We start from the raw sequence: 56,920 nt of genomic DNA on the forward strand, positions 1-56,920 counted from the left end.
GGCCAAGCAGGAACTGTATATTTCCCACAGCGCCACCCGGATGCTGTACGGCCGCACCTGCCGCAATGAGCCCAGCCGCTTTTTGAATGAGATCGAGCCGGAATACCTGGAGACCACCCGCAGCCCCGCCCTGGACCGTCCGATGCGCGCCGGCTGGGGGGGCGGTATGGGAGCTTCGGTGCCCGGCGGGGCCTCGGGCTATTCCGGGCCGTCGGGCTATGGCCGGGCCGCCTCGTCCGGCCGCACGGCCTACCTGGACCGGGAATACAACGCCGCCGGCCGGCGGACTGCCTTCCCGGGAGGCGCGGGCATCAGCCGCCCGGCCCCCGCGCCCCGTCCGGCTGCTCCGGCCAAGAGCTACCAGCCGGGGGATGTGGTGATGCACAAGGTGTTTGGCCGGGGCGTGGTCACCCGGGTCACCCCGGCGGCGGGGGACTTTATCGTGGAGATCCGTTTCGACAAGGTGGGCGTCAAAAAGACCATGGCCAACTACGCCCCCCTGACCAAAGTTTCGGAGGGATGAGGAATGATGACAGTTCGACTGATCGCATATACGCCCGACCCGGAGCGTGTGGTGGCCGCTGCGGCCAAACTCTGCTACTCCGACAGCCATATCCCCGACCTGCTGGAAGGGCTGGATGAAGAAAAGACCGCCCGCTTTCTGGATATGCTCAGCGACCTGGGCCACGCCAGCCCCATCGAGCACGCCAGCTTTACATTTGGCATCGAGGGGGTCAGCCGGTCGCTGCTGGCCCAGATCACACGGCACCGGATCGCTTCCTTCAGCGTCCAGAGCCAGCGGTATGTCCGGCTGGACGATTTCCGCTATGTGGTGCCCCCCGCCATCGAGGCGGTGCCCGAGGCCAAAGCGGCCTTCCTGGCCAGCATGGAGGAGGATGCACGCCGCTATCTGGACCTGGCCCGCAAACTGGAGGAGGGCCACACCGCCCGTCTGATGGCCGAGGGCGTGCCCGAAAAGGAAGCCCGCCGCAAGGCCGAAAAGATGGCCAACGAGGACGCCCGCTTTGTGCTGCCCAATGCCTGTGAGACCAAGATGGTGGTGACCATGAACGCCCGCAGCCTGCACAACTTTTTCCGCCTGCGCTGCTGCGAGCGCGCCCAGTGGGAGATACGGGCCCTGGCCGACGAGATGCTGCGGCTGGTGTATCCCCTGGCGCCCCACCTGTTCCGGACGGCGGGGCCCGGCTGCCTGAGCGGCCCCTGCCCCGAAGGCAAGATGTGCTGCGGCCGGCCGGGAGAGGTGCGGGAGAAATACCGGGCTCTGTGCAAAGGCGGTGAGGACGCATGAGGAATTCTTCCCAGGAAGGGCGGGGACGCCTGCTGGTGATCGAGGGGCTGGACGGCAGCGGCAAAGCCACCCAGGCCAGGATGCTGGCCGAAACCCTGACTAGGGAAGGGCTGCCGGTGCGGCAGATCAGCTTCCCCAACTACGAAAGCGAGTCCTCGGCCCTGGTGCGGATGTATCTGGGCGGGCAGTTCGGCGATAAGCCCGACGATGTCAACGCCTATGCGGCGTCCAGCTTTTTTGCGGTGGACCGCTATGCCAGCTACAAGACCGACTGGGGCGCGTTTTATCACAGCGGCGGCATCCTGATCGCCGACCGCTACACCACGTCCAACGGGGCCCATCAGTGTTCCAAGCTGCCCCGGGACCAGTGGGACGGCTATCTCGGATGGCTGTTCGACTACGAATACCGGCTGCTGGGGCTGCCCGCCCCCGACCTGGTGATCTACCTGCGGGTGGACCCCATGGTCAGCCAGCGGCTGATGACCGGCCGCTACCACGGAGACGAGAGCAAGAAGGATATCCAGGAGCGGGATCTGGAGTACATGGAGCGCAGCCGCCAGGCTGCCGAATACTGCGCCCAAAAGCTGGGCTGGGAGATCCTGGAGTGCACTACGGCGGCGGGCCGGATGCGCCCGGCGGACCACATCAGCTGGGAAGTGCGGGCCCTGGCCGGCCAGATCCTGGGGCAGGAAAAATAATACAGATGCAAGCAAGAACGAAAAAGGGGGTATCTTAAAGATGTTTCGCCTGATGGGACCGTCCGACCTGGCGGCCATGGAACAGCTGTGGACCGCCCAGTGGGACGAACCGGCCCAGGCCGCCCGGCGTGCGGTGCTGCAGTTTGCCGGGCAGGAGAACGCCTATGTGGCGGCGGAAGGGGACGCGGTGCAGGCCATGGTCCTGGCGGTGCCGGTCACCCTGCAGGGCCGCCGCGGCTGTTACCTGTGCGGCCTGTGCGCCCGGGACACGGCCCTGGCTGCGGGTCTCGTGGACTATGCCTGCGATCAGCAGAGCCGTCAGGGGGCGGTCTTTTTTGCGGCGGCCCCCGGCGCGGGCCAGACCGCCTTTTACATCTCCCGCGGGTTCCAGCGGGCCTTCGGGCTGCGCTGCCTCACCCGGGAGGTGCGCCGCAATCTGTGGAGCCAGGCCGAGTTTGATGCGGTCACCGCCAAGCGCCTGTGCGAGCTGCGCCGCCAATACTGTCCCGACTGCGTGGAGCTGGACGCTGCACGGATGTCGGTGGTGCTGGGGGACTTGTACAGCCGCGGGGTGACCATTGTGTCCAACGCCCATGGCTATGGCCTGTATTTCCGCAAGGATGACACCCTCTTTTTCATCGAGCTGATGGCCGACGACGACCGCGCCGCCGAGGTGCTGATGGAGGCCGCCCGTGAGAAGGAGTCGGTGGTGGAACGGGCCGTCATCACGGTGGGGGAGGCCCAGCCCCTGTTTTTGGGAGAGGGCAGCCGCCAGGAATACGGCATGATCCGTTTTGTGGGCGCTCCCTTTGACGTGAGCGGGAGTTATATGCGCCTGATGCTTGAAAACTGACCGGAAGGAAAACCTGTATGAAGGAAGCGAAAAAAAGCAAACACACCGCCCCTGCCTCCAAACACACCCTGCGCTGGGTGTTGCTGGCGCTGCTGGCCGTGCTGGTGCTGGGAGCGGGGGCCGTGGGGCTTTTGCTGCGCCGGGAGATGACCGGCGCCGGGGCTACCGGCCAGACCGTCACCGTGACGGTGGAACAGGGCAGCGGGGTGGCCGCCATCGCCCGGGATTTGCAGCAGGCAGGGGTGATCCGCTTTCCCCGGCTGTTCCGCTGGTATGTGGGACAGCAGGGTGCGGCCGGCAGCCTGCAGTATGGCACTTTTGAGCTGGAGCAGGGCGCTTCCTACGACCAGCTGATCCAGGCGCTGTCCGTATATGCCGCCGCCGAGACCACCCGCCTGACCTTCCCGGAGGGGACCACCGCCATTGCCATCGCACAGCAGATGGAGCAGGCTGGCCTGTGCACCGCCGAGGAATTCCTGCAGGAGGCAAACGAGGGGGATTTCAGCGAGTTTACCTTCTGGCAATACCTGCCCACCGACCAGGAGGCCCCCGACCGCTTTATGAAGTGCGAGGGGTATCTGTTTCCCGACACCTACGAGTTCCTCAACGACGGGACCGTCCATGACTATGTGGCCACCTTCTATGCGCGCTTTGACCAGATGATCACCCCGGACATCTACGAGGCGCTGGAACAGCAGGGGATGACCCTGCACCAGCTGGTCACCCTGGCTTCCTTCGTCCAGGAGGAGGCGGGCAACGACCAGGACAGCAACGTGGCCCAGGTGTTCCGCAATCGGCTGGCCCCCGATTCGCCCTACCCCCGGCTGGAGAGCAACGTCTCCAGCTACATCCAGAGCGATGAGGACAACAACTACCTGTGGAACTGGGTGGCCCCGTGGTATGGTGGCTGGGACGAGATCCCCGCCAACATCCTGGCGGCCTACGACACTTACAGCTGCGCCGGGCTGCCGGCGGGGCCTGTGTCCAACCCCGGCCTCGCAGCCATCCAGGCCGCGCTGGACCCCCAGCCCGACCCCGAGGTCCAGGATGCCTATTTCTTTGTCACCGACCTGACCGGCCGCTACTATTACGCCCAGACCCTGGAACAGCACCAGGCCAACGTCCGGGCGGCCCGCGCGGTCAACAACAGCCTTTGAACCACATCCACAACAAGGGGGCAGGCCCGGCGCCCGGGCCCGCCCCTTTTGACGTATGGGAGGAAACATCATGCTTCAAATACCCGAGCTGCTGGCCCCTGCGGGGGACCTGGAGCGGCTGCGCTATGCGGTCTGCTACGGCGCCGACGCCGTCTACTGCGCCCTGCCTGAGTTTGGGATGCGGGCCGCTCCCGCAAACTTCACCCCCGAACAGCTGGCCGAAGGGGTGATTTATGCCCACGCAAGAGGGCGCAAGGTCTATCTGACCCTGAACACCCTGCCCACCAACGAGGAGGCGGACCGTATGCCCGACGCCATCCGCCAGGCCGCCCAGGCCGGAGTGGACGCCTTTATTGTGGCGGACCTGGGGGTGCTGGACGCCTGCAAGACCTATGCCCCCGACATCGATGTGCATATGTCCACCCAGACCGGCATCACCAACTACGCGGCTGCCACAGCCTGCTGCAAGATGGGGGCCAAACGGGTGGTGCTGGCCCGGGAACTCAGCCTCACCGAGATCGCCGTCATCCGGGACAAAACTCCGCCTGAACTGGAGCTGGAAGCCTTTGTCCATGGGGCCATGTGCATGAGCGTGTCGGGCCGGTGCCTGCTGTCCAACTACCTGGCGGGCCGGGACGCCAACCGCGGCCAGTGCGCCCAGCCCTGCCGTTGGAAATACTACCTCACCGAGGAGACCCGTCCCGGCCAGCTGTATGAGATCGGGGAAGGGGAGGGCGGCAGCTACATCCTCAATGCCAACGACCTGTGCACCGCCCCGTTCCTCGACCTGCTGTGCAAGGCCGGCGTGGACAGTCTCAAGATCGAGGGCCGGGCCAAGACCTTTTACTATGTGGCCAGCGTCACGGCGGCCTACCGCAAAGCCCTGGACCAGTACCTGGCCGACCCCTATGCGGAGGATTTCGAGCTGCCGCAGGCGGTGCTGGAGGAGCTGACCCGCACCAGCCACCGGCCCTATTCCCCGGGGTTCTATTTCGGACCCGACAAGGCTTGCCAGAATACATCCACCGCGGCCTATATCCGCCAGTGGGAGTTTGTGGGCACGGTGGACAGCTGGGAAAACGGGGTGGCCAGCTGCCAGCAGCGGGGCAAGTGGTCCCTGGGGGACACCCTGGAGGCGCTGACCCCCGACGGCACCTCCATTCCCCTGCAGCCCGAATGGATCCAAAACGAGGCGGGGGAACCGGTCACATCCACGCCCCATGCCATGGAGCGCTACACCATCCCCACCCCTGCGCTGCCGCCCATGAGCCTGCTGCGCAAAAAAGTTGCGCTCTAAAAAACGGAGCCGCCCCGGGCGCTGGTCCAAGACCAGCAGCCCGGGGCGGCCTGCTGTATAAGGAGAAAGAAAATAGCAAAGATCAGACGCTGTCCAGCGCGGTGCGGGCAGCGCGGATGGCGCCGGCATCGGTCTGCCACAGAGTGAACTCGTCAAAGCCCGGCAGGCCCATGGGCACGCCCTCCCGGCGGAAGGACATCCGGCTGGGGACTGCCTTTTTGCCCGACAGGTGGCAGGCGGTGACGCCGGTCTGGCGCACCAGTTCGGGGATGTTGGCTGCACTGACCCCGGACCCTGCCAGGATCTCGATCCGGCCGGCGGCCTGGGTTTGCATTTGAGCCAGCATGGCCCGGCCTGTGTAGGCGTCGGCGGCCTGTCCGCTGGACAGGATGGTGGCAAGGCCGAGGGCGCAGGCCTGCTCCAGGCAGGCGCCGGCGTCCCGGCAGACGTCAAAGGCGCGGTGCAAAGCCAGCGCCACAGGGCGGCCTCCGGCAGCCTTGCGGGCAGCCTGGCAGATCTGCTCCATGGCGGGCAGGTCCAGCTGGCCTTCGGGGGTCAGCACGCCGGTGACGATACCGTCGGCCCCTGCGCGCACCAGCTGGGCCGCCAGGGCGACCATCTGGGCCACTTCCCACCGGTCGTAGCAGAAATCGCCTGCCCGGGGGCGGAGCAGGGCCCGCACCGGCAGCCCGGTCTCGGCCTTGACCTGTTCCACCAGGGCCAGGCTGGGGGTGGTTCCCCCAATGGCCAGATCGGCGCAGAGCTCCAGCCGGTCGGCCCCGCCTTCGCGGGCGGCCAGGGCGCTGGCTGTGCTGTCCACACAGACTTCAAGGATACGGGTCATCCAAAAGTCCTCCTGTCCTTAACGAATGGTCTCGAGGAAGCGGACAAATCCGGCCTGGCCGGCCTCATCCCGCTTGTAAACGCCGGCATCCTCCAGCACCTGTGCAAAGACGTGCCCGATCTCCTCCTGCACGATGGCATGGACGTTGCTTTCATTGAGGTCGGGGTATTTGGCCAGCAGTTCACCGGCCCATTCGGCGTGCTTCTGGATCGCCTCGCCATACTGGTCCACAGGGGTGCGGGCCACCAGGGCAGTTTCCAGCTGGGCCATCTCGCCCTTCAGGCGGCTGGGCAGCACGGCCAGGCCCATCACTTCGATCAGGCCGATGTTTTCCTTTTTGATGTGGTGGAGCTTGGCGTGGGGGTGGAAGACGCCCAGCGGATGCTCGGGGGTGGTGATGTTATTGCGCAGCACCAGATCCAGCTGGAACTTGCCGTCCCGCATCCGGGCAATGGGGGTGATGGTGTTGTGGGGCTCGCCGTCGGTCTCGGCGTAGACAAAGCAGCTCTCGTCGGTATAGGCGCGCCAGGCCAGCAGGATCTTGTCGGCCAGGTCCACCAGCTGGCTGTCATCCTCGCTGGTCAGCCGGATGCAGCTCATGGGCCAGCGGACGATGCCCGCCTCCACATCCGGATAGCCCGGGAAGGACCAGGGCTTCTCGATGGGGGCCTTGGCCATGGCGAACTCGTAGCAGCCGCCCTGGAAGTGGTCGTGGCTCAGGATGCTGCCGCCCACGATGGGCAGGTCGGCATTGCTGCCCACAAAGTAGTGGGGGAACTGGGCCACAAAGTCCAGCAGCTTGCGGAAGGTGGCCCGGTCGATCTTCATGGGGGTATGCTGGCTGTTGAACACGATGCAGTGCTCGTTGTAATAGACATAGGGGCTGTACTGCAGGTTCCAGTCGCTGTCGTTGATGGTCAGGGGGATGATGCGGTGGTTCTCGCGGGCGGGATGGTTCATCCGGCCTGCGTAGCCCTCATTCTCCTGGCACAGCTGGCATTTGGGATAGGCGCTCTGGGGGGCGAGCTTGGCCGCCGCGATGGCCTTGGGGTCCTTTTCGGGCTTGGAGAGGTTGATGGTGATGTCGAGATCCCCGTAGGGGGTCCGGGTGACCCACTTCAGGTCCTTCTTGATGCGGTAGCGCCGGATGTAATCGGTATCCTGGCTGAAGGAATAGAACCAGTCGGTGGCGGCCTTGGGGCCTTCTTCCTCGTACTTTTCCCAGAAGTTGGCCCGCACGATGCTGGGCCGGGGGGTCAGCACGCCCATGAGCCGGGTGTCGAACAGGTCACGGGCCACCGAGTTGTCTTCGCAGACACCCCGGGCGACCGCGTCGTCCACCAGGGTCTTGAGGATGGATTCCAGGTCGATGTAATAGCAGTCGCCTTCCGGCTCCTCAAAGCTGTCCAGCTGCATGGTCATCAGGAGCTGGTTGCGGATGTAGATCGCATCATCGGGCTGGATCAGGCCGGTATCAAGGCCGTAGTTCACCAGCTGCTGAATGGCGTTGGAAATCACAGGACGGCACCTCCTTCAGGACGGATCGAAAGGACATGGCAGCGGCCGGCGCCAATGATGGCCTCGATGCCGGCCTTGAAAGACTCCAGCTGCTCCAGGGGGACAAAGGCCTGCACGGTGCCGGCAAAACCGCCGCCGTGGACCCGGACCGCGCCCTGGCCGGCCAGCAGATGCTTGGCGGCGGCGATGGTGACGGCCACCTCCTGATGCTTGGTGTAGCCTGCGGGGATGACGTTCTGCAGGTACTCCCAGCTGCTGCGGCCCGACTCGTTGACCAGGGCCAGGAAGGTGTCGAAGTCGCCTGCCCGCAGGGCAGCCACCTGGCGGGCCACACGCTGGTTGTCCGCATAGATGTGGAAAGCCCGCAGGACAGCCCGGTCGCCGCAGGCCTTGCGGCAGGCGGGGATGTTGGCCAGGAAGGTCTCAAAGGGCACCTGGCGCAGCACTTCGCCGCCGCACACCTTGGCCACAGCCCGGCAGTCCGCAGGGATGGCGGCGTACTCGTCGGTCAGGTCGGCGTGGTCGGCACCCGAATCCAGGATGCACAGGGCCAGGCCCGCCTTGGAGAAGTCCACCTCCACCGGCTCCACCACGGGGTTGGAGGAGTCTGCAAAGTCGATGGTGATGATGTTGCCCACGCTGGAGGCCATCTGGTCCATCAGGCCGCAGGGCTTGCCGAAATAGACGTTCTCGGCCCACTGACCGATCTGGGCAATGGCGATGGGGGAGAGCTTCTCCTCCATGAACAGCTCGTTGAGGATGGTGCCCACCAGCACTTCAAAGGCGGCGCTGGAGGAGACGCCGCTGCCCTTGGGCACATTGGAGGTGATATACACATCCAGGCCGGACAGCTGTGCGCCCCGCTGGACAAAGGCGGCGCAGGTGCCCCGCAGGATGGCGGCGCTGGTGTTCTCCTCCGATTTGCGGGGGGCCAGGTCGTCCAGGCTGATGGTGCACAGGGGATAGCCCTCGCTCTGCACCCGCAGCTGGCCGGCATCGTTGGGGCCTGCGGCGGCGATCATATCGATGTTGACGCTGCCCGCCAGGACACAGCCGTGCTGATGGTCGGTGTGGTTGCCGCCGATCTCGGTGCGGCCCGGCGCGCTGAACAGGGCGGCGCCGCTGTGGGGGCCGAACTTGGCCTCCAGGCCATCCAGGGCGGCGGCATAGCGTGCCGCATGGGCGGCGGCCTCCTGGGGGGTGCAGCAGTACAGAGAAGCCAGACGGCCGGCATAGACGCCCCCGGCCAGCTCCTGCTTCCAAATACGGACATCCTTCATTCTCGTTTCCTCCTTACACATACACTGGCTGCGGCCCCGGTGTTTTGCGGCGGCTCCGGGGCGCAGGGCAGCCTTCTCACTTACAATAATAAAAGCTTTGGACCAAAAAGGACATATATTATTGTTGCATTTAGATGCAAAGTTGCCGAAAAAGCGCCTTTGGGCGGCCCGGAAGGTTTTCACAAAAAATTCTGCACATAAAAATAGGTTTTGGAACCTTCGACGACTGTGGGGCCGGACGATGCCGCCGGCCGGTGTCAAAAAAGCCGCCCGGAACGTTTCGGTTCCAGGGCGGCATCCATGACAGATGTGTTATAGCTGTTTGAACAGATCCGAGATGCCGTCCACCAGTTCGGTGGTCAGCTCAAAGATCGAGCGCACCGCTGTGAACAGCAGGGCAGGAACGAAGGTAAACGAGATGGCGAGCACCGAGGAACCCCGATAAAAATCGGTCAGATGCAGGCTGTCGAGAAAATCGACAATCGCGTCGCTCAGCGGGCCGCCGCCCTGGATCCGACGCTGCTCATCCTCGCCGATCTCCCCGTAATGGGCAGGCATGTGAAGATTCTGCATGAATGTTAGCTCCTTTCGTCATAAGATTTCAAAAGCCAGGGGCTCAGGCGGCCACAGCCTCAGCCTGCTGCTGGGCAGCCAGCTGCTCCTGGGTGAGGGCATACGCCTCCTGGAAGACCTTGATCAGCGGGTCCACCAGGGCCATGTAGTAGTAGGACAGCATGCTTACGCCATAGAAGCCGCCCATGACGCCCACGATGGCCAGCGCGCCCCACTGGGCGCCGTTCAGAGAGGAGAAGAAATCCTTCATGATCCGGACGCCGGATTTCAGAGTGGTGCCGACAAAGGCGTTGGCGAGCATACCCACTCCCGCCGAGAAGAAGGCGCCGCTGAGGACCATGAAACCATTCACCAGCACATTGACGCCGAACTGGATGACGTCCTGCTGGGTGATGCCGCCATCCAGATAGATCATTTCTTCCTGCGGGACAAGGGCGTAGTGGGCAGGCATGCAGACTGCGCCTGCGGAAACAGTGTATTCCATATGTAGGGCTCCTTTCAAGCTTGGCCCCCGCACAAAGCCGCGGGAACTGACTTTATATGAATTATAGCATATTCGGCAAAAAACAACAAGGCATCGCTGAGGCAGGTTTGGACCCGGATTGTGAGGATGATGTGAAATCGAAAGGGCCAAAAGAGCGTGCCTGTGTTGGAAAGGCGGATGTAAGGCCCCGCGGGGCAGGTGAAAAAATGTTCCTGTGCAATATTCCCGCACCGCAAAACAGGGAAGCCGCCCCGCGGCCACTGGGCTGCAGGACGGCTTCCGCTGCGCAAAATAAGGAAAATAGAGAAAGAAAAATAGAGGGATGTTTTAATTCTGCCCGGGGGCGCGGCCGTACAGTTCGGTCAGGGCGGCGATCTGTCCGGCCAGAGCGGGGGTGAGCAGGCCGGGGGACAGCCGCCACTGCCAGTTGCCGCCCTGGGTGCTGGGGGTGTTGATCCGGGCCTCGGGGCCCAGATGCAGCCAGTCGGCCATGGGGATGACCGCCAGGCCGGATACGCTGGACAGGCAGGCGCAGATCATGGCGTCGGTCAGGTCCTGAGGCGCGCAGCGCAGGTAGCGGCAGGCGTAGGCCACATCCTGGGGGCTGGCGCTTTGCTGCCAGCCCTCGGTGGTGATGTTGTCGTGGGTGCCGGTATAGACCACACTGTTGGGTGTGTAGGTGTAGGGCAGGTAATTGCCCGGTTCCCGGCTGTCAAAGGCAAACTGCATGATCTTCATGCCGGGACAGCCGCTGGCAGCCAGCAGGGCCTTGACCTGGTCGGTGAGGTAGCCCAGGTCCTCGGCGATCACCGCGTCCCGGCCCACGGCCTGGTGCATGGCGTCCAGGAAGGCCTGGCCCGGACCCTGGACCCATTGGCCGCCCTGGGCGGTGGCGCTGCCCGCCGGGATGGAAAAGTAGCTCTCGAAGCCGCGGAAATGGTCGATGCGCACCACATCGTAGATGGAGGTGGCGTGGCGCATCCGCTGTTTCCACCAGGCAAAGTCCTCGGCGGCGTGGCGCGGCCAGTCGTAGAGGGGATTGCCCCACAGCTGGCCGTCTGCGGCAAAGGAGTCCGGGGGACAGCCCGCCACTCGGGTCAGATGCATCCGGCCGTCGGTCTGGAACAGCTCGGGCCGGGTCCACAGGTCGCTGGAGTCGGGACTGACATAGATGGGGATATCCCCGATGAGGCGGATGCCCTTGCCATTGGCATAGGATTTGAGGGCCTGCCACTGCTTATAGAACAAATACTGGACCGCCCTATGGTAGCCGCAGGCGCCGGCCAGGCGCTCGCGGGCGTCGGCCATGGCCTGGGGCTGGCGGCAGCGCAGGGGATCGGGCCACTGGGACAGGCCCGCCTGGCCCTGCTCCTCCTTGATGGCCATGAACAGGGCGTAGTCCTCCAGCCACCCCTTCTGCTGGCGGCAGAAATCCCGGTAGGCGGGGGTGGGGCTGGCCAGCAGGCGGCCGGCAGCCAGCCGCAGCACGGCGGGCCGCTGGGTATACAGAGCGCCATACTGGATGGGCTCTACCGGCAAAGCAGGGGGCAGCTCATCCGGTGTGAGAAGTCCGTCCTGCACCAGCAGGTCCAGGTCGATGAAGTAGGGGTTGCCTGCAAAGGCGGAAAAGCTCTGGTAGGGGCTGTCCCCATAGCCGGTAGGGCCAATGGGCAGGATCTGCCAGAAGGATTGGCGGGCGTCGGCCAGAAAGTCCACAAAGCGGTAGGCCTCCCGCCCCAGCGTGCCGATGCCCCAGGGGCCCGGCAGGCTGAATACAGGCATCAGGATGCCGCTTGCACGCATGAGAACCCCTCCTTCAGCCCTTGACAGCGCCGGCGATGACGCCTTCGATGATGTATTTCTGACAGACTACATACAGGATGATGATGGGCACGATGGCAATGATGATGCAGGCCATCATGGGGGCCAGCTCCACCCGGCCGTAGCCGCCGCGGAAATACTGGATGGCCATGGGGATGGTGCGGTACTTTTTGATGTCCAGCACCAGGGTGGGCAGGAGGTAGTCGTTCCACACCCACATGGTCTCCAGGATGGCGGTGGAGATCATGGTGGGCTTGAGGATGGGGAACACGATGCGGAAGAACAGCTGGATGGGGTTGCAGCCGTCGATCATGGCCGACTCCTCGATCTCAATGGGGACGCTCTTCATGAAGCCGGTGAACATGAACACCGCCAGGCCGGCGCCGAAGCCCAGATAGATGATGCAGATGTTCCAGGGGGTGTTCAGCTTGAGGGTGTCCGCCGTCTTGGAGAGGGTGAACATGACCATCTGGAAGGGGACCACCATCGAAAAGACGATCAGAAGGTTCATGGCCTTGGAGAGGGCGTTGTGCACCCGGGTCAGATACCAGCCGCACATGGAGCAGCACAGCAGGATCAGGGCCACGCTGGTGACGGTGATCACCAGGCTGTAGGCGAAGCTGGACAGGAAATTCATCTTGACCACGCCGTAGATGTAGTTCTCCAGGCCGGCAAAGTTGGCGGCGGTGGGCAGCGCAAAGACGGTGGAGGTGGTGAAGCTGCCCTCCACCTTCAGGCTGTTGAGGAAGATCAGCACGATGGGGTAGACCCACAGAAGGCAGAGCACCGCCATGACCACGGTGAGGAAATTGTTGTAGATCCGACGGGACTTGGACATCAGGACTGCACCTCCTTCGAGCGGGTGAAGCGGAGCTGCACCAGCGAAATGACCACCACGATCAGGAAGAACACCACAGCCTTGGCCTGGCCGATGCCCTTCCACTGGGCGCCGCTGCGGCCGTAGAAGGTGGAGTAGATGTTCAGGGCCAGCATCTCGCTCAGATTGGCCGGCTCGCCGCCGGTCAGGGCCACGTTCTGGTCGAACAGCTTGAAGCTGTTGGTCAGGGTCAGGAAGGTGCAGATGGTGATGCTGGGCATCACCAGGGGGATCTTGATCTTGAACAGGATCTCATGCCCCGATGCGCCGTCGATCTTGGCGGCCTCGATCAGGTCGCCCGGCACGCTTTGGAGGCCGGCCACATAAATGATCATCATATAGCCGATCTGCTGCCAGCACATCAGGATCACCAGGCCGATGAAGCCGTACCGCTCGTCCAGAGCCAGCAGGGGCTTGCCGAGGTTGGCCAGCACGCCGTTGAGCAGGATCTGCCAGATGTAGCCCAGCAGGATGCCGCCGATCAGGTTGGGCATGAAGTAGACGGTGCGAAACAGGTTGGTGCCCCGGATGCCCCGGGTCAGGGCCAGGGCGATGGCGAAGGCGAACACGTTGATGAGGACGGTGGACACCACCGTGAAAGCCGCCGTGAACCAGAACGCATGGGTGAAGGTGCTGTCCTGGAACACCTTGATGTAGTTGTCAAAGCCCACAAAGGTGGTCTTGGACACGGTGGTGAAGCGCTGGAACGAGAGGTAGATGCCCCAGATAAAGGGCCAGATGAAGCCGATGATAAAGGCCAGCAGGGTGGGCAGGACGAACACCGGCCAGTATTTGCTGATCGCTTTCTGCATGGATCGCGCCTCCTTGGATGGTTTTCACACATAAAAAGCAGGGGCGGGCCTGTTGCAGCCCGCCCCTGCCGGTTTCCTATGCTGTCACAGCGGGCAGCTGCCGGAGGCTCAGCCGTTGGCCAGCTGATACTCGGTGGCCCAGTTGTCCACAAAGGCAGAGACTACATCGTCCCAGGTGCCGGTGCCGGCCGCATAAGCGGTCAGGGCGCTGCCCAGCATATTCTTCCACTCCTCCGAAGGCATGGTGGAGAAGCACCAGTCAACGGGGGTCTTGCCGTCGGCCACGTACTGGTCCGAGATGGCGTTCAGGGGGTTGGTGGGAGCCTTGGCGCTCTTGAAGGGGATGACAAAGCCCATGTTGTCGGCCATGGCGCTGGTGCCCTCCTCGCTGGTGACGCACCAGTAGATGAAGTCCAGGGTAGCCTGGATGTCCTCCTCCGAGGACATATTGTTGACGCACCAGTAGTTCTCGGAACCGGTGCACAGGCCCTGGTTCTCCTCGCCCTCGACGCCGATGTAAATGGGGATCATGCCGAGGTTGTCATCGCCCAGGTCCTTGATATCGGTGTAGGCCCAGGTGCCGTTCTGATAGAACACGGCCTGCTTGTTGACGAACTCGGACACGGCGTCGTTGCCGGTCTTGCTGGCCAGGACGGTGGGATCGCAGGTGGAATCGGTGATGTACAGATCAAAGATCTGCTTGTAGTTGTCCAGATAGGTGCCCTTGATGGCGTCGGTGGAGCTGATGCCGTCGGCCTGGTACTCGTAGTAGATGGGCAGGTTGGCCAGGTGGGTCTTGAAACGCCAGTCAGAGGAGGAATCCATGCCGGCGGAGGTAAAGGCGCCCTGGATGCCCAGCTCGTCCTTGCGGGCCTGGAGGTCATCGGCCACAGCCTTCAGGCTGTCAAAATTGGTGATGTCAGCCTCGGTGTAGCCTGCGGCGGTCAGCAGCTCTTTGTTGTAGATGATGCCGTAGGTCTCGATGACGTAAGCAATGGCGGGGATGGTGTCGCCGTCCTTCAGGACGAAGGAATCACTGGTCACTTCGCCGTACAGTTGAGAGCCGGACAGGTCGTAGCAGTAATCCTTCCAGTTGTTCAGACCCACGGGGCCGTTGACCTGGAACAGGGTAGGAGCCTCGCTCTTCTCCATCTCGCTCATCAGGGTGGTCTCGTACTGGTTGGAAGCGGCGGTCACCACGGTGACAGGGACGCCGGTCTGCTCGGTGTAGACGGCGGCCAGGTCCTGCCAGGCCTGATCCTGCTCGGGCTTGAAGTTCAGGAAATAGACCTTGCCGCTGGCGGCGGGGGCGGCAGCAGAGCTGGAGCCGGCAGCCGTACTGGCGGCGGTGGAAGCAGCGGTGCTGCTGCTGGAAGAACCACAGGCGGCCAGGACACCGGCAGCGGACACTGCGCCGGCGGCCTTCAGGAAGTTGCGGCGAGAAATCATCTTTTTCATAGTTCTTCTCCTTCTTGTGCTTTGTGTCAAGTGTATTTCAGTCCCGCCCACAGGGCGGAAGTGAGACTGGATTCAGGCGGGGCCGCCCCGGGGCGGGCGGACGCTTTCGCCCTCCTGGATGGTGGGGGCCAGCACCACCGTCTGGGCGGGGGCCCCGTGCTCGATCTGGTGGATCAGCAGCTCGACGCAGCGCAGCGCCAGCTCTCCGGTGGGCTGCACCATACTGGCCAGGGCAGGCACGCAGTAGCGCGACATGGGGATGCCGTCAAAGCCGATCACCGACACATCCTCGGGCACGCGGTAGCCGGCGCTGGCCAGCGCGCGGATGGCCCCGATGGCAATGACGTCGCTCATGGCGAACAGGGCGGTGAACCGGGCCCGGCGGGCCAGCAGGCTGTTCATGGTGTTGTAGGCGGATTCAAAGTTGTAGCTGGACAGCCCGTACAGCTGGGGGTCAAAGACGATGCCGTTATCCTCCATGGCCTGCTGTGCGCCCAGGCGGCGCATCTTGCTGGGGTGGCTGGAAGGCGGCCCGCCGATGACGCAGATCCTGCGGTGGCCCTGAGCGATCAGATGGGTGACGGCCTGGTAGGCTGCCGCCCGGTCATCCACGCCCACCATGGACAGGTTGGGGAAGCTCAGTTCCTCCGACACCACGGTGGCCAGTACCGACGGTATGGTGATCTGGTCGAAGCTCTGGCGGAAGTTGTCCACGTTGCCGCCCAGGAAAATGATCCCCTTGGGCTTGATCTCCCGCAGGATCTTCTCGGCGGCCTCCATCTCGTTGGCGTCCTCGTCCAGATAGGAGATGATGCCGCTGTATCCGTACAGCCCCACCACCTGCTGCAAATGGACCAGAAAGTCCGCAAAGAACATATTCTGGGTGCCCTTGACCACAAACACCACGCTGCGGGACTGCTGGATCTTGAGCTGGCGGGCGTTGGTGTTGGGCACGAACCCCACTTCCCGCATGATCTGCAGCACGTGTTCTTTTGTCTCGGGGCGGACGTCGGGCCGGTCGTTGATGACCCGGGAAATGGTGCTGACCGAGCAGCCGCTGAGCCGTGCGATATCCTTGATGGTCATGGCCGGCAGCTCCTTTCAGGTGCGGCCCCGGCAGGGGCCTGCATCGTTCGGTATCGTTTACGGAAACGTTCCCGACAAGCTCATTATGGCACACATGCCCAAAAAAAGCAAGAACAATACAAAAAGTTTGTAGGCTTTGATGCAAGTTGCGGCCCGCTTTTGTGCAGGTTGGAATGACGGGAAAGCAGGGAAGCCGAAACTTCTGCAAATTCCCGGGAATTTGACTTGATTCCCGGTGTGCCGGAAAGGCGGCGGCCGCAACTTGTCTGCACAAGACGCGTTCTGCCGTAGTTTTGTCGTGGCGTTGGGGGCATAGAAAAAGGCCCCCGCCCTTTTTGCAAGGGTGGGGGCGCTGTGGGTCAGAGGCCAAAGAGCCGCGCTGCGTCCAGCAGCGACTGGGCGGGGAGGGTGACATATTTCTCATACCTTTCCAAACAGACACAGCAAAGCGGCCCCCAGCTCTGTACAGGCAGAGACAGGGGCCGCTTTTGTGCACAGGTGCGCGCGGCATCGCTTGGCCGCACCGAAAAAGGCCAGCCGCACCGGGCGGCTGGCCTCTTTGGGTTTTGTTACGGGCGCTGGGACTCGTACTCTTTGCGGTAGCCCTCCAGCTCCTTCTGGTTGCCGTAGACGAAGTGGCCGTTCGCGATCTCCTGCCACATGGGCTTGTCCACGCTGTAATCGTGGATGGAAGGATCGTAAACCAGCAGCTTCTTCTTCTTCTCCAGGCTGGGGTCGGGGATGGGCACTGCGGACAGCAGGGCTTTGGTATAGGGGTGCAGCGGGTGACGGAACAGTTCCTCCGTCTCGGCCAGCTCCACGATACGGCCCTTGCTGATGACGGCGATGCGGTCCGAAATGAAGCGCACCACCGACAGATCGTGTGCAATGAACAGGTAGGTCAGCCCGCGGGAGGCTTTCAGCTTGTTCAGCAGGTTGAGCACCTGGGCGCGGATGGAAACATCCAGCGCCGAGATGGGCTCATCCGCCACGATGAACTCAGGCTCCATGATCAGAGCACGGGCAATGCCGATGCGCTGCCGCTGTCCGCCCGAAAACTCGTGGGGGAAGCGGGAAGCGAACTCGGGCAGCAGACCCACCTCGTGCAGGGCCGCCATGACCTTTTCATGCAGGTCGTTCTGGTCCTTGTAGAGATGGAAGTTCAGCAGGCCCTCGGCGATGATATACTCGACCTTGGCGCGCTCGTTCAGGCTGGCCATGGGGTCCTGGAAGATCATCTGGCATTTGCGGATGACCTCCTGGTCCAGTTCCTTGGGGATCTTGCCGTTGATCTTGCGGCCCTTGAACAGGATATCGCCCCCGGATGTGGGGTTGATACGGGTGATGGCGCGGCCAATGGTGGTCTTGCCGGAACCCGACTCGCCCACCAGGGAGAAAGTCTCCCCCTTGTAGATGTCAAAGTTGACATGGTCCACGGCCACGAACTTCTTATGCCCGGACCCGAAGGAGATCTGGAGGTCCTTGATTTCAATGAGCTTTTCTTTTTCAGCCATTGGCATGATCCTCCATCATCTTCTTGCGCAGGTTCTGGATCGAGTGGGGGCGCTCGATCTTGGGCGCCCGGGGGTCCAGATACCAGGTCTTGGCGGCGTGGGTGGGGGACACCTCAAAGAAAGGCGGCTCCTTCACAAAGTCGATGGCCAGAGCCATCTTGTTGCGGGGTGCAAAGGCATCGCCGTGGATCTCGTTGAAGAGGTTGGGCGGCGTGCCGTCGATGGTGGGCAGCTGCTCCCCCTTCACACCCAGCTGGGGCAGCGCCTGCAGCAGGGCCCAGGTGTAGGGATGCCATGCATCGTAGAAGATCTCCTCCACGGTGCCGTACTCCACGATCTGACCGGCATACATGACGGCCACACGGTCAGCCACGTTGGCCACAACACCCAGGTCGTGGGTGATGTAGATGACCGACATGCCCAGCTCTTTCTGCAGGTCACGGATCAGCTGCAGGATCTGGGCCTGGATGGTGACGTCCAGGGCGGTGGTGGGCTCGTCGCAGATCAGGATCTGGGGCTTGCAGGCGGCGGCAATGGCAATGACCACGCGCTGGCGCATACCGCCCGAGAACTCGTGGGGGTACTGCTCATAGCGGCGCTCAGGGTCAGGGATGCCGACCTTGCCCAGCATCTCGATGGCGGCCTTCTTGGCGGCTTCGCCGCGCAGGCCCTGGTGCTTCTCGATGCTCTCCTGGATCTGTTTGCCGATCTTCTTCAGGGGGTTCAGGCTGGTCATGGGGTCCTGCATCACCATCGAGATCTTTTTGCCGCGCACGCCCAGCCAGTCCTTTTCGGTGAACTTGGTCATGTCGCGGCCCTCGTACATGATGCTGCCGCCGGTGATCTTGCCGTTGACATCCAGCATGCCCACAAAGGTCTTTGTGAACACGCTCTTGCCGGAACCCGACTCGCCCACAATGGCCAGCGTCTCCCCCTCGTACAGATCGAGGGAGCACTTGCGGATGGCTTTGAGGGTGCGGCCCCGCAGGCTGAACTGTATCTCCACGTCGCGGGCAGAGATAATTGCTTTTTTCTCCATGTTATCTCTCCTTTAAACGTGATTGCGGGGGTCGGAAGCGTCCGAGAAGGCGTTGCCCATGATATAGAACGAGATGGAAATGATGGACACGATGGACGCGGGGAAGACCAGCAGGTAGGGGTAATCCAGGAAGAAGGTGCGCACCTTGCTCAGGATCAGGCCCAGAGACGGCGTGTCGATGCCCAGGCCCAGGCCCAGGTAAGACAGAGTGGACTCCAGGTTGATGGTGGCGGGGATACGCAGCGCCATCTGCAGGATGATGACCGATACCAGGTAGGGCAGGATGTTCTTGGTCAGCACGCGCCACAGGGGGGTGCCCAGGCACCGGGAAGCCAGGTTGTACTCCCGGTCACGGTACATGATGACCATGTTGCGCACACGGCGCGCCATCTGGAACCAGCCCAGGAAGATCATGGCGGTGGCCATGATGGTAAAGCTCTGGCCCACCATCAGGGCGATCAGGGTCATATAGATGATATAGGGCACGCTGTCGAACAGGTTGTAGATCTCGGTGAACAACCGGTCCAGCTTGCGCACATAACCCCAGATCAGGCCGAAGATGACGCCCACGATGCTCTCGCCCACAGCGACCACCAGCGCCAGGCGGATGGACACCTGGGTGGCGTACCACACCTGGCACCAGTAGTCCTGGCCCAGGTTGTCGGTGCCGAACCAGAACTCCGAATTGGGGCTCTGGAACGAGGTGGAGGAGTAGGGGATCAGCTCCTTGTAATCGTACTTGCCCACGGCAAGGGCGACGAAGGAGAAGATGACCAGCGCGATGAACAGGAACAGGAACAGCACGGCGACCTTGTTTTTCATGAAGGTCTTGAACACCGAGCCCCAGTAGGAATAGTTGGAGTAGCCGATGCGCTCGGCCTCCTCAGGCGAATACTCTACGACGTAAAACAGCTCGTCGTCTTTCTTGCCTGCAAAATCCGAAGCTTTTGCCATCAGCGCTCGCCCCCTTTCCCAGCAATGGTGATGCGGGGATCGACCAGCATCATCAGCACATCGCCCAGGAAGATGCCCACGATGCTCAGCGCAGCGTAGAACATGACCAGGGTCTGCACCACAGCGGTATCATACCGCTGCACGGCGTCGGTCAGCAGGGGGCCCATGCCGGGCACCGAGAAGAACCGCTCCATCAGCAGGGAGCCCTGGATGGTCAGCAGCAGGGACTGGGGCAGGAACTGCACCATGGGGACCAGCGCGTTGCGCAGCACGTGGTGCAGCATGATCTGGCTGTAGCTCAGGCCCTTGACCCGGGCCAGCTTGATATAGTCCCGCGTCAGTTCGTCCACCATATACCGGCGCATCCACAGCGCATAACTGGCCACCGACGCCAATGACAGGCATATGATGGGCAGCACGCTGGAGGGGCCGGGGTTGCGGGTGGAATACAGGGTGGGCATGCCGAACACCGTGGAACCGATGACCAGCACCAGCGAGTAGGTGACCAGGGCGGGCACCGCGTTGACGACGACGGTGTAGGCCGTGCCCAGCCAGTCCACAAACTTGCCCTTGAAGGCGGCCTGTGCGATGCCCACCAGAACACCCACCACCCAAGAGATGGCGATGGAGATGGCGCCCAGGCGCAGTGTGACACCCAACCGGCTGCCAATGACCCGGGTGACAGCGATGCCGCTTTGAATTCTCCGCGAGGTACCGAAGTCCAGGTGGAGCAATTGCCCATAAAAGCGGATCAGCTGTTCGCCGATGGGGTCAAGCAAACCTGCGGCTTCCAATGCGGCCTGTTTCTGCTCCGGGGTGAACTTCATCAGCTGGTCTTCCGTGAAGTAATAGTCCGTGGGCAGCATCCGCATCATCAGGAAGACGAGGGTGACAGCGATCAGGATGGTGATAAGCGACTGCAGCAGCCGCTTGAGGCTGTATTTCAGCATCAGGCCTGGGTAGCTGCTTCATAAGCCGCAGCAAAGGCCTCGTACTGTTCCGTGGTATAGGCGTCCTCGGAAGTCTCCCAGTCAACGTACTTGTAGTTGCAGATGCCGTACATGGCGTTGATCTTGGAGTATTCGTTCACGTGGGTCAGGGTCAGAGCCACCTCCAGGTTGCAGGGGCAGGTGAGCACGTTCTCCAGCATATAGGCCTCGGCCTCGGCAAAGGCGTCATAACGGGCGTTGACGTCATCCACGATGGCGTCGGCGTCATGGACCATCTGCTCGAAGGTCTGGTAGGTGGAGATCAGGTCGGCCTGCCAGTCGGCGGGGCCTTCCTCGTAGACGTTGGCGATATAGCTGTAGTTGTGGCTGTAGTAAGCGTTGGCGTCGGTCAGGGTCTCCTGGCCCAGGAAGTTGATGGGATCGCCGAAGTCAGCGCCCCAGCCGTTGATGACAAAGCCATGCAGGTGGGCGTTGACGATCTCCTGCTGCACGGAGGAGACATACTCGCCGATGTCCAGCACGATGAAGTCGTCGCCGAAGCTGTCGGTGAAGCACTGGCGCAGCACGGCGGCGCTATCCTGGGAGGTGGTGTTGCCGGACTGGATGTGGTAGTGGGCGTGGACAGGGAAGGTGACGCCGATGGCGCTCAGCTCGTCCATGGCCTGCTGCTTCAGATCGGTGATGTCGCCGCCGTTGTCGCGCAGGCGGATCATGGTCTCGCCGTCGTAAGCGCCGTAGCCCATCTTCTCGCAGACCAGCTTGGTGTACTCCACGTTGTCGCTGTTGTAGCAGACGCCGGGCATGGTGTAGGTGTCGTTCTCGCACTTCAGGGGGTTGATGGGGTTGGTGCGGCTGAAGTAGCGGGTCAGATCCAGGCCCTTGGTGAAGCACTGACGGAAGGCGGTGTTGGCGATGGCCTTGTTCCAGTTGTCATCGGGGGTGCCGTCCTCGTTCCGGCGCTGGTAGTTGAAGTGCATCTGGTAGCTGTACTTCTTGGGGCGCTTCTCACACAGCTGGCTGTTGTACTCGCTGGAGGGGTCGTTCTGGATCATGGTGACGTTGGACTCGGTCAGGTCGATCTCGTCCAGCTCACGGTTCTGATACAGCTGGTAACCCACCGACAGATCGCCCAGCATGGTGACGACGACGCGCTCGAAGCGGGCGTGGTCATCGGAGCCGTACCAGTTGGGGTTGGGGATGAAGCTCTTGGAGTTGCCCTGGATATACTCCTCCACCAGATAGGGGCCGCAGTACCACATCTCGGCGTTGGTGGCAGCGCGGAAGCCCTCGATGCCCAGGCTGTTGATCAGCTCTTCCGAGGCGGGCATGAAGCAGGCATAGCCGGCCACCGTGTCGAAGTAGGTGCAGGGGTTCTTGCAGGTGAACACCAGCGTGTAATCGTCGGGAGCCTCGATGCCCACGCCGAAGTCCACCATATCCTGGTAGGTCAGGTCGGCGGCGGCGGCGCCCAGCTCGACGGTGTGGTCGTAGTACTCCTGGGCATTGGCCACCAGCTGGGTGGGCATGGAGGTGTTGCTGGCCTCATTCTTGAACTGGTTGAGCACCCACTCGGCGCCCACCAGGAAGTCCTTGGAGGTGATATGGCCCATGACGGTGCCGTTGACGTCGCACCAATCCACATCCTGACGCAGGTGGAAGGTCCAGACCGAAGCGTCCTCGTTGTGCTCCCAGCTCTCGGCGATGGCGGCCACAGGCTGGCCGTAGTTGTTGGCGCTCAGCAGGCCGTCCACGCAGTTGGTCAGCACGTTGAAGTCGGTGGCGCGCTGGGTGTACAGCATGTTCCAGCTCTCCACTTCACGCATGCTCAGCTCCCAGGTGTACACCTCGCTCAGAGATGCGCCGCCGTTGCTGGCGGCGGGGGCGGAAGCGGCGCCGGATGTTGCGGTGCTGCCCGAGGAGCTGCTGGAGCCGCCGCAGGCGGCCAGCAGGCCGGCAGCGCCCACTGCGCCTGCGCCCTTCAGGAACGTGCGCCGGCTGATGGCATGGGGTTCATAGTTTGCGTTCATGTTTTGTATCCTCCCTGTTATTCTTCGTGTCACGGCAAGAGTTGCAGATTTTGCCTGTTCCTATTCCTGCGGGGCGGCTCATGTTTGGCCAGTTAATACAAAAAGGCCCAAATACAGACCACATCGTCTGTATCTGTGCCCCGCCGCAGAATCCTTAACACAGCTAGTATTTTACCATCTTAAAGTAAGGATGTCAAGAAAAGTCGCACCGCATCTGCACACAATTTGCACATTCGTCCCACAAAACTGTGAAAAAAAGGTGAAACCTGTCCGCGGCAAGGGGAAACTGCCTTTATCCTGCGCACAAACCGGGCCGGACATACCTGCCGGAGGGCTGCGGCTATCTTTTTTGCGCGGAACGTGTTACAATAGAAACACAAAAACCATCACTGCGGCGCCGCGGCGCGCCGCTCAACGAAGGAACGACAACACCATGAAGAATCTGTTTTCCATTTATAAAAAGGATATGCTGCGCCCCATCCTCTACAAGACGGTCAGCCGGCTGGCAGGGGCGGCCTGTGCCTGCCTGCTGTGGCAGCGATTCCTGTCGGACGGGCGCTTTACCATCTGGGAGGCCCCCTGCCTGGCGGTGGGGGCCTTGTTTTTGGCCTGGGCCTGGGTGAGCTACCTGCGGCTGGACGGCATCCGCGTGCCCTTTGTGGACCGCAGCAAGGAGCTGTCCACCAAGCGCAAGGCCCACGGCGGCACCCATTCGATGGCCGACTTCATCGATGAGAAGGTAGTCTCCTTTGAGGAGCTGTCCCCGCAGGAGCGGGCTTTTTGCAGCCTGCTGTCCAACCTGATCCTGGGCGTGCCCATGGTGGCCATCGGCCTTGCGGCCGGTGTGCTGTAAGGGGGCGGCCATGGCAGACAACGCAAAGCGGCTGGTGGTGGGGGTGCTGGCCCATGTGGACTCGGGCAAGACCACCCTGTCCGAGGCCATGCTGTACCGCTCGGGCGCCATCCGCAAACTGGGCCGGGTGGACCACCGGGATGCCTTTCTGGACACCGACAGCCTGGAGCGGGCCCGGGGCATCACCATCTTTTCCAAGCAGGCCCTGTTCACCGCCGGCGATACCCAGGTGGCCTGGCTGGACACCCCCGGCCATGTGGACTTTTCGGCCGAGGCGGAGCGGACGGTGCAGGTGCTGGATTATGCGGTGCTGGTGATCAGCGGCCCCGACGGGGTGCAGAGCCACACCGAGACGCTGTGGGCCCTGCTGCGCCGGTGCCATGTCCCCACCTTCCTCTTTATCAATAAGATGGACCTGCCCGGCCCCGGCCGGGAGGCCCTGCTGGACCAGCTGCGCAGCCGGCTGGGGGAGGGCTTTGTGGATTTCGGGGCGGACGACGCCGCCCGGGACGAGGCCCTGGCCCTCTGCGACGAACAGCTGATGGAGGGATACCTGGCGGGACAGCCTCTGCCCCGGGAGGACATCGTCACCGCCATTGCCCGGCGCCATGTGTTCCCCTGCTGGTTTGGCTCGGCCCTCAAACTGGAGGGGGTGGACGCCCTGCTGGAGGGCCTGGACCGCTGGACCCGCCCCGCCCCCGCGGGGGAGCACTTTGGGGCCCGGGTGTTCAAGGTCAGCCAGGACGAGCAGGGGGCCCGCCTGACCTGGCTGCGCGTGACCGGCGGGGCGCTCAAGGTGAAGGACACCCTGTCCGGCGGCCCCGAGGGGCAGCCGTGGTCGGCCAAGGCGGATCAGCTGCGGCTTTATTCGGGGGCACGGTATACCCTGGCCAGCCAGGTGCTGCCGGGGCAGGTGTGCGCCGTGACCGGCCTGGCTGACGCAAAACCCGGCGAGGGCCTGGGGGCCGAGCGGGACGCGGGCAGCCCTATGCTGGAGCCGGTGCTGACCTACCAGGTCCTGCTGCCCGAGGGCGCCGACGTCCATACCGCCCTGGCGCAGCTGCGCCGCATCCAGGAGGAAGTACCCGAGCTGCACGTGGTGTGGGACGAGGCTTTGGGCCAGATCCATCTGCGCCTGATGGGGGAGATCCAGCTGGAAGTGCTGCAAAGTATGCTGGCCCGGCGGTTCGGGCTGGAGGCGTCCTTTGGGGAAGGGGGCATCCTGTATAAGGAGACCATCGCGGAACCGGTGGAGGGAGTGGGCCACTACGAGCCCCTGCGCCACTATGCTGAGGTCCACCTCAAGCTGGAACCCCTGCCCCCCGGCAGCGGCATCCAGTACGACACCGACTGCCGGGAGGAGGTGCTGGCCCGCAACTGGCAACGGCTGGTCATCGCCAACCTGGAGGAAAAGGAACACCGGGGCGTCCTGACCGGGGCGCCTCTCACCGATGTCAGGATCACCCTCATTGCAGGGCGGGCCCACCTCAAGCACACCGAAGGGGGCGACTTCCGTCAGGCCGCCCTGCGTGCGGTGCGCCAGGGCCTGATGATGACAAAGAGCGTCCTGCTGGAGCCCTGGTATCATTTCCGGCTGGAACTGCCCGCCCAGAACCTGGGCCGCGCCATGAACGACATCCAGCAGATGGAGGGGACCTTCGGCCCGGCGGAGCAGACGGGAGACACCGCTGTTTTGGAGGGATCGGCGCCGGTCAGCGGGCTGCGGAGCTATCCCCGGCAGCTGGCGGGCTATACCCATGGCCGGGGCCGCATCACCCTGACCCCCGACAGCTACCAGCCCTGCCGCAACGCCGCCCAGGTCATCGAGGCGTCGGGCTATGACCCCCAGCGCGATCTGGACAACCCCGCCGACTCGGTGTTCTGCGCCCACGGCGCGGGCTTTGTGGTGCCCTGGGACAAGGTGCGGGAGCATATGCACGTGGAGAGCGGCTGGGGCAAGGCCAGGCCGTCCCGCCCGGAACCGGAAGACCAGCCCGCCCGCCGGGCCGCCTTCCGGGCCAGCCTGGAGGACGACGCGGAGCTGATGCGGATCTTTGAGCAGACCTACGGCCCCATCAAGCGTGACCCGCTGGCCGCCTTCCGCACCGTCAAAAAGGAGCGGCCCGATTTTGACAGCCGGCAGTGGAGCGTCCTGCCGGAATACCTGCTGGTGGACGGCTACAACATCATCTTTGCCTGGGAGGAACTGGCCGCCATTGCCAAAGACAGCCTGGCCGCCGCCCGGCAGAAGCTGATGGACATTCTGTGCAATTACCAGGGTTTCCGGCAGTGTGTGCTAATCCTGGTGTTCGACGCCTACCGGGTGCCGGGCAGCCAGGGGAGCGTGGAACAGTACCACAACATCCATGTGGTCTACACCCGGGAGGCCGAGACCGCCGATATGTTCATCGAACGGGTCACCCATGAGATCGGCCGGGACCGCCGGGTGCGGGTGGCCACCTCGGACGGGATGGAACAGATCATCATTCTGGGCCACGGAGCTTACCGCATCTCGGCCAGGCAGTTCCGCCTGGAGGTGGATGAGGTGGAGCGGGAGATCCGTGCCATGATCCAGCAGGAAAAAGGGTGAGGAGCGCCATGGAACAGCTGAACAAGGAATTCGTCTTTTCCCATATACCGCCCCGTGCGGCAGAGAGCCACAAGGGCAGCTATGGCCGCCTGCTGGTGGTGGCGGGCAGCCGCCGTTACCGCGGGGCCGCCGGCCTGGCGGCGGAAGGGGCGCTGCGGTCGGGGGCGGGCATCGTCACCCTGGCCTCGGTGGAGCCGGTGATCGGGGCGGCGGCTTCCCGCCTGCCCGAATGCTGTCTGCTGCCCTGCCCCGAAGGGGAGGAAGGCGGCATCGCGGCCGCCGGCCTGGAGATGCTGCAAGCCGCCGCAGCCCATGCAACGGTGCTGCTGCTGGGGCCGGGCCTGGGGCACACCGGGGACACCTGCGCCCTGGTGCAGGGCCTGCCGGCGCAGATGCGGGGCACGGTGGTGCTGGACGCCGACGGCCTGAACGCCGCAGCGGATCTGCTGGCCCAGGGCGGAGCGATGCCCCTGCCGGCGTCCGGATCGCTGATCGTCACCCCGCACCCGGGGGAGATGGCCCGGCTGACCGGGCTTCCGGCCGAGCGGATCGCCGCCGACCGCCCGGGCGTGGCCAGCCGCTTTGCCGCGCAGTGGGGGTGCACGGTGGTGCTGAAAGGGCACCGCACCCTCATCGCCGCCCCCGATGGCCGCCTGTGGCAGAACACCACCGGCAACCCAGGCCTGGCGCGGGGCGGCAGCGGGGATGTACTGGCGGGGATGATCGCCGGCCTGGCGGCCTGTGGTCTGGACGCCCCTGCGGCAGCCGCCTGCGGAGTCTGGCTGCACGGCGCCGCCGCCGACCGCACCGCCGCACGCCTGGGACAGTACGGCATGCTGCCCCATGATATCCTGGCCGACCTGGGGGGCCTCTTTGCGGAAAATGGGCGGTGATACAGGAGGGAGGCCGTACAGAATGCATATTTTAAACTCCTTCGTAGCATTGGTCGGCATAAAACAACTATGGTACAATAAAAAGGCTCGCCAAACTGATGTACTGTCCGCACAATATGGGGCGGTTCAGCCCGGGGGTGCGGTTTTTGTTGGGTCAAGGCTGCAAAGCCTGGCCCTGCTCCAGCGCCAGCAGGGCTTTTTTGCGCTCCAGGCCGCCGGCATAGCCGGTGAGGCTGCCCGAGGCGCCCACCACCCGGTGGCAGGGGATCATCAGCCAGATGGGGTTGCGGCGGCAGGCGCCGCCCACCGCCCGGGCCGCCGAGGGCCTGCCCAGGGCCGCGGCAAGCTGGCCGTAGCTGCGGGTCTGGCCGTAGGGGATGGCGCAGAGGGCGCGCCACACCTCCTGCTGGAAGGGGGTGCCCCGGGGCGCCAGAGGTATGGTGAAGCTCTGCCGCTGCCCGGCAAAGTATTCCGCCAGCTGGGCCGCCGCCTGGGCCAGCACCGGGCTGACAGGGCCCTGGGCCGGGACTTCCTGCCCGCAAAAGCGCAGGCCGGTCACCGCGCCCCCTTCCTCCTCCAGGAGGATGGGGCCCAGAGGGCTGCGCCAACAGAGAGTATTCAAATTGACCGCTTCCTTTCTGCACAAAATATGCTATACTTTTACCATAGCACATTCTGCATCGTTTGGAAAGGGGCGGTTTTTATGGTCAAAGCATTGGAAGACATCATCGCGGCGAGCAGCAGCATCGTCTTTTTTGGGGGCGCGGGGGTCAGCACCGAGTCGGGCATCCCCGATTTCCGCAGCGTGGACGGGCTGTACCACCAGAAATACGATTACCCGCCCGAGACCATCCTCAGCCATACCTTCTGGGAGCAGAACCCCCGTGAATTCTACCGTTTTTACCGGGACAAGATGATCGTCCGGGGTGCAAAGCCCAACGCGGCCCATCTGCGTCTGGCGCGGCTGGAACAGCAGGGCAAACTGAAGGCGGTGGTCACCCAGAACATCGACGGGCTGCATCAGGCGGCGGGCTCCAAAACGGTGTACGAGCTGCACGGCAGCACCCTGCGCAACTACTGCGTGGACTGCGGCAAATTCTACGATGTGGACTTTGTGGCAAACAGCACCGGTGTGCCCCGCTGCACCGTCTGCGGGGGCATCGTCAAGCCCGATGTGGTGCTGTATGAGGAATGCCTGGACGAGGCCACCATGGCGGGGGCCATCGCGGCCATCCGCAAGGCCGACACCCTGATCATCGGGGGCACCAGCCTGGTGGTCTACCCGGCGGCAGGACTGATCCATTATTTCCGGGGCAGGCATCTGGTGGTGATCAATATGCAGCCCACCGCCGCCGACAAAGCCGCCGATCTGTGCATCGCAAAGCCCATCGGCCAGGTGCTGAGCGAAAAAATAGACCTCGACGCCCAGTGACACATTTTGCACCCGCTCCCTGTTAGAATAGGCCCACAGGCGTATGCGCTTGTAGGAAGGGGATCGAGTGGAATGCAAACATTGGAACCGGCGGTGCAGGCGCGCCGCCTGTCGGCAGAGGAGTTCTGCCTGCTGGCCCGGCGGGAAGCCTCCAGCCTGTACCGCCCCCGCAGCGAAGTGATGCGGATGCTGACGGTGGGGCAGGCCTTCGGGATCTGCGGACCCCGGGCGGAGCCTCTGGCCGCCATGATCGAGCTGCCCCTGGCGGCGGACGTGGAGGCTGCGGCGGCCCTGCGGCAGATGCTGGGCAGGCAGGGCCTGGGCCGGGGGTCCGTGCTGGGGCCGCCGGTGGGGGACAGGGCCCTGCTGCCCGAGCTGCTGCAGGCGGCGCTGCGGGCTGTGGGCCGCCATGGAGGCCAGGTGTGGGCGGTGCTGGAGGCCGATGCCGACGCCGAGGAACTGCTGCCCATTTACTTAGAGGCGGGGCTGGCCCTGCGCGCCATCCGCCCGCTGAACGGCCTGGCTCCCTGCTGGCTGTTTGTACAGGTGCCCAGGGCCTGCCGGGCCGACCCGGTATGGGTGCCTTTGTCTGACAGGCCCCGGCTGGCCGCCCTGCTGGGGCGGGGCTGGTCGGCGGTGGACAGCGAGACCACCGCGCAGGGCACAGCTCTGGCCTTGAGCCTGGTCTGAAGCAGGGCCGGACATGGAAGTGAAAGAGAGGAAAACGAGCCATGAAACTGGTGATCCTGGAAAGTTATGTGATGCACCCGGGGGACCTGGACTGGTCGGGGCTGCGGGCGCTGGTGGACGACACCGACGAGTACGTCCGCACCGCCTATGAGGAGATCGCGCCCCGCATCGGGGACGCCCAGCTGGCGGTGGTGAACAAATGCCGCATCGACGAGGGGGTGCTGGCCCGGTGTCCCGGCCTGCAGTGGGTGGGCATCATCGCCACCGGTACCGACAATCTGGACCTGGAGGCCTGCCGCCGCCACGGGGTCAAGGTGGCCAACGTGCCCGCCTACTCGACGTACAGCGTGGCGCAGATGGCGTTCAGCCTGCTGCTGGCCGTGTGTCAGTGCCCCGAGCGGCAGGACAGGGCGGTGCGGGACGGCTACTGGCAGCTGCAGGTGCCCCCGGGCTATGGGATCCTGCCCCAGGTGGAGCTGTACGGCAAGACCTTTGGGGTGGTGGGTTATGGCAATATAGGCCGTCAGGCGGCGCGGATCGCCCGGGCTATGGGGATGAAGGTGCTGGCCTGCACCCGCACACGCCGTCCGGCCGATGCCGCCGGCGGGGTGGAATTTGTGGAGCTGCCCGACCTGCTGGCGGCCAGCGATGTGGTCAGCCTCCACTGTCCCGCCACCCCCGCTACCCGGGGAATGATGGATGCCGCCGCCCTGGCCAGGATGAAGCCGGGCGCCATCCTGCTGAACACCGCCCGGGGGGCCCTGGTGGATGAGGCGGCCGTAGCCGCCGCCCTGGCCAGCGGGCAGCTGGGCTGGTATGCGGCCGATGCCTTTGCCGTCGAGCCGCTGCCCATGGACAGCCCGCTGCGCACGGCGCCCCACACCCTGTTCACCCCCCATGTGGCCTGGGCCACCGGCGGCGCGCTGCAGCGCCTGATGGAGATCACCGCCCAAAACCTTGCCACCTTTTTGCAGGGACACGGTCAAAACATCGTCAATCCATAAAAAAGCCCTGTCCAGCCGGCATATGCGGATGGACAGGACCGATACAGGGAGGTTATCACAAGACGGCTTTGCCCCGGAGGGGGCAGGGCCGTTTTGTGTTTACAGGGTGTAGCTCATGGCTTCGATGTGCTGGGTATCGGGGTCCGCGGGAGCGGCGTCCGCCTGCTCGTCTCTGCCGATGCTCACAGGGCCGACGGCCACCGCGCGGACGGCGCTCTGCAGCCCGTCGGGGCAGCAGATGCTCTTGCAGTTGTAGAAGGCCAGATGGTCCAGCACGTCGGCGGGGGTCAGACTGTCGTCCAGGGTGACATTTTTGCAGTCCACCAGGGTCAGCCCATCGGGGAAGGCGTCCAGCAGGGCCTTGTCCACCGTCAGCTCCATCTTGTCATAGAGGGGCTTGCCGGGCAGATAGTGCACCTCGCCGTCCAGAATGGTGTCGGGGATGGCATCCAGGGCGTCGGCCAGGCTTTCGGGCAGGTAGACATCCCCTTCGACCTGCAGATATTCCAGGTTGCTCAGCGGCTCGGCGCAGTCCTCGGTCAGGCGCAGGTCCCCCAGCACCAGCAGGCTGTCCCCAAAGCGCCGCAGGGAGACGCCGCTGAGGGTCAGATCGTCCTGTTCCACCGCGGTGCCGTCGGGCAGGATCACCAGTCGGGTGTCTGCATCAAACAGAGGGGCCAGATCCTCGGCCAGGCTCTCGGACAGATAGGCCTCCTGGGTGGAGAAGCGCACCCCCTTGGCGGCCAGGGCCGCGCCGTCCAGGTCGCTGTCCACCGCGATCAGCCGCTTGCCGGCCCAGTAAAGGCGGCCTTCCTCGGCCCGCAGGGCAAAGGCCCGGTCGATGACAGCGTTGTTTTTCAGCACCACCGCTCCGTCGGGGTAGGTCTCTACCTTGCCGTTCATCATGGCCTTGCTGGCCAGCACGGTGGCAAGGGAATCGGGACAGTAGACCATGCCGTTGATCAGCAGGCCCATATACTGGCGCAGGGCGTCTCCGGCGTCGGGGGTAATGGTCATCATCCCGTTGACGATCAGGAACTGGCGGCCGTTGGGGGTGTTGCGGCCGGTGAACAGGGTCTTGCCGTTGATGGTGTTCAGAGTGGTCTCGTCGTCCAGGTCGATGGTGTTCATGCAGTCGATCTGGATGGGGTAGCGGGCCAGCAGCTCCCGCACGCGGGGGGTGACGACCACCATCATGGCGTCCACCTCGATGCTTTCGTATTGGGCCAGGGTCTCCTCCTGCACCTTGCGCAGGTCACAGAACATGGTATCAATGGTCAGTTTCTTTGCCATAAGTCAGTCCTCCTTCAGGGCTTGTTGCAGTGCTTTTCGGGCGCGGTACAGCCGGGTGCGTATGGTGGCGGCGGGCTGGCCGGTCATCCGGGCCAGCTCGGCTGCCGTATAGCCCTCGTCGTACCGCAGAAAAAACAGGGTGGCGTCTTGCAGGGGCAGTTTGTTCAGCACAGAGGCCAGCTCCACATCCTGCAGCGCCGCTGCAGCGGCGCTGTCCTCCGGCTCGGCACCGGCGGGGGCGTACCGTTCCAGCAGCTGCTGCTCTTTGGCTTTGCGCCGCATCTGGTCGCAGAATAGGTTGTGGGCCGTCTCAAACAGCCAGGATTTTTGCTGGTGGGCGGTCAGGCCGGCCAGCTCGCTGCGGCGGCTCATGGCCCGCAGAAAAGCCTCCTGGGCCAGATCTTCGGCCAGCGACTCATCCCGGGTCAGGCGGCAGCAATAGCGCACCAGCTTGTCCCAAAAGGCATCGTAGAGCGTCTCCCACACGGCGTTTCACCTCCTGCCAGCGGCCCGGCCTGCGCTTTTGCCTCGCAGCCGCTTCTGCCTGTTAGACGAATGGGAAGGGCGGAGTGTTTCAGACCCCGGCAAAAAAATACCCGCTCCTTTTTTGAGGAGCGGGAAAAATCTGTTATGCCAGGATGCCGCTGTCCCGGATGGCCTGCACCGCCCGGTCGATCTGCGCGGCGGGCATGGTCAGGGCGAAGCGGACGTAACCCTCGCCGGCCGGGCCGAAGCTGGAGCCGGGCGTGCACAGCACGCCGCTCTTTTCCACCAGCTCCATGCAGAAATCCATGCTGCTGGTATACTTGGGCGGGATGGGCGCCCAGACGAACATGCTGCCGTGGCTGTCGGGCACGTCCCAGCCGATGGAGCGCAGGCCGCCGCACAGAGCGTCCCGGCGCTGCTGGTAGACGGCGCACTGCTCCTTCACCTGATCCAGGGGTCCGGTGAGGGCAGCGATGGCCGCCTTCTGCACGGGCAGGAACATACCGAAATCGATCTGGCCCCGCAGTCGCCGGAAGGCCGCCACCACATCCGGCCGGCCCACCAGGAAGCTGACGCGGGCGCCGGTGACATCGAAGCTCTTGGACAGGCTGAAGAACTCCACGCCCACGTCCATGGCGCCGGGGGTGTTGAAGAAGCTGTGGCCCACCGCGCCGTCAAAGATGATGTCGCTGTAAGCGTTGTCGTGGATGATGAGGATATCATACTTTTTGGCAAAGGCCACGATCTCGGCATACAGCTCGGGGGTGCCCACGCTGCCCACAGGATTGGCGGGCAGGGAGACGATCATATATTTGGCCCGGCGGGCTACATCCTCGGGGATGCCGGCCACATAAGGCAGGAAACCGTGCTCTTTGACCAGGGGATAGAAGTAGGGCTCGGCGCCGGCCAGCTTGGCCCCGGCAATGAAAACAGGGTAGCAGGGGTTGGGCAGCAGGACGGTGTCCCCCTCGTCGCACAGCACCATCCCGATGTGGCCGCAGCCCTCCTGGCTGCCGTTGCAGCTGGCCACCTGGCAGGGAGAGATCTCCACCCCGAACCGCCGCTTGTAATAGCTGCACACCGCGTCCAGCATCTCGGGCAGGTCCCGGAGGCTGTACTTCCAGTTTTCGGGGTCCTGGGCGGCGCTGACCAGCGCCTCCATGATGTGGGGAGCGGGGGCAAAGTCGGGGGTGCCCACGCTCAGATTGTAGATTGTGCGGCCCGCCGCTTCCAGGGCCACCTTTTTTTCGTTCAGCGCTGCGAAGATCTCGTCTCCGAACAGCTGCATCCGCTTGGAAAATTCCATCCTTACATTCCCTCTCTTTTGGCTGGCGGGCCGGCCCGGGCCGGCCCCGTCTTGATCTTGCTCCATTTTGGCACGTTTATTTTAGCACGTTTTGGGGGTCAATGCAACTGCGGGGGAGGCAGCGGCGCAGCAGGGGAGGCGTGCTGCGGCACCCAAAACCTGAAAAGGCCGGCGGCGCATCCGGTTTCTGGACGCGCCGCCGGCTTTGTTCGGTTCAGTCGATGGTGGTGGCCGTCCGGCCTACCCCCAGCACGGCGGAGGAGATCTTGGCCCAGCTGTTGCAGCCGCATACCCCGTCCACCGTCAGCCAGTTGCGGCTCTGGTAGCCCATCAGGGCGGTCTCGGTCAGGGTGCCGAAGATCCCGTCGATGCGGCTGCCGGTGGGATAGCCCAGGGTGGACAGGGCGTCCTGCAGGATCATCACATAGCAGCCCCGGCTGCCCCGCCGCAGAGTGGGATAGCCCGAGGTGGTGCCGCTGCAGGCGGGCGTGCCGTAGCGCCGGTCAAAGTGGACCCAGGTAGGGGTGAGGGCGAGAGGCTCCACATAGCCCCAGGCGCCGGTGCGCAGGGCCGCGTTGAACAGCTCAGTGCGGTGGGCGCTGGTGGTGTTCTGTCCCACGTCGAAGGATACACCCGCATAGTGCTGGCTGCGGGTGCCATGGCCGCCCTCCCAGATCCGGCGGAAAGCATAGCCCACATGGATGCCCCGGCCATAGCGCCGGCGGGTCAGATTCCAGGCCTCCATGGCGGCGGTGGTGGTCCAGAGGACGTCGCTGCCCGACACCCCCCGGAACTCCCGCACCAGAAGGGTCTGCTCGGTACTGTAAGGCATGGAATCGTTTTCGTGGACGTCGCTGTACGAGTAGACCCGGTCGGCGTAGTTGTCATAGATCAGCAGGCGGGCCATGGCTCATTCCTCCTGCAGCTGGGGCAGCAAGTCGGCCCCCGGCTGGATGGCCCCCGACAGCAGGCCCAGGCCCACCGCCTCGGCGGCCACCCAGGTGTCGGCGTCCACCTGGCCGGTCTCCGGCAGGGCCAGCAGGTGCTGCAGGCTGCGCGTGCCGTTGGCCACCGCCTCGGTGTAATCGGAGACCAACCCGGGGCTGGACACAGAGGGGTAATAGTAGGCGATGCGGGTCAGCAGTACGGTGTAATAGTAGACCGCGTCCCCGCTGCTGCCCACCGTCAGGGGCGTGCCGGGGTAATCCATCCGGTTGATGGTGATCACCGGTCCCGACAGCCGCAGGATGTTGGCCTGGGCGTACAGACTGTCCCAGGTGGCGCGGCCGCAGACGCCGTCGGGCTCCAGCCCGGCATGGCGCTGGTAGGCGGTCACGGCCCGCTCGGTGGCGGCGCCGAACTGCCCGTCGATGGACACCGCCGGCAGCTCATTGATATAGGTGTGCATCAGATAGAGGTAATATTGCAGCTCCCGCACGGCCCGGCCGCTGTTCCCTCTGCGGAGGGTGCCGGGGAACTCGCCGGGGCGCTGGTTCTCACTGAGCAGGTCGTTGGCAATGGCGGTGTACACCTCGCGCAGCTTGTTCCAGGTGCTGCGGCCTACCACTCCGTCGTCGGTCAGGGCAAAATACCGCTGGAAGGCGCTGACCGCCCGGCGGGTGCCGTCCCCAAAGGAACCATCCACGGCGGGGTTGTTCAGGGCGGTATAGACGGTCCGGGCCATCTTGAGCCAGAACTGCACCAGACGGACGTTCTGTCCCTTGTCGCCCTGGCGCAGAGGAGTACCGGGGTAGGCGTTGGGGATGCCGTTGTCCACCTGGATGCTGCGGAACTGGTTGTAGACCGCGTTCCAGGTGGCTTCGCCGCAGATGCCGTCTGCCGTCAGGCCGAAACGCCGCTGGAACGCCCTTACGGCGGCAGCGGTGCCGCTGCCATAGCTGCCGTCCACTGTCACCGAAGGGATGGAGGCGATATACTGGGCGATGGTGGACAGCCAGAATTGCAGCTGTTCCACGGCGCCGCCCCGGCTGCCGGTGCGCAGGGTGACCCCTGCCCAGGTGCCGTCGGACAGGTCCCCGGCGGAAGTCTCGCCCTCGCTGGTCAGCTCGGCCAGGTCCTTGACCGAGACGTAGATGTAGCTGATCCGGTACCAGGTGCTGCGGCCCACCACCCCGTCGGCCGTCAGGCTGAACTGCTTTTGGAACCGCTTGACGGTAGCGGCCATTTCCGACCCAAACACACCGTCGGGGGTCAGCTTGCCGAAGAAGGGGTAGTCCTGGGTGATGCGGTTGAGCTGCCGCTGAAGGGTAAAGACGCTGGCCCCCTGATCCCCCTGACGGACCGGGGCGCCGGGATAACTTTCGGGGATGGAGGCGATGTTGGAGGTGCTGACAAGCTCGATGTCGTCGCCATAGTAATATTTGAGGATGGACAGGGCGCTGCGGCCCTGCTGGGCCAGGGTGACGGTGCCCCACTGCTTGAGTCCCGGGCAGGAGACGGTCTTGCCGTCGCAGTACTCGGCATAGTAGGGGTTGACGGTGCCTGTCTTGCGGATATAAGTGCTGAAGATCTCGTCGGTGAGCTTGACCATCACGTCAAACACGGTGCGGCCGTGGACGTAATACTGATCGTAGCTGGTGGAATTGGTGATGTTGAAGGGATAACCCCGGCTGGGATACCATTCGGTGTAGATGCGGTTGAGCGCCAGAGAGATCTGGCAGTAGATGTTGGCCCGCAGGGCCTGCTCGGGCCAGGTAACACAGAATAAACCAATTCACAAAAACAACGTGTAATCGCCTCAAAATTTTGGTTTTCTGCAAAAAAATTGGGCTTTGGAGGGGGAATAAACGTACAATAAAATATGGATAAAAATTGCATGAAATGACTTGAAAAAGAAAAAGCGTGACGTGGATAAAACGATGTTTTATCTGGGACACGCTTTTTCAGTTGGGGTAAAGAAAGGTAATGGATTATGCTTGATTACTTTTACGGCGGACAAGCCGACCTATTTTCCTTTTATCGATTGCCCAAAGCTCTCTTTGTAGACCCCAGATTCCGCGCTGTCTCTGCGGATTCAAAAATCCTGTATGGCCTCCTGCTGGATCGAATGGGGCTTTCGGTCAAGAATGGCTGGACGGATGATACCGGCCGGGTATACATCATCTTCACGACAGAAGAAATCATGGAAGCGCTCTACTGTGCGGACAACAAGGCTACCAAGCTCATGAAGGAGTTGGAAGGCGTCGGTTTGATCGAACGGAAACGCCGAGGACTCGGAAGACCCAGCCTGATCTATGTGAAAAACTTTATCTCTGAATCGTCAGAACCGCGAATCCAGAATCGTGAAAATCACGATTCTGGAACCGTGAAAAACGCGACTCTTGAATCGCTAAAATCACGAGGAATTAAGAATAATCAAAACCATACTGACCTGAGTGAGACTGATCCTTTCCCTTCTGGCGAAGGGGACGGCGTGGCCGTCGGAACGGAATCCGAAGGGAACAACATCCGCGCCCGGTATCAGGAATATTTTCTCCGGCAGTTTGCGTTCGACTCTCTTGTTGCAAGCTGCCCCGACGATGAAGATATGCTGCGCGAAATACTGGAGCTACTGGTGGACACTGTGTGCAGCAAACGCCGCCTCATCCGCATCGCGGGCGACGATAAGCCCGCCGAGGTTGTGAAAGCCCAGCTCATGAAACTGAACGGCGACCATCTGCGGTTTGTCCTTATGTGCCTCAAAGAGAACACCACCCAGGTGCGGAACATCCGGCAGTATCTGCTGGCGACCCTCTACAACGCCCCCATGACCATGCACAGTTCCTATGCGGCTCGGGTGCAGCATGACATGAATCCTAAACCAGCTAAGTGTTAACTAACCCTAGGCTTCTGCCCCGGACTTTTTGATTTCAGGAAGGGAGGTGGTCTCTGTGAGCCGAAAAGCGACCGTGATTGCCGTGGTCAACCAGAAGGGAGGTACAGGCAAGACCACAACCTGCGAGAATTTGGGCGTTGGCCTTGCCATGGAGGGCAAAAAGGTCTTGTTGGTGGACGCCGACCCACAAGCCAGCCTGACCATCAGCATGGGCTGGCCCAAGCCCGATGAACTGGATACCACCCTATCCACGCTTATGGGCAAGGCTCTGGAGGATAAGCCCATCCAACAAGGGGAGGGGATACTGCACCACGCCGAAGGAGTGGACCTGATCCCGTCCAGCATCGAGCTGGCAGGGATGGAAGTGAGCCTTGTGAATGCCATGAGCCGGGAAAAGGTCTTGAAACAGGTTCTGGAATGCTCCAAACGCTCCTATGACTTCATCTTGCTGGACTGCACGCCCAGCCTTGGTATGTTGACGATTAACGCTTTGGCCGCAGCAGACAGCGGTCTCATCCCGGTACAGGCACAATATCTGCCCGCCAAGGGCCTGGAACAGCTGTTGCAGACCATCCACAAGGTGCGGCGGCAGATCAACCCGCGATTGCGCATCGAGGGCATCCTCATGACCATGACCGACAGCCGAACCAACTACGGAAAGGAAATCGACGCCCTGATCCGGCAGGCGTATGGCGGCAAAATCAAGGTATTTGAGCAGGGGATACCCCGTTCGGTGCGGGCTGCGGAAACCAGTGCCGAGGGCAAAAGTATCTTTGCCCATGACCCCAAAGGAAAAGTGGCAGAAGCCTACCGAGCCTTGACAAAGGAGGTGCTGCACAGTGCCGAAAAGCGGCGCAAACATCAGCTTGACCAGTTACGATGACATTTTCTCCACTGAAGAAACCCGCCAGACCGAGCAGATCCAGCAAATCCCCATCGCCGAGCTGCACCCCTTCAAGAACCATCCCTTCAAGGTGCTGGACGATGAAGCTATGCAGCGGACGGTGGAGAGTGTGGCTCAGTTTGGCGTGCTGGCTCCGCTCATTGCCCGGCCCCGGGAGGAAGGAGGTTACGAGATCATATCGGGGCACCGCCGCCAGCACGCGGCAGAGCTGGCCGGGCTGAAAACCATGCCGGTGATTGTGCGGAACATGAGCGACGATGAGGCGGTGATCCACATGGTGGACAGCAATTTGCAGCGCGAACACATCCTGCCCAGCGAACGGGCGTTTGCCTACAAAATGAAGCTGGAAGCCATAAAAAATCAAGGTGCTAGGTCGGATTTAACTTCGCCGCAAGTTGCGGCGAAGTTCCGAAGCGATGATGAAGTTGCTAAAGGGCAAGGGATTAGTGGTGATACGGTGCGTCGTTATATCCGTCTCACCAACCTCATTCCGGAACTGCTGGACCTAGTGGACCAAAAGAAAATCTCTTTCAATCCCGCTGTGGAGCTGTCCTATTTGACGGCTACCGAACAGCGGGATTTTTTGGAGGCCATGCAGGATACCCAGAACGCCCCGTCTCTTTCCCAGGCCCAGCGCATCAAGAAGCTGAGCCAGGAAGGCAAGTGCACCTACGACGCCATCTTTGACATCATGGGCGAGGAAAAGAAGGCCGAAATGGACCGCGTGACCATCAAAAACGATGTACTGCGGAAATATTTCCCGAAATCCTACACGCCCAAGCAGATGCAGGACACCATCATCAAGCTGCTGGAACAGTGGCAGAAAAAGCGCCAGCGCAGCCAGGAACGCTGACCAGCTGGCATAAATCACAAAACACAAAGAACAAATTTGGAGGTAATGCCTATGAACAAAACGAAACCCACCCTCGCACGGCAGACCTTTGAGAAGGTCTGCGCCATCGAAACCATCCTGAACAGCCTGCTGGCAGATAGCAGCCCGCCTGTATCTGGCCCGCCCGTGTCGGAGCGCCCCCTCTATCTGGCAACGGCTGGCCCCGAGATGCCGCTCTCAGTCATTCGGCTGGAGGATGCTCCCGACTATCTGCCCTGCTTCGATGAGGCCGACCTGCTGTATGGTGTCCCCAACCTGCCCGTCCTCATGAGCTACTGCCCGGAACAGGTCATGGATATCGGGGAGGAATCCTACCTCGTCGGCCCCATGGTCTTTTTCCGCATCGACCGGGACGGCTATACTGTCTCCCTTCAGGTGGCAGACTTGTATCAGCTGGCCGAGTTCCTGGAGGAACACAGCGTCATCCTGATGCAGGGCGGCGAGAGCTTTATCGCCATCCGGCTGGACTGACCATGTGGATGGGCGCGGTGTTTTTTGCGGCGGGCACCTGGTTCGGCTTTCTCGTCGCAGCCCTGATGCAGGCGGGAAAGGAGGATGACCCCCATGCAGGAAGATGTGGAGAACAGAACGATTAACTTTGCCATCAGTACCACCAAGCTGACGGGTCGGACGATCCTGGCGGCGGCCCGTAAGTTTTTGCAATGGCGGGCGGGCAAGACGCACGGCAAGCCGGTAGGCAAGCAAAGCGTCAAGCAGCTTCTGCGGCAGGACCAGGGGGCTACCAACATCGAGATCGAGAAAACCGGCATCCGGGACTTCAAGCGGATTTTGGACAAGTACGGTGTGGACTACGCCATCACCAAGAACCACGATGACCCGCCGCGATATCTGGTTTTCTTCAAGGCGCGGGACGCGGATACTCTGACCGCCGCCTTCAAGGACTACTCCGCCAAGCTGGTCCAAAAAGAAAAGCGCCCCAGTGTTCTGGAGCGTTTGCAGCAGTTCAAGGCCCTGGCTGCAGAGCTGGTACCTGGCCGGATGAAAGAGAAAAAGCAGGAGCGTGGTGATCGATGAACCAAAACACCAAACGACTTGTGCTCCTGAACCTGCCCTATGTCCTGATGGGCCTTTATGCTACCAATCTGGGCCTGGCCTGGCGGCTGGCTGTCGGGGCTGACTTTTCCGAAAAGGTGATGTCCCTGATGGGAGTTTTGCCAGAGGCGCTGGGGCGAATCGTTCCAAGTTTTCACCCGTTGGATTTACTGGTGGGACTGTGTCTCGGCGCAGGGTTGCGGCTGGCGGTGTATCTCAAAGGCAAAAACGCCAAGAAGTACCGCCATGGCAGCGAATACGGCTCAGCCCGCTGGGGCAACGCCAAAGACATCGAGCCGTATGTGGCCCCCAAATTTGAGGACAACATCATCCTGACCCAGACCGAACGCCTCACCATGTCCAGCCGCCCCAAAGACCCCAAGACTGCTCGCAATAAAAATGTGCTGATCGTAGGCGGGTCCGGCAGCGGCAAGACCCGCTTCTGGATCAAGCCCAATCTCCTGCAAATGCACAGTTCCTATGTCCTCACAGACCCGAAAGGCACCACAGTTTTGGAGGTGGGCAATGCCTTTTTGAAGAAAGGCTACCGCATCAAAATCTTCAACACCATCAACTTCAAGAAGTCGATGCGGTATAATCCATTTCACTATATCCACAGCGAAAAAGACATTTTGAAGCTGGTCACGACCCTTATGACCAACACCCGCGGCGAGGGAAAAGGTGGTGATCCATTTTGGGATAAAGCAGAAAAACTCCTGCTTACGTCGCTTATTGCCTATATCCACTACGAGGCTCCGGCAGAGGAACAAAACTTCGCCACACTGCTGGAATTTCTCAATGTCATGGAGGTCCGGGAAGATGACGAGGAATACCAAAACCCGGTAGACCTCATGTTCGAGGATTTGGCAAAACAGAAGCCCGATCACTTTGCCGTGCGGCAATACCGTCTTTACAAGCTGGCGGCGGGCAAAACGGCGAAAAGCATTTTGATTTCCTGCGGTGCCAGGCTTGCCCCCTTCGACATCGCAGAACTACGGGAAATCACCGCCTACGATGAGCTGGAATTGGACACCCTGGGTGACCGGAAAACGGCGCTGTTCCTCATCATGAGTGACACAGATTCCACGTTTAATTTCCTGATCTCCATGGTGTACACCCAGCTATTCAACCTGCTCTGCGAGAAGGCCGATGATGTGTACGGCGGGCGGCTGCCCGTCCATGTGCGGTGCCTCATCGACGAGTGCGCCAACATCGGGCAGATACCCAATCTGGAGAAGCTGGTGGCCACCATCCGCAGCCGGGAGATTTCGGCCTGCCTGGTCTTGCAGGCGCAGTCCCAGCTCAAGGCACTGTATAAGGACAATGCGGACACCATCATCGGGAACATGGACTCGCAGATTTTTCTGGGCGGCTCGGAAAACACCACGCTGAAAGAGCTGTCGGCGACTCTGGGCCGTGAAACCATCGACCTCTACAACACTTCCGACACCCGCGGCAACAGTCCCAGCTACGGCACATCGTACCAAAAGACGGGTCACGAGCTCATGAGCCGAGACGAACTGGCTGTTATGGACGGCGGCAAGTGTATCCTGCAGCTGCGCGGCGTCCGGCCCTTTTTGTCTGACAAGTATGATCTGACCCAGCACCCCAATTACAAGCTGACCGGAGATTACGACAAGAAGAATCTCTTTGACATTGAGAAGTTTCTTGACCATAGGCTTAAACTCAAACCGTCGGACGTGTACGATGTGGTGGACGCCGACTCACCATAAAAACGTTTCTCCCAAAAGGTGCCATAGATTGGGAGAAAGAACTGGCCCGTTGGGAGTAAATGGCCCATAGATCGTTGTCCTGCCCTCCCTGTTCTGGGAGGGCATTTTATTTACCCTAGCCTTAGGATACACCGGCAAATTGATTACTCTGTCCTCTTATTGATCTTAGGTTAATTTTATAAACTCGATTTTTAACATTTACTCCATTGCTCCGTGGAATTATCTCTGCTATTATGATTTACAGAAGAACGGAGGCGGTTGACTGCCGCGCCTATCATCCAAACTATATTGTAGGAGGTGTAATATGAAAATCAATGAAATCATTCGAAAAAAGAGGAAAGCCTTATCTCTCACACAAGAGCAAATTGCGGAGTATTTAGGTGTATCGACACCGGCAGTTAATAAATGGGAGAAAGGCAGCACATATCCCGATATAACGCTTCTTCCCGCATTGGCGCGATTACTAAAGACAGACCTCAATACACTTATGTCTTTTCAAGACGATTTGAGTGATGTAGAGATAGTCAATTTTGTAAATGAAGTCGATAAGATGGTTCGCGAAAAAGATTATGATACTGCTTTCAAAATGGGAATTGACAAGATACATGAATACCCAACTTGTGAAGGTCTAACATATTCAGTAATCATGTATTTAAATGGTGCGCTGTTTCTTTACGGAGTTGCAGAGCCAGAACGCTATGAAGAAACCTTTATAGAATTTTATGAACGATTGTCTACCAGTGAAAATATTGAAATCAAGGAAACTGTAATCAGTATGTTGATTTCTTATAACCGAAAGATAAAAAATTACTCTAAGGCAGAAGAACTCATTAACACTTACCCATCTGCTTCTGTTGATAAGGAAGAACAACTTGCCATTCTCTATACAGAGCAAGATAAATTTTTGGACGCTTTAAAAATATGGGAACACAGGGTCTTAAATAGCGTAACCGAAATTCAAACCGCCTTAATGAATATGTTGGAGATAGCAGTAAAAGAGAACCGAATGCAGGACGCAACCTTTTACACGGAAATTTATGAGCAAGTGTCAAAATTGTGCTATGTCCCACCATATATTCCCTATATTGCAAAACTCCAGCTTTCTGTTATCGAACAGGATAAAATGAAATGCTTAACTGCGCTCAAATCTATGTTACCAGCTATGCAAGAAGAATGGAAACCACAAGATTGTCCTCTTTATCGTCATTTGTGTGGCAGTGAAACAAATATCTTTTCAGAACGACTATTTGATATGATGAAAAATGAAATGGAAAGCGGTAACGAGTTTTCATTTTTATCTAATAATCCGGAGTATCAACAAATTCTCGAAGAACTAAAAGGTAGGGGCTGAACTCATAGCAAACTCAGTCGAGCCAGCGGGCGGTCAAGATGAACGACGCATACGCGCCGCTGCTGAGAGCTCTGCCGGCATTCACTCGTAATCAAACCAAAGGCGACAGCAAGGAGTGCTGTCGCCTTTTATGCTGAAACCCAGTCATTCAACTAAATAGAACTACAATCCTCCCATCCCGGGAGGATTTTTTATTTACCCCAACCCCAGGCCCCAGGATACACCGGCAAATCAGCCCCCGCTGCGGTTGGCAGCTTATAAAAATCAACGATTTCAGGCGTGTATCCGACCGGCCGCAAGCTCTTTTTTGTACAGGAGGAAACTACCATGGAATTTTTTAACTCCGCAATCGAAGTCCTGCAGACCCTTGTTGTTGCTCTGGGCGCTGGTCTCGGCGTGTGGGGCGGCGTCAACCTGCTGGAAGGTTATGGGTCCGACAACCCCGGCTCGAAAAGCCAGGGCATGAAGCAGCTCATGGCTAAGTAGATGTAATCAAGAGAAGAAAGGAAAAGCACAATCCAGACGGAACCGGCGGTTGTATCAAGAAATGTTTGTGGAATAGCAAGAACTTTGATATAATAGGAGCAGGAACCCCGGAACCGGGAGAAAGGCAGGAGGATAAATGCACATAAGCTATAAACCCCTCTGGCATACGCTGGTTGAGCGCAATATGAGAAAAGAGGACTTGCGGATTGCCGCCGGTCTTACCACAAATATGATTGCTAATATGGGAAAAGGGAAAAATATCAGCATGGAAACGCTGGTTCGTATCTGCGAATCCTTGAATTGTGGCATTCTGGATGTGATTGAATTAGAAAATGATGAAATCGAAAAACCCCAAAAATAAAACAATGTGCTGAAATGGAGAAAAATAAAAGTGAAGAAAAAAATCAGAATCATTCTTATAATGTGCTTATTAGCTATCTTTTGTGAAATTAAAAAAATTATAAATATGTTGAGTAGAAGCAAAAGATTTGGCTTGGAATTTTTACAGCAGTGAATCGATAAAAGGAGCATGCTTGATGGTAGATAATATTATTAAATCAGTAGCAGAGAAATTATCCTCTCTGTCTTATATAGAAGGTATTGTTTTAGGTGGTTCACGTGCAAGGGGCACCCATACAGAGGATTCGGATATAGATATCGGCATCTATTACAATTCAGAATCATTTGACATAAATACTATTAATCAATTCGCTACAAAGCTGGATGATGAGCATAGAAATAACCTTGTTGTACCTCCCGGAGCATGGGGTGATTGGATTAATGGCGGCGGATGGTTAGTCATAAACGGGTATCATGTGGATTTAATTTTACGTGATATTAAACGTGTGGAACAAATAATGAAAGATACAGAGCACGGAATTGTTACTGCCAATTATCAGACTGGGCATCCCCATGGTTATATTAGTGCAATGTATCGAGGAGAATTAGCGATTAGCAAAATACTATATGCTAAGAATGAAAGCTTATGCGAATTAAAAAAACAGGCAGAAACTTATCCCAATGCTTTGCAGAAAAGTTTAGTTAACTTTTTTATGTTTGAAGCAGGGTTCTCTTTAATGTTTGTAAAAGCAAATTCGGGAACAGACGATAAATATTATATTGCGGGTCATGTTTTTCGTATAGTTTCATGTTTAAATCAAGTGTTATTTGCATGTAATAATGCTTATTGTATCAACGAAAAGAAAGCTATAAAACTGCTTGAAACTTTTGAACATAAACCTGAAAAATATACCGAGAAGGTAAATCATATTTTTGAAGTACTCGGTATCTCACTTTTTGAATGCTACGACATGACCGAGAAGCTTTATAATGAAGTGAATGAAATTGTATCGGAGATAAATAACTTTTTAAACGAGGAGAGTTCAGATGAAAGAAAACAAATATGATGATAATATATTTTTTCAAAAATACAGTCAAATGAGTCGCTCGCAGAAAGGACTGGCTGGTGCGGGAGAATGGGAGACTTTGAAAAAGATGCTACCTGATTTTAAGGGTAAGCGTGTGCTTGATTTAGGATGCGGCTATGGATGGCACTGTATATATGCGATGGAAAACGGTGCTTCCTCTGTAGTAGGTGTTGATATTTCTCATAAAATGCTCGAAGTAGCAAAAGGAAAAACCCATTTTCCACAGATTGAATATGAATGCTGTGCCATAGAAGATGTGGATTTCCCAGAGGAGAGCTTTGATGTAATACTAAGTTCGCTTGCGTTTCATTATGTAGCAGACTATGAGAATTTAATAAAAAAGATATATAGGATGCTGAAGGCTGGTGGCAATTTAGTTTTTACAGTTGAACATCCTGTTTTTACTGCTCATGGAACACAAGACTGGTATTATAACGAAAAAGGAGAAATACTGCATTTCCCGGTGGACAATTATTATTATGAGGGCAAACGGACAGCTATGTTTTTGGAAGAAAAGGTTACAAAATATCATAGAACACTGACCACATATCTAAATACACTGCTTTCAAATAGTTTTATAATAAATCAGATTGTGGAGCCACAGCCGCCAGAGAACATGATGGATATTCCGGGGATGGCGGATGAAATGCGACGCCCAATGATGCTGATTGTATCGGCAAAAAAGAAGATGTAATAATATAGAAAAAATAAACGAGGAGTATGTAAATGAGATCAGAAAAAGAAATGATGGATTTAGTACTTTCTTTAGCAGAACAGGATGAACGTATTCGAATTGTGACCCTTGAGGGGTCACGCGCAAATATTAATATACCTAAGGACGAATTCCAGGATTATGATGTCACATACTTCGTAACAGATGTGGAATCCTTTACTTTAAAGGATGAATGGCTTAAAAGCTTCGGGAATATTATAATGATGCAAAAACCGGAGGATATGGAACTATTCCCGGCTGAAGAGAAAGGCTACTCCTATATAATACTTTTTGATGATTATAATAAAATAGACCTTACCTTATTGCCCCTGGAAGAGTTGGGAAACTACCTGAATGACGATAAATTGATAAAGATTATTCTGGATAAGGATGGAAGGATTCAGCAAGCTGTAGTTCCGACCGACATGGATTATCATATAAGAAAACCCAGTGCCCGGGAATACGATGACTGCTGCAATGAATTCTGGAACACCACTACCTATGTGGTTAAGGGACTGTGCCGTAAGGAAATTTTATTTGCTATTGATCATTTTAATCAGATTGTTCGCCATGAGCTGCTGAGAATGATATCATGGAAGGTCGGCATCGAAACAGGCTTTAAATTAAGTGTAGGCAAGAACTATAAGTTTATTGAAAGGTATATATCCGAGGATTTGTGGGAGAAACTTTTGTCCACCTACCGGATGGATTCCTATGAAAACATATGGGAAGCATTATTTCTATGCCATCAATTGTTCAGGGCGGTATCCGGTGAGGTGGCGGAAAGGCTTCATTATGCCTATCCGGAGTATGATAGGAATATAACAAAATATACCAGGGACATGTATAAAAAATACACTGGTAAAACCGGCTGCCTGGATAGCACATATGCCGCTGATATAGAAGAGAGGCGGGAACAGTGATTACAGAAATGAAAGCAGGGCACCTGAAAGATATCGATAAACCCAGCGAACCATTTGAGGTGATAGGTAAGATTATACCGAGGTATGAAAACGAGAATTGGACCTTTACAGAATTACTCTATGAAGCGCCATATTTAAAAAGCTACCAAGACGAAGAGGATGAAGAGGATGAGGAGGCAGATTGCCTTGAATATATTGACAATACTGATAAGATAATATATCTTTACTACCAAGACGATAAATGCGTCGGAAAAGTTAAACTGCGAAAAAATTGGAACCGGTACGCTTATATAGAAGATATCGCCGTATGTAAGGATTTCAGGGGGCAAGGCATAGGCAGCGCGCTTATCAATATATCTATAGAATGGGCAAAGCATAAAAACTTGCATGGACTAATGCTTGAAACCCAGGACAATAACCTTATAGCTTGTAAATTCTATCATAATTGTGGTTTCAAAATCGGCTCCGTCGATACTATGTTATACGCCAACTTTGAAAACAACTTTGAAAAAGCTGTTTTCTGGTATTTAAGGTTTTAGAATGCAAGGAACAGTGAATTGGAGTTCGTCTTGTTATAATTAGCTTCTTGGGGTATCTTTAAATACTGTAGAAAAGAGGAAGGAAATAATAAATGGCTAAAATGAGAATATCACCGGAATTGAAAAAACTGATCGAAAAATACCGCTGCGTAAAAGATACGGAAGGAATGTCTCCTGCTAAGGTATATAAGCTGGTGGGAGAAAATGAAAACCTATATTTAAAAATGACGGACAGCCGGTATAAAGGGACCACCTATGATGTGGAACGGGAAAAGGACATGATGCTATGGCTGGAAGGAAAGCTGCCTGTTCCAAAGGTCCTGCACTTTGAACGGCATGATGGCTGGAGCAATCTGCTCATGAGTGAGGCCGATGGCGTCCTTTGCTCGGAAGAGTATGAAGATGAACAAAGCCCTGAAAAGATTATCGAGCTGTATGCGGAGTGCATCAGGCTCTTTCACTCCATCGACATATCGGATTGTCCCTATACGAATAGCTTAGACAGCCGCTTAGCCGAATTGGATTACTTACTGAATAACGATCTGGCCGATGTGGATTGCGAAAACTGGGAAGAAGACACTCCATTTAAAGATCCGCGCGAGCTGTATGATTTTTTAAAGACGGAAAAGCCCGAAGAGGAACTTGTCTTTTCCCACGGCGACCTGGGAGACAGCAACATCTTTGTGAAAGATGGCAAAGTAAGTGGCTTTATTGATCTTGGGAGAAGCGGCAGGGCGGACAAGTGGTATGACATTGCCTTCTGCGTCCGGTCGATCAGGGAGGATATCGGGGAAGAACAGTATGTCGAGCTATTTTTTGACTTACTGGGGATCAAGCCTGATTGGGAGAAAATAAAATATTATATTTTACTGGATGAATTGTTTTAGTACCTAGATTTAGATGTCTAAAAAGCTTTAACTACAAGCTTTTTAGACATCTAATCTTTTCTGAAGTACATCCGCAACTGTCCATACTCTGATGTTTTATATCTTTTCTAAAAGTTCGCTAGATAGAGTTCTATATTAGAGATGTAAAGAGTTTTGGTGAAGAGGTTTGTGAGTATGGCTTTTATAACCAGGGTGCAATGAGAAGCACTAACAGCAGCTAGCTTAAGAACGCATAGGATATACTTTTTATGGAAGTCACAGAGGAGGAATAAAATTTGAACAGGATTAACAGAGTAACCTCTATTCTTATTCAGCTGCAATCAAAAAAAATAATTCCTGCCAAAGAAATTGCACAGCGATTTAATATAAGCTTAAGGACAGTTTACAGAGATATCCGGACACTTGAAGAAGCCGGAATACCAATTGGATCTGAGGCCGGAAAAGGATATTTTCTTGTAGAGGGCTTCCTACTTCCGCCGGTAATGTTTACAGCGGCGGAAGTGGGTGCATTGATTACAGCAGGGAAATTTTTAAATTGCCATGGAGATGAATCATTTATAAAGGATTTTGATTCAGCTATGTATAAAATCACACGACTTCATCACTCAAATGTAATTCTTCTATCGGCGTGTTTTCATATTTCCGATTGTTGGTAAGGCCGAGCAGATAGTCAACGGACACCTGATAGAAGTCTGCCAGCTTCAACAGGCTGCCGTGATTGATTTCCTTGTATTCATCGTTGTCGTTTTCATAGCTGCCGAGGGCTGATTTTGAAATGCCGGTTTTCTGCGCCAATTCTTCCAGATTTAAGCCCTGTTCCACCCGTAAATCTTTCAGGCGTTCCTGTACGGAAATGCGGGTTTTCATAGATACATCGCTCCTTCCTGCGGCTGGCTGCCGCCGTCAATTTCATTATACCATACCCGTTCCGCAATCGTGGAAATTTTCGATTTTGGGGCGGTTTTCCTACTTTGTGGATATACGGGAGAAGGCTCAAAAATGTGCCATAATGGGCTTAGTTCATCGATGGATTATTCCAATCGAATGACCGGCCTGTATGGGATATGCTCCCCGGCGATGTAGCGCAACGACTTGCGGCAGGGAAATGGAGGAACCATGACCGCAACGAGCGTACCAAAGGGAGCGAAACGCCGTTGTGAGAGCCAGGGGCAGGAACGACATCAGGGAGAACCGGCGAAAATGAACACCGAATTGATACCGAAACACAACAATCCGATAGGGCATAGTCTACCCTATCCATAATACTACGGGGGATTTCCGGGCGGCTCTATGGCCGCTTTTTCCTTGAAAATCGCCCCGAAACACGACACTAAAATCTGCTATCCGTCTATTGCGGCTGTTACGGCTGAAATGGGCGGATTTTTGTTTAAGGAGGCACCATGCCGAGAATGCCGAAAAAGAGGAAGCTGGAACTGTCTTTCTTCCTCAATGAACGGGGGCGGGTAACGTACAACGACCTTTGCCGGAAATGCCAGCGCACTTGCAAGCAGAGTTTCCGGGCGGTCATTGTGGACTGCCCCTATTATCTTTCCAAACGCTCAAAACGAAAAGTAAAGGAGGACACCGATTGAATGGAAGTTGAATTTATGACCGCAGACACCGCCCTACCGCCCTGTATGCCGCTGCCGAGAGCCATGCTGCGGCTCCCGATCAGCAGCACCGCAAAGGTCATGTACGCCCGGATGTTGGATATTGTTTTCTTGTCAGGTATAGAGGACGCCAACGGGATTTTGTTTATCCATTTCCCTATCGTGGAACTGGCGGCGGCACTTGCCCGCAGCACCATGACCGTGAAGCGTTCCCTGAATGAATTGGAGGACGCCGGACTGATACTGCGAGTGCGTCAGGGCTTCGGGGAACCCAACAAAATATATGTACTCATTCCGAAGAAGGAGGCCAGCCGCCGATGAATGAAAAGCTGGAAAAACTCAATCAGGAGATAGAGAAAACGGAAAAGAAGCTGCGCTGGGCGCAACAGGAGGAAAAGCGTCTGACCCATCAGGCTAAGGCGCTGACCCGGAAGGAACGGACGCACCGGCTTTGCACCAGAGCCGCCATGCTGGAAAGCTACCTTCCCCACCCGGAAGCCATCACGGATGAACAGGTCAGTTTGTTCTTGAAGCTGCTGTTCCGGAAGGACAGCACCCGGCAGCTTATGGAAAAAGTGTTCGCCGGAAACGGCACAGAGAAGGAGGGCGCAGAATGAAGATGGATTTTTCAAAAGACGAGTTGGCTATGGTCTATCAGTACGCCGCCGGTACGAAGGAAGAAACTCTTGCGGGGCTGAAAGAAATCGTGCCGGTTATCCGTGACCGGCAGACAAGGGAGATTGTGGAGAATACCATCCGAAAGCTGGACGCCATCCCGGAGCCGGAGTGCCGCCGCTTTATCGCTGATACGAAGCAGCGGTTTATCCAGAAGCGGGACAATTCCATCCGGCGCAGGCTTGCCGAAGCCAAGGCACAGGCGAGGGCGGAAAAGCCACATCCCAAGAGAAAACAGCCAGACCGGGAACGGTCATAATTGCTTCCAGAGCCGCAGCCCGTGGACTGCCCCTCTGAAAGAGGGCGCAACTATACACCACCTGAAGGTAGTGTGTTGCGCCCTGCCGGGGGCTTCCTGCGGAAAGCGGATGATTGCCCGCAGCGTTCCGGCTCCTGTCAATCATCACAGAGGAAGCTACACTTCCCCTGCGCTGGCTGACGCCAGCTACCCCTTTGTGTACTTGCCGCCCGGGAACACCTTGCACTGCAAGCTGTTCCCGTCCAGCAAGTTTTACAATAGGCCGCTATACTTTTCTGAAACGATGAGGTATAATGAAGTCAACGACAAATTGGAATTTGGAGGGGATATAGCAATATGAAAAACAATAGATACTTAACTGTTGGCTTATTAACAGGATTTATTGTTGGTGGTTGCATAGGTGTGTTGGCATGGGCGTTTTTGCAAAATCTTTTTGCCATTCCTATTTGTGCAAGTATCGGAATGTTGATTGGAATTGTTATAGGCACGGTGATTGATTATGAAAAAACATCAAAAGAAATAGATAAAATAGATGATTCCTTAAAGGGAAAATCCTAATTTATCGGGCCACCCTGATCCGAACTTTCAAAACTGAATACCAGCCACCCACCGGCGGCACCACCGAGCAGGAAATCTTGAAACAGGTTCCCTGCTCTTTTTATGCCCGGACACCGGGAGAAAGGAGGACGTGACTTGCCATGCCCGCACTTTGATGTGAAAATCATCCAGCGCAGCAAGCGCCAGTCAGCCGTTGCGTCTGCCGCCTACCAGAGCGGGGAACGGCTGTTTTCCGAATACGACCAGAAACAGAAATACTATTCCCATAAAAGCGAAATCGTCCACACCGAAATCATGCTGCCGCCCCATGCCCCGCCGGAATACGCAGACCGGAATACCTTGTGGAACGCCGCCGAAGCCATCGAGAAGCAATGGAACTCCCAGCTTGCCCGGAGGTTTGTGCTTGCCATTCCGAGGGAACTTCCCCGGTCACAGTACGCCGACCTTATCCGGGACTACTGCCGGGAGTTTTTTGTTTCCAAGGGCATGATTGCCGACTTTGCCATCCATGACAAGGGGGACGGAAATCCCCACGCCCACATCCTGCTTACCATGCGGGCAATGGACGAACAAGGCAAGTGGCTCCCAAAGAGCCGGAAGGTTTATGACCTTGACGAGAACGGCGAGCGTATCCGGCTTGCGTCCGGCAGATGGAAAAGCCACAAGGAGGACACCGTGGACTGGAACGACCAGAAGTACGCCGAGATATGGCGGCAGGGCTGGGCTGACACGGCGAACCGCTATCTGGAAGCCATCGGCAGCCCGGAGCGCCTTGACCTTCGTTCCTATGCCCGACAGGGGATTGATAAAATCCCCACCGTCCACATGGGGCCAGCGGTCAGCCAGTTGGAGAAGAAAGGCATACAGACCAACATCGGCAACCTGAACCGGGACATCAAAGCCGCCAATTCCCTCATGCAGTCTATCCGGCAGATGGTACGCAGCTTAAAGGGCTGGCTGTCCGGCCTGAAAGAGAAAAAGGCAGCGCTGCTGGAAGTGCTGGAACAGGCAAAGGAGCCGACCATCCCCGAACTGCTTTCCCGGTATCTGGATATGCGGAGCGAGGAACGCACCGGCTGGACTTCCAAGGGGAAGCTGAAAGGCACTGTTGGCGATTTCAACAAGGTCATGGAAGCCCTTGACTTCCTGCGGCAGAAAGAGATCTCCACCGTGGAGAGCCTTGACGCCTATCTGGATAAGGTCAGCGGGGAGATACTTTCTGCCAAAACCGACATCCGAAAATCGGAACGCCGGATAAAGGCCATCGACACCACCCTTTCCCATATCGCCAACCACGGAGCCTACAAAGAGGTTTACAAGAAATACGCTTCCATCGGCTGGAAAACCCGAAAGGAGAAGTTTGCCGCCGAACACCGGGAGGAACTGGACGCCTACCTTGCCGCAAAGCGTTTCTTCAAAGCCCATCAGGAGGAATTGCCCTTCGATGCGAAAGAGTTAAAGAAAGAACGGGCGCAGCTTTCCGAGGAACTGTCTAAAAAAAATGAGGGATTGCAGGCGGTTCAGGCGGATATGAAGCTGCTGCGGGATGTGCGCTACTGGATAAACCATGTGCTGCCGCCCGACCAGCGCCGTGTTGTGCCGGAGCCGGGAAAGAAGCCGTCCATCAACGAACAATTAAGCTGGAAGATTGAGGGCGCAAAACAGCGGGAAGAACAGAAACGCCAGCAGCCCCGCCGCCAGCAAAAACAGGATATGGAACTTTAACCAATCAGGCGCTTGCCTTTTCTTTGTGAGAATGGCAGGCGCTTTTTCTATTTTCAGGAGGATTTGCCTATTGAACGTATTTGAAGCCGTGAAGCAGTCTGTTTCCACCCGGCAGGCCGCCGAGCATTACGGTATCCGGGTAGGGAGAAACGGGATGTGCGTCTGCCCTTTCCATGACGATAAAAACCCCAGCATGAAGGTTGACCGGCGTTTCCATTGCTTCGGCTGTCAGGCAGACGGGGATGTGATTGACTTTGTTTCCCGTCTGGAAAACGTCAGCCCCAAAGAAGCCGCCCTCATGCTGGCGCAGGACTTCTCCATCCCCTATGAGGACAGGGAGCCGCCAAGCAGGAGCCGCCCGAAGCGGAAGCCACGTCAGGAAAGCCCGGAACATCAATTTAAGCGCATGGAGCGCCACTGTTTCCGGGTACTGTCCGACTATCACAATCTGCTGCGCTGCTGGAAGCGGGACTATGCCCCAAAGACGCCGGAGGAAGAATGGCACCCGCTTTTCGTGGAAGCCTTGCAGAAACAATCCCATGTGGAATATCTGCTGGATGTGCTGCTGTTCTCCGACATAGGGGAACGGGCTGCCCTGATTGCCAGCTACGGAAAGGAAGTGAGGAACCTTGAGCGGAGAATGGCAGACCTTGCCGCCAGAACTGCGGCAGGCCGTGACGGACACCATCGAAGCCGCACCCCCGCCCCGGAGCGTTGAGGAAGTGAAAGCCATGCTGGAGGGCACCGAGAAAGGCGGCGTGCGGAACAGTATCCACAACTGCCTGACCGTGTTCCAGTATGACCCCATTCTTTCCGGGGCGGTTGCAAAAAATCTCCTGACCGAGCGTATTGACCTTCTAAAGCCCATCGGCAGGAAACGCAGAACCGGCAGCAAGGCCATGACCGACACGGACATGAAATATATCCGGCTGTATCTGGAAGATACCTACGGCCTGACAAGCGAGAAAAAGATAGCAGACGCCGCTGATCTGGCCGCAGACGCCAACAGCTACCATCCCATCCGGGACTACCTGAACGGCCTTGTCTGGGACGGGAAAGAGCGTATCCGCTACTGCCTGCGTCACTTTCTGGGAGCCGACACAGACAACTTCACTTACCATTCCCTGCGGCTGTTCCTGCTGGGAGCCATCCACCGGGCATTCTGCCCCGGCTGTAAGTTTGAGGTCATGCTCTGTCTGGTTGGCGGTCAGGGAGCCGGGAAATCCACCTTCTTCCGGCTGCTGGCCGTAAAAGACGAGTGGTTTTCCGATGATTTGCGGAAGTTGGACGATGATAACGTGTACCGCAAGCTACAAGGCCACTGGATAATTGAAATGTCGGAGATGATTGCCACCGCAAACGCCAAGAGCATAGAGGAAATCAAGTCATTTTTAAGCCGCCAGAAGGAGGTCTATAAAATCCCCTACGAAACCCACCCGGAGGACAGGCTGCGGCAATGCGTGTTCGGCGGGACTTCCAATGCGCTGGACTTCCTGCCCCTTGACCGTTCCGGGAACCGGCGCTTCCTGCCGGTCATGGTCTACCCCGGACAGGCCGAGGTACACATTTTGGACGATGAAGCCGCTTCCAGAGCCTATCTGGAACAGGTATGGGCGGAAGCCATGACAACCTACAAAAGCGGCGATTTTAAGCTGTCTTTTACACCCGAAATGATACAGTACCTCAAAGAACACCAGCGGGATTTCATGCCGGAGGACACCAAGGCCGGGATGATACAGGCGTACCTTGACCGCTACACTGGCAGCGCCGTATGCTCTAAGCAGCTTTTCAAGGAAGCCCTGAACCACCCCTTTGACGAGCCGAAGCAATGGGAAATCCGGGAAGTCAACGACATCATGAACCACTGTATCACGGGATGGAAGTATTTCTCCAATCCCCGGATATTTGAAGGGTACGGCAGGCAAAAGGGCTGGGAACGAGAAGCCCCGGCAACGGGCGCTGACAACGGGCGTGAAAAAACGCCGGACGGATTTGTGGAAGTCACGGAGCAGATGGAACTTCCCTTCTGAATAATCCGGAGAAATCACAGCCGGTTGCCGACCCCGTTGCTATCCCGTTGCCGAGCCGGTTGCCGGGAAAAAGACCGTAACTGCGGGCTTTTCTCCCCTCTGACAACCAAAGCAACAGAAAAATAAAAGAAAAAGTAAATAAACAGTAACCCGCCAGACAGAGATTGTTTTCGAGGTTTTTTGAAGACCGTTGCCGGACTTCGTTGCCGACCTTCTCCTGTCTGGCTTATTTTATTTATGGAGGTAACTGCCTATGGCAAAAAGCAAAACTGAAATCCATGTCACAACGGTATTTGACGGCGAACTGGACGCTACGGATGTTTTCGTGAGCCTGATTGCACAGAAATACAGCCAGAGAAATAATAAAGAATATCTTGCGAAAAAGCAAGATTTAGAGTATAATAAAGACAAGGTTCAGAGTGACCGTGTTCCGTCTGGATTGTGCGGGTAAACGGTTATGATGAACGGAATGGAATATACAGGCATGGACGCAATACTGGCGGGCAGCTTCCGGGCGGCTATCTATTGCAGGCTTTCCAAGGACGATGACCTTGACGGGGAGAGCGCCAGCATTGCAAACCAGCGGGATATGCTGGAAACCTACTGCGAGAAGCAGGGATGGGAGGTTGTTGCAGTCTATCAGGACGATGGCTACACGGGGCTGAACATGGAGCGCCCCGACCTGAAACGGATGTTGAAAGCCATCGAGCGCAGGCAGATAAACCTTGTGGTCACGAAAGACCTATCCAGACTGGGTAGGAATTACTTGCAGACCGGCTTCCTGATTGAAGATTTCTTCCCCCGCCACGGCGTCCGGTATATCGCCATGAATGACGGTATCGACACCATGCGGGACAACAACGACATTGCGCCGTTCAAGAACATCCTCAACGAGATGTACAGCAAGGACATTTCCAAGAAGGTTCATTCCTCTTATCTGCTGAAAGCGCAGAAAGGCCAGTTTACCGGCTGCCTTGCCCCCTTCGGGTATCGGAAAGACCCGGAGGACAAAAACCATCTGCTGATTGATGAGGAAACGGCCCCCATTGTCCGGCGTCTGTTTGCGTGGGCGCTGGAAGGACACGGCCCCAACTACATCCGGCGCAGGCTGGAAGAAGAAAAAATCCCATGCCCGACCTACTGGAACCGGGTGCGGGGCTTTCGGAACGTGTCAACCAAGTGGGAAAAGAAAGACCCGGTAAACGGGCGGTATATGTGGGATTTCTCCGTGATTAAGGACATCCTGATGAACCCCGTCTACACCGGCGCTATCGCTTCCCAGAAGAAGGAATACCGCTTCAAAATCGGCACCATCGGGGAGAAGAAGCCGGAGGACTGGATTGTGGTGGAGAACCAGCATGAGCCGCTTGTTGACCGCAAGACCTTTGACATCGTGCAGCGCAAGCTGAAATCCCGGCAGCGCCCCCGCCAGACCGGGGAAATCAGCCTGTTTGCGGGGCTTATCAAGTGCGGCGAGTGCGGGAAGTCGCTGACGATCCGCTACACCAACGACAAGCACCCGAAGCAGATTTATTCCTGTAAGACCTACAACGCCTACGGGAAACAGCACTGTACCCAGCACCGGGTTGAGTACGACACCCTTTACAGCCTTGTACTGAACAAAATCCGGGAGTGCGCCAGAGCCGCCCTGATGGACGGGGAAGCCGTTGCCGGGAAGCTGACCGATACCTGCGAAGCAGAGCAGAAAGGCCAGCGGGAAGCATTGGAGCGTTCCCTTACCAAAGACGAGGAACGGATTGACGTTCTGGAAAAGATGGTGCTGCGGCTGTATGAGGACATGGTTGCCGGACGTATCAGCGAAGCGAACTTCAATCTGCTGATGGAAAAGACGCAGGCGGAACAGGCCGAGTTGAAGGCAAGGGTTGAGGAAGGCCGGAAAAAGCTGGCCGATGAAATCCGGCTTGCGTGTGACGCCCGCCAATGGGTGGAAGCCATTCAGGAATACGCCGACATCACGGAACTGGACGCCGCCACCTTAAACCGCCTGATTAAAGAAATCGTTGTCCATGAGAGTATAGACAGCGATAAGACAAGACACATTTCTATCGAAATTCATTTCAATCTCAAACCCATCCCGGAAGTGGAGCAGGTCACGGCCTGACCTGCCCCCGCCGGGGCGGTTCTTAAAAACTCCATAGATATTTCTTGACACGCCGCCGCCCGCCATCGAGCCGTTTTCCTACACCTATTTGGGGATAAAAC

At 58.4% G+C, this 56,920-nt stretch carries 56 protein-coding genes and 4 pseudogenes (2 of these 60 running past the window's edge); 38 read left to right on the forward strand and 22 right to left on the reverse strand.

What is annotated here, in order from left to right; translation table 11 throughout:
• The 6 genes from B5E66_RS00740 to B5E66_RS00765 all read left to right on the forward strand — a co-directional run.
• Nucleotides 1–523, forward strand: the end of a protein-coding gene (locus tag B5E66_RS00740; protein ID WP_087228073.1) for an ATP-dependent helicase. Its footprint begins 1,988 nt before the window's first position; the window shows 523 of its 2,511 coding nt (coding positions 1,989–2,511); its start codon lies beyond the left edge, outside the window; the stop codon is at nt 521–523.
• Between the two features lie 3 nt (nt 524–526).
• Nucleotides 527–1,309: an FAD-dependent thymidylate synthase gene (thyX, locus tag B5E66_RS00745; protein WP_087228074.1), complete on the forward strand. Its 783-nt coding sequence runs from the start codon at nt 527–529 to the stop codon at nt 1,307–1,309.
• The gene (locus B5E66_RS00750) at nt 1,306–2,007 is read left to right on the forward strand and encodes a dTMP kinase (protein WP_087228075.1); all 702 of its coding nucleotides are present in this window, start codon (nt 1,306–1,308) and stop codon (nt 2,005–2,007) included. The genes thyX and B5E66_RS00750 overlap by 4 nt, the downstream gene beginning before the upstream one ends.
• Before the next feature lie 40 nt (nt 2,008–2,047).
• Complete coding sequence (locus tag B5E66_RS00755) at nt 2,048–2,860, forward strand: hypothetical protein (protein WP_087228076.1); 813 nt, start codon at nt 2,048–2,050, stop codon at nt 2,858–2,860.
• A gap of 17 nt (nt 2,861–2,877) precedes the next feature.
• Nucleotides 2,878–4,017 carry an endolytic transglycosylase MltG gene (gene mltG, locus B5E66_RS00760; RefSeq protein WP_087228077.1) on the forward strand — a complete coding sequence of 380 codons (1,140 nt, stop codon included), beginning with the start codon at nt 2,878–2,880 and terminating at the stop codon, nt 4,015–4,017.
• A gap of 70 nt (nt 4,018–4,087) precedes the next feature.
• The gene (locus B5E66_RS00765; RefSeq protein ID WP_087228078.1) at nt 4,088–5,314 is read left to right on the forward strand and encodes a peptidase U32 family protein; all 1,227 of its coding nucleotides are present in this window, start codon (nt 4,088–4,090) and stop codon (nt 5,312–5,314) included.
• A gap of 82 nt (nt 5,315–5,396) precedes the next feature.
• On the opposite strand, the gene B5E66_RS00770 is transcribed toward B5E66_RS00765, so the two are convergent.
• The 15 genes from B5E66_RS00770 to B5E66_RS00840 form a co-directional block, all read right to left on the reverse strand.
• Nucleotides 5,397–6,158, reverse strand: a complete 762-nt coding sequence (locus B5E66_RS00770) for a copper homeostasis protein CutC (RefSeq protein WP_087228079.1) — start codon at nt 6,156–6,158, stop codon at nt 5,397–5,399.
• Between the two features lie 18 nt (nt 6,159–6,176).
• Entirely contained in the window at nt 6,177–7,676 is a 1,500-nt protein-coding gene (galT, locus tag B5E66_RS00775) for a UDP-glucose--hexose-1-phosphate uridylyltransferase (protein WP_087228080.1), read from the reverse strand.
• On the reverse strand, nt 7,673–8,956 hold the full coding sequence (locus tag B5E66_RS00780; RefSeq protein ID WP_087228081.1) for a galactokinase: 1,284 nt from the start codon (nt 8,954–8,956) through the stop codon (nt 7,673–7,675). The genes galT and B5E66_RS00780 overlap by 4 nt, the downstream gene beginning before the upstream one ends.
• 312 nt (nt 8,957–9,268) lie before the next feature.
• Complete coding sequence (locus B5E66_RS00785) at nt 9,269–9,529, reverse strand: hypothetical protein (protein ID WP_087228082.1); 261 nt, start codon at nt 9,527–9,529, stop codon at nt 9,269–9,271.
• Between the two features lie 43 nt (nt 9,530–9,572).
• Nucleotides 9,573–10,013: a hypothetical protein gene (locus tag B5E66_RS00790; protein ID WP_087228083.1), complete on the reverse strand. Its 441-nt coding sequence runs from the start codon at nt 10,011–10,013 to the stop codon at nt 9,573–9,575.
• Nucleotides 10,014–10,340: 327 nt separating this feature from the next.
• Nucleotides 10,341–11,816 (reverse strand): 4-alpha-glucanotransferase, encoded by a 1,476-nt coding sequence (malQ, locus tag B5E66_RS00795; RefSeq protein ID WP_087228084.1) that lies wholly within the window; start codon nt 11,814–11,816, stop codon nt 10,341–10,343.
• 13 nt (nt 11,817–11,829) lie between these two features.
• On the reverse strand, nt 11,830–12,672 hold the full coding sequence (locus B5E66_RS00800; protein WP_087228085.1) for a carbohydrate ABC transporter permease: 843 nt from the start codon (nt 12,670–12,672) through the stop codon (nt 11,830–11,832).
• Entirely contained in the window at nt 12,672–13,523 is an 852-nt protein-coding gene (locus B5E66_RS00805) for a carbohydrate ABC transporter permease (protein WP_087228086.1), read from the reverse strand. Before B5E66_RS00805 ends, B5E66_RS00800 begins: the two co-directional genes overlap by 1 nt.
• A 108-nt stretch (nt 13,524–13,631) precedes the next feature.
• On the reverse strand, nt 13,632–14,981 hold the full coding sequence (locus tag B5E66_RS00810; RefSeq protein WP_087228087.1) for an ABC transporter substrate-binding protein: 1,350 nt from the start codon (nt 14,979–14,981) through the stop codon (nt 13,632–13,634).
• Nucleotides 14,982–15,053: 72 nt separating this feature from the next.
• Nucleotides 15,054–16,067: a LacI family DNA-binding transcriptional regulator gene (locus B5E66_RS00815; RefSeq protein WP_242955886.1), complete on the reverse strand. Its 1,014-nt coding sequence runs from the start codon at nt 16,065–16,067 to the stop codon at nt 15,054–15,056.
• 569 nt (nt 16,068–16,636) lie between these two features.
• Nucleotides 16,637–17,581 carry an ATP-binding cassette domain-containing protein gene (locus B5E66_RS00820; RefSeq protein WP_087228089.1) on the reverse strand — a complete coding sequence of 315 codons (945 nt, stop codon included), beginning with the start codon at nt 17,579–17,581 and terminating at the stop codon, nt 16,637–16,639.
• A complete protein-coding gene (locus tag B5E66_RS00825) occupies nt 17,574–18,620 on the reverse strand; it encodes an ABC transporter ATP-binding protein (RefSeq protein WP_087228090.1) in 1,047 nt (348 codons plus the stop codon). The genes B5E66_RS00820 and B5E66_RS00825 overlap by 8 nt, the downstream gene beginning before the upstream one ends.
• Before the next feature lie 12 nt (nt 18,621–18,632).
• Nucleotides 18,633–19,574, reverse strand: coding sequence for an ABC transporter permease (locus B5E66_RS00830; RefSeq protein ID WP_087228091.1), 942 nt, complete (start codon nt 19,572–19,574; stop codon nt 18,633–18,635).
• On the reverse strand, nt 19,574–20,524 hold the full coding sequence (locus B5E66_RS00835; RefSeq protein WP_087228092.1) for an ABC transporter permease: 951 nt from the start codon (nt 20,522–20,524) through the stop codon (nt 19,574–19,576). The genes B5E66_RS00830 and B5E66_RS00835 overlap by 1 nt, the downstream gene beginning before the upstream one ends.
• On the reverse strand, nt 20,524–22,551 hold the full coding sequence (locus tag B5E66_RS00840; RefSeq protein ID WP_087228093.1) for a peptide ABC transporter substrate-binding protein: 2,028 nt from the start codon (nt 22,549–22,551) through the stop codon (nt 20,524–20,526). The genes B5E66_RS00835 and B5E66_RS00840 overlap by 1 nt, the downstream gene beginning before the upstream one ends.
• A gap of 433 nt (nt 22,552–22,984) precedes the next feature.
• Here B5E66_RS00840 and B5E66_RS00845 point away from each other — a divergent pair, with 433 nt between their 5' ends.
• The 3 genes from B5E66_RS00845 to B5E66_RS00855 are packed head-to-tail and all read left to right on the forward strand — an operon-like array spanning nt 22,985 to nt 26,887.
• On the forward strand, nt 22,985–23,404 hold the full coding sequence (locus B5E66_RS00845; protein WP_087228094.1) for a hypothetical protein: 420 nt from the start codon (nt 22,985–22,987) through the stop codon (nt 23,402–23,404).
• 10 nt (nt 23,405–23,414) lie between these two features.
• Nucleotides 23,415–25,994: a translation factor GTPase family protein gene (locus B5E66_RS00850; RefSeq protein WP_087228095.1), complete on the forward strand. Its 2,580-nt coding sequence runs from the start codon at nt 23,415–23,417 to the stop codon at nt 25,992–25,994.
• 8 nt (nt 25,995–26,002) lie between these two features.
• A complete protein-coding gene (locus B5E66_RS00855; protein ID WP_087228096.1) occupies nt 26,003–26,887 on the forward strand; it encodes an NAD(P)H-hydrate dehydratase in 885 nt (294 codons plus the stop codon).
• Between the two features lie 154 nt (nt 26,888–27,041).
• Here B5E66_RS00855 and B5E66_RS00860 read toward each other — a convergent pair whose 3' ends face one another.
• A complete protein-coding gene (locus B5E66_RS00860) occupies nt 27,042–27,509 on the reverse strand; it encodes a methylated-DNA--[protein]-cysteine S-methyltransferase (protein ID WP_164474853.1) in 468 nt (155 codons plus the stop codon).
• 81 nt (nt 27,510–27,590) lie between these two features.
• On the opposite strand from B5E66_RS00860, the gene B5E66_RS00865 reads away from it, so the two are divergent.
• The 3 genes from B5E66_RS00865 (at nt 27,591) to B5E66_RS00875 (ending at nt 30,013) form a co-directional block, all read left to right on the forward strand.
• Nucleotides 27,591–28,319: an NAD-dependent protein deacylase gene (locus B5E66_RS00865; RefSeq protein WP_087228098.1), complete on the forward strand. Its 729-nt coding sequence runs from the start codon at nt 27,591–27,593 to the stop codon at nt 28,317–28,319.
• Between the two features lie 72 nt (nt 28,320–28,391).
• Nucleotides 28,392–29,009 (forward strand): hypothetical protein, encoded by a 618-nt coding sequence (locus B5E66_RS00870; RefSeq protein WP_087228099.1) that lies wholly within the window; start codon nt 28,392–28,394, stop codon nt 29,007–29,009.
• A gap of 41 nt (nt 29,010–29,050) precedes the next feature.
• The gene (locus B5E66_RS00875) at nt 29,051–30,013 is read left to right on the forward strand and encodes an NAD(P)-dependent oxidoreductase (protein ID WP_087228100.1); all 963 of its coding nucleotides are present in this window, start codon (nt 29,051–29,053) and stop codon (nt 30,011–30,013) included.
• A 99-nt stretch (nt 30,014–30,112) separates the two neighbouring features.
• On the opposite strand, the gene B5E66_RS00880 is transcribed toward B5E66_RS00875, so the two are convergent.
• From B5E66_RS00880 to B5E66_RS00900, 5 genes are all read right to left on the reverse strand, one after another.
• Nucleotides 30,113–31,306 (reverse strand): hypothetical protein, encoded by a 1,194-nt coding sequence (locus tag B5E66_RS00880; RefSeq protein ID WP_087228101.1) that lies wholly within the window; start codon nt 31,304–31,306, stop codon nt 30,113–30,115.
• Nucleotides 31,307–31,309: 3 nt separating this feature from the next.
• Nucleotides 31,310–31,792, reverse strand: a complete 483-nt coding sequence (locus tag B5E66_RS00885) for an RNA polymerase sigma factor (protein ID WP_087228102.1) — start codon at nt 31,790–31,792, stop codon at nt 31,310–31,312.
• 142 nt (nt 31,793–31,934) lie between these two features.
• On the reverse strand, nt 31,935–33,098 hold the full coding sequence (locus tag B5E66_RS00890; RefSeq protein WP_087228103.1) for a pyridoxal phosphate-dependent aminotransferase: 1,164 nt from the start codon (nt 33,096–33,098) through the stop codon (nt 31,935–31,937).
• A 214-nt stretch (nt 33,099–33,312) separates the two neighbouring features.
• Nucleotides 33,313–34,005, reverse strand: coding sequence for a peptidoglycan-binding domain-containing protein (locus tag B5E66_RS00895; protein WP_087228104.1), 693 nt, complete (start codon nt 34,003–34,005; stop codon nt 33,313–33,315).
• A 3-nt stretch (nt 34,006–34,008) separates the two neighbouring features.
• The gene (locus tag B5E66_RS00900) at nt 34,009–35,661 is read right to left on the reverse strand and encodes a peptidoglycan-binding domain-containing protein (protein WP_242958049.1); all 1,653 of its coding nucleotides are present in this window, start codon (nt 35,659–35,661) and stop codon (nt 34,009–34,011) included.
• Between the two features lie 369 nt (nt 35,662–36,030).
• On the opposite strand from B5E66_RS00900, the gene B5E66_RS00905 reads away from it, so the two are divergent.
• The 15 genes and pseudogenes from B5E66_RS00905 to B5E66_RS00980 all read left to right on the forward strand — a co-directional run bounded on the left by B5E66_RS00905 (nt 36,031) and on the right by B5E66_RS00980 (nt 48,496).
• Nucleotides 36,031–36,933, forward strand: coding sequence for a DUF6017 domain-containing protein (locus B5E66_RS00905; RefSeq protein WP_342394988.1), 903 nt, complete (start codon nt 36,031–36,033; stop codon nt 36,931–36,933).
• A 55-nt stretch (nt 36,934–36,988) separates the two neighbouring features.
• Complete coding sequence (locus B5E66_RS00910) at nt 36,989–37,816, forward strand: ParA family protein (protein ID WP_206393007.1); 828 nt, start codon at nt 36,989–36,991, stop codon at nt 37,814–37,816.
• Nucleotides 37,773–38,690, forward strand: a complete 918-nt coding sequence (locus B5E66_RS00915) for a ParB/RepB/Spo0J family partition protein (protein ID WP_206393009.1) — start codon at nt 37,773–37,775, stop codon at nt 38,688–38,690. Before B5E66_RS00910 ends, B5E66_RS00915 begins: the two co-directional genes overlap by 44 nt.
• Nucleotides 38,691–38,741: 51 nt before the next feature.
• On the forward strand, nt 38,742–39,200 hold the full coding sequence (locus B5E66_RS00920) for a hypothetical protein (RefSeq protein ID WP_087228108.1): 459 nt from the start codon (nt 38,742–38,744) through the stop codon (nt 39,198–39,200).
• A 93-nt stretch (nt 39,201–39,293) separates the two neighbouring features.
• Entirely contained in the window at nt 39,294–39,764 is a 471-nt protein-coding gene (locus tag B5E66_RS00925) for a PcfB family protein (protein ID WP_087228109.1), read from the forward strand.
• Nucleotides 39,761–41,515 carry a VirD4-like conjugal transfer protein, CD1115 family gene (locus tag B5E66_RS00930; protein WP_087228110.1) on the forward strand — a complete coding sequence of 585 codons (1,755 nt, stop codon included), beginning with the start codon at nt 39,761–39,763 and terminating at the stop codon, nt 41,513–41,515. The genes B5E66_RS00925 and B5E66_RS00930 overlap by 4 nt, the downstream gene beginning before the upstream one ends.
• 304 nt (nt 41,516–41,819) lie before the next feature.
• Nucleotides 41,820–42,866, forward strand: a complete 1,047-nt coding sequence (locus tag B5E66_RS00935) for a helix-turn-helix domain-containing protein (RefSeq protein WP_087228111.1) — start codon at nt 41,820–41,822, stop codon at nt 42,864–42,866.
• A gap of 327 nt (nt 42,867–43,193) precedes the next feature.
• Nucleotides 43,194–43,346: pseudogene (locus tag B5E66_RS00940) on the forward strand (Maff2 family mobile element protein); the annotation flags it as partial.
• A gap of 142 nt (nt 43,347–43,488) precedes the next feature.
• A pseudogene (locus B5E66_RS00945) lies at nt 43,489–43,692 on the forward strand (helix-turn-helix domain-containing protein); the annotation flags it as partial.
• 196 nt (nt 43,693–43,888) lie between these two features.
• Nucleotides 43,889–44,758 (forward strand): nucleotidyltransferase domain-containing protein, encoded by an 870-nt coding sequence (locus B5E66_RS00950; protein WP_000228166.1) that lies wholly within the window; start codon nt 43,889–43,891, stop codon nt 44,756–44,758.
• Nucleotides 44,739–45,473: a class I SAM-dependent methyltransferase gene (locus B5E66_RS00955; RefSeq protein ID WP_000662263.1), complete on the forward strand. Its 735-nt coding sequence runs from the start codon at nt 44,739–44,741 to the stop codon at nt 45,471–45,473. The genes B5E66_RS00950 and B5E66_RS00955 overlap by 20 nt, the downstream gene beginning before the upstream one ends.
• Nucleotides 45,474–45,505: 32 nt before the next feature.
• Nucleotides 45,506–46,414 (forward strand): aminoglycoside 6-adenylyltransferase, encoded by a 909-nt coding sequence (gene ant(6), locus B5E66_RS00960; protein WP_024400881.1) that lies wholly within the window; start codon nt 45,506–45,508, stop codon nt 46,412–46,414.
• Nucleotides 46,411–46,953: a streptothricin N-acetyltransferase Sat4 gene (sat4, locus tag B5E66_RS00965; RefSeq protein WP_000627290.1), complete on the forward strand. Its 543-nt coding sequence runs from the start codon at nt 46,411–46,413 to the stop codon at nt 46,951–46,953. The genes ant(6) and sat4 overlap by 4 nt, the downstream gene beginning before the upstream one ends.
• A gap of 92 nt (nt 46,954–47,045) precedes the next feature.
• Nucleotides 47,046–47,840, forward strand: coding sequence for an aminoglycoside O-phosphotransferase APH(3')-IIIa (gene aph(3')-IIIa / locus B5E66_RS00970; RefSeq protein ID WP_001096887.1), 795 nt, complete (start codon nt 47,046–47,048; stop codon nt 47,838–47,840).
• A 275-nt stretch (nt 47,841–48,115) separates the two neighbouring features.
• Nucleotides 48,116–48,496, forward strand: coding sequence for a helix-turn-helix transcriptional regulator (locus tag B5E66_RS00980; protein ID WP_434800617.1), 381 nt, complete (start codon nt 48,116–48,118; stop codon nt 48,494–48,496).
• Here the strand turns inward: B5E66_RS00980 and B5E66_RS00985 are convergent.
• Nucleotides 48,432–48,707 (reverse strand): annotated as a pseudogene (locus B5E66_RS00985) (helix-turn-helix domain-containing protein); the annotation flags it as partial. The gene B5E66_RS00980 and the pseudogene B5E66_RS00985 sit on opposite strands and share 65 nt — an antisense overlap.
• Nucleotides 48,708–49,240: 533 nt before the next feature.
• Here B5E66_RS00985 and B5E66_RS13285 point away from each other — a divergent pair.
• The 11 genes and pseudogenes from B5E66_RS13285 to B5E66_RS01050 all read left to right on the forward strand — a co-directional run.
• Nucleotides 49,241–49,432 carry a hypothetical protein gene (locus B5E66_RS13285; protein WP_171031583.1) on the forward strand — a complete coding sequence of 64 codons (192 nt, stop codon included), beginning with the start codon at nt 49,241–49,243 and terminating at the stop codon, nt 49,430–49,432.
• Nucleotides 49,433–49,771: a DeoR family transcriptional regulator gene (locus B5E66_RS01000; RefSeq protein ID WP_033126276.1), complete on the forward strand. Its 339-nt coding sequence runs from the start codon at nt 49,433–49,435 to the stop codon at nt 49,769–49,771. It abuts the gene before it with no gap.
• Complete coding sequence (locus B5E66_RS01005; protein ID WP_033126277.1) at nt 49,768–50,067, forward strand: DUF3847 domain-containing protein; 300 nt, start codon at nt 49,768–49,770, stop codon at nt 50,065–50,067. The genes B5E66_RS01000 and B5E66_RS01005 overlap by 4 nt, the downstream gene beginning before the upstream one ends.
• Complete coding sequence (locus B5E66_RS01010) at nt 50,064–50,384, forward strand: transposon-transfer assisting family protein (protein WP_052084072.1); 321 nt, start codon at nt 50,064–50,066, stop codon at nt 50,382–50,384. The genes B5E66_RS01005 and B5E66_RS01010 overlap by 4 nt, the downstream gene beginning before the upstream one ends.
• Before the next feature lie 336 nt (nt 50,385–50,720).
• Nucleotides 50,721–50,942, forward strand: coding sequence for a hypothetical protein (locus tag B5E66_RS01020; RefSeq protein WP_033126279.1), 222 nt, complete (start codon nt 50,721–50,723; stop codon nt 50,940–50,942).
• 135 nt (nt 50,943–51,077) lie between these two features.
• Nucleotides 51,078–52,667, forward strand: coding sequence for a MobQ family relaxase (mobQ, locus tag B5E66_RS01025; protein WP_033126280.1), 1,590 nt, complete (start codon nt 51,078–51,080; stop codon nt 52,665–52,667).
• Between the two features lie 70 nt (nt 52,668–52,737).
• The gene (locus B5E66_RS01030; protein ID WP_173015420.1) at nt 52,738–53,385 is read left to right on the forward strand and encodes a CHC2 zinc finger domain-containing protein; all 648 of its coding nucleotides are present in this window, start codon (nt 52,738–52,740) and stop codon (nt 53,383–53,385) included.
• 13 nt (nt 53,386–53,398) lie between these two features.
• On the forward strand, nt 53,399–54,697 hold the full coding sequence (locus tag B5E66_RS01035; RefSeq protein ID WP_033126282.1) for a virulence-associated E family protein: 1,299 nt from the start codon (nt 53,399–53,401) through the stop codon (nt 54,695–54,697).
• A 253-nt stretch (nt 54,698–54,950) separates the two neighbouring features.
• On the forward strand, nt 54,951–55,148 hold the full coding sequence (locus B5E66_RS01040; RefSeq protein ID WP_033126283.1) for a hypothetical protein: 198 nt from the start codon (nt 54,951–54,953) through the stop codon (nt 55,146–55,148).
• Nucleotides 55,149–55,154: 6 nt separating this feature from the next.
• Nucleotides 55,155–56,819 (forward strand): recombinase family protein, encoded by a 1,665-nt coding sequence (locus B5E66_RS01045; RefSeq protein ID WP_033126284.1) that lies wholly within the window; start codon nt 55,155–55,157, stop codon nt 56,817–56,819.
• Between the two features lie 91 nt (nt 56,820–56,910).
• A pseudogene (locus B5E66_RS01050) lies at nt 56,911–56,920 on the forward strand (Maff2 family mobile element protein) (its annotated part continues 74 nt past the right edge of the window); the annotation flags it as partial.

The organism is Faecalibacterium sp. An121, from assembly GCF_002160915.1.
GTDB classification, from domain to species: Bacteria; Bacillota; Clostridia; order Oscillospirales; family Ruminococcaceae; genus Faecalibacterium; species Faecalibacterium avium.

Excerpts from the sequence above, each read along its gene's own strand:
- B5E66_RS00820 (WP_087228089.1), bottom strand. The coding sequence starts at position 17,581 with ATGGCTGAAAAAGAAAAGCTCATTGAAATCAAGGACCTCCAGATCTCC.
- B5E66_RS01010 (WP_052084072.1), top strand. The coding sequence starts at position 50,064 with ATGAAGATGGATTTTTCAAAAGACGAGTTGGCTATGGTCTATCAGTAC.
- B5E66_RS00810 (WP_087228087.1), bottom strand. The coding sequence starts at position 14,981 with ATGAAAAAGATGATTTCTCGCCGCAACTTCCTGAAGGCCGCCGGCGCA.
- B5E66_RS00835 (WP_087228092.1), bottom strand. The coding sequence starts at position 20,524 with ATGCTGAAATACAGCCTCAAGCGGCTGCTGCAGTCGCTTATCACCATC.
- B5E66_RS00925 (WP_087228109.1), top strand. The coding sequence starts at position 39,294 with ATGCAGGAAGATGTGGAGAACAGAACGATTAACTTTGCCATCAGTACC.
- B5E66_RS00850 (WP_087228095.1), top strand. The coding sequence starts at position 23,415 with ATGGCAGACAACGCAAAGCGGCTGGTGGTGGGGGTGCTGGCCCATGTG.
- B5E66_RS00815 (WP_242955886.1), bottom strand. The coding sequence starts at position 16,067 with ATGACCATCAAGGATATCGCACGGCTCAGCGGCTGCTCGGTCAGCACC.
- B5E66_RS13285 (WP_171031583.1), top strand. The coding sequence starts at position 49,241 with ATGCCGAGAATGCCGAAAAAGAGGAAGCTGGAACTGTCTTTCTTCCTC.
- B5E66_RS00750 (WP_087228075.1), top strand. The coding sequence starts at position 1,306 with ATGAGGAATTCTTCCCAGGAAGGGCGGGGACGCCTGCTGGTGATCGAG.
- thyX (WP_087228074.1), top strand. The coding sequence starts at position 527 with ATGATGACAGTTCGACTGATCGCATATACGCCCGACCCGGAGCGTGTG.
- B5E66_RS00830 (WP_087228091.1), bottom strand. The coding sequence starts at position 19,574 with ATGGCAAAAGCTTCGGATTTTGCAGGCAAGAAAGACGACGAGCTGTTT.
- B5E66_RS00755 (WP_087228076.1), top strand. The coding sequence starts at position 2,048 with ATGTTTCGCCTGATGGGACCGTCCGACCTGGCGGCCATGGAACAGCTG.
- B5E66_RS00950 (WP_000228166.1), top strand. The coding sequence starts at position 43,889 with ATGGTAGATAATATTATTAAATCAGTAGCAGAGAAATTATCCTCTCTG.
- mltG (WP_087228077.1), top strand. The coding sequence starts at position 2,878 with ATGAAGGAAGCGAAAAAAAGCAAACACACCGCCCCTGCCTCCAAACAC.
- B5E66_RS00865 (WP_087228098.1), top strand. The coding sequence starts at position 27,591 with ATGGTCAAAGCATTGGAAGACATCATCGCGGCGAGCAGCAGCATCGTC.
- B5E66_RS00790 (WP_087228083.1), bottom strand. The coding sequence starts at position 10,013 with ATGGAATACACTGTTTCCGCAGGCGCAGTCTGCATGCCTGCCCACTAC.
- B5E66_RS00780 (WP_087228081.1), bottom strand. The coding sequence starts at position 8,956 with ATGAAGGATGTCCGTATTTGGAAGCAGGAGCTGGCCGGGGGCGTCTAT.
- B5E66_RS01000 (WP_033126276.1), top strand. The coding sequence starts at position 49,433 with ATGGAAGTTGAATTTATGACCGCAGACACCGCCCTACCGCCCTGTATG.
- B5E66_RS01040 (WP_033126283.1), top strand. The coding sequence starts at position 54,951 with ATGGCAAAAAGCAAAACTGAAATCCATGTCACAACGGTATTTGACGGC.
- B5E66_RS00895 (WP_087228104.1), bottom strand. The coding sequence starts at position 34,005 with ATGGCCCGCCTGCTGATCTATGACAACTACGCCGACCGGGTCTACTCG.
- B5E66_RS00875 (WP_087228100.1), top strand. The coding sequence starts at position 29,051 with ATGAAACTGGTGATCCTGGAAAGTTATGTGATGCACCCGGGGGACCTG.
- B5E66_RS00880 (WP_087228101.1), bottom strand. The coding sequence starts at position 31,306 with ATGGCAAAGAAACTGACCATTGATACCATGTTCTGTGACCTGCGCAAG.
- B5E66_RS01045 (WP_033126284.1), top strand. The coding sequence starts at position 55,155 with ATGATGAACGGAATGGAATATACAGGCATGGACGCAATACTGGCGGGC.
- B5E66_RS00785 (WP_087228082.1), bottom strand. The coding sequence starts at position 9,529 with ATGCAGAATCTTCACATGCCTGCCCATTACGGGGAGATCGGCGAGGAT.
- B5E66_RS00905 (WP_342394988.1), top strand. The coding sequence starts at position 36,031 with ATGCTTGATTACTTTTACGGCGGACAAGCCGACCTATTTTCCTTTTAT.
- B5E66_RS00845 (WP_087228094.1), top strand. The coding sequence starts at position 22,985 with ATGAAGAATCTGTTTTCCATTTATAAAAAGGATATGCTGCGCCCCATC.
- B5E66_RS00870 (WP_087228099.1), top strand. The coding sequence starts at position 28,392 with ATGCAAACATTGGAACCGGCGGTGCAGGCGCGCCGCCTGTCGGCAGAG.
- B5E66_RS00840 (WP_087228093.1), bottom strand. The coding sequence starts at position 22,551 with ATGAACGCAAACTATGAACCCCATGCCATCAGCCGGCGCACGTTCCTG.
- B5E66_RS00825 (WP_087228090.1), bottom strand. The coding sequence starts at position 18,620 with ATGGAGAAAAAAGCAATTATCTCTGCCCGCGACGTGGAGATACAGTTC.
- B5E66_RS00770 (WP_087228079.1), bottom strand. The coding sequence starts at position 6,158 with ATGACCCGTATCCTTGAAGTCTGTGTGGACAGCACAGCCAGCGCCCTG.
- B5E66_RS01005 (WP_033126277.1), top strand. The coding sequence starts at position 49,768 with ATGAATGAAAAGCTGGAAAAACTCAATCAGGAGATAGAGAAAACGGAA.
- B5E66_RS01020 (WP_033126279.1), top strand. The coding sequence starts at position 50,721 with ATGAAAAACAATAGATACTTAACTGTTGGCTTATTAACAGGATTTATT.
- B5E66_RS00805 (WP_087228086.1), bottom strand. The coding sequence starts at position 13,523 with ATGCAGAAAGCGATCAGCAAATACTGGCCGGTGTTCGTCCTGCCCACC.
- malQ (WP_087228084.1), bottom strand. The coding sequence starts at position 11,816 with ATGCGTGCAAGCGGCATCCTGATGCCTGTATTCAGCCTGCCGGGCCCC.
- B5E66_RS00890 (WP_087228103.1), bottom strand. The coding sequence starts at position 33,098 with ATGGAATTTTCCAAGCGGATGCAGCTGTTCGGAGACGAGATCTTCGCA.
- B5E66_RS00800 (WP_087228085.1), bottom strand. The coding sequence starts at position 12,672 with ATGTCCAAGTCCCGTCGGATCTACAACAATTTCCTCACCGTGGTCATG.
- B5E66_RS00935 (WP_087228111.1), top strand. The coding sequence starts at position 41,820 with ATGAAAATCAATGAAATCATTCGAAAAAAGAGGAAAGCCTTATCTCTC.
- B5E66_RS00955 (WP_000662263.1), top strand. The coding sequence starts at position 44,739 with ATGAAAGAAAACAAATATGATGATAATATATTTTTTCAAAAATACAGT.
- B5E66_RS00930 (WP_087228110.1), top strand. The coding sequence starts at position 39,761 with ATGAACCAAAACACCAAACGACTTGTGCTCCTGAACCTGCCCTATGTC.
- B5E66_RS00920 (WP_087228108.1), top strand. The coding sequence starts at position 38,742 with ATGAACAAAACGAAACCCACCCTCGCACGGCAGACCTTTGAGAAGGTC.
- B5E66_RS01035 (WP_033126282.1), top strand. The coding sequence starts at position 53,399 with ATGCTGGAGGGCACCGAGAAAGGCGGCGTGCGGAACAGTATCCACAAC.
- B5E66_RS00855 (WP_087228096.1), top strand. The coding sequence starts at position 26,003 with ATGGAACAGCTGAACAAGGAATTCGTCTTTTCCCATATACCGCCCCGT.
- B5E66_RS00765 (WP_087228078.1), top strand. The coding sequence starts at position 4,088 with ATGCTTCAAATACCCGAGCTGCTGGCCCCTGCGGGGGACCTGGAGCGG.